At 70.5% G+C, this 54,508-nt stretch carries 50 protein-coding genes and 1 pseudogene; 25 read left to right on the forward strand and 26 right to left on the reverse strand.

The genetic code is table 11. The features are described from left to right. Positions 1-101: 101 nt before the first annotated feature. From ureG to ACWD4G_RS35405, 3 genes are all read left to right on the forward strand, one after another. Positions 102-785, forward strand: a complete 684-nt coding sequence (ureG, locus tag ACWD4G_RS35395; protein ID WP_451300910.1) for an urease accessory protein UreG — start codon at positions 102-104, stop codon at positions 783-785. 32 nt (positions 786-817) lie between these two features. Beyond that, on the forward strand, positions 818-1,582 hold the full coding sequence (locus ACWD4G_RS35400) for an urease accessory protein UreD (RefSeq protein ID WP_451301006.1): 765 nt from the start codon (positions 818-820) through the stop codon (positions 1,580-1,582). A gap of 217 nt (positions 1,583-1,799) precedes the next feature. Beyond that, on the forward strand, positions 1,800-3,389 hold the full coding sequence (locus ACWD4G_RS35405; RefSeq protein ID WP_451300912.1) for an alpha/beta hydrolase: 1,590 nt from the start codon (positions 1,800-1,802) through the stop codon (positions 3,387-3,389). 46 nt (positions 3,390-3,435) lie between these two features. On the opposite strand, the gene ACWD4G_RS35410 is transcribed toward ACWD4G_RS35405, so the two are convergent. The 8 genes from ACWD4G_RS35410 to ACWD4G_RS35445 all read right to left on the reverse strand — a co-directional run bounded on the left by ACWD4G_RS35410 (position 3,436) and on the right by ACWD4G_RS35445 (position 13,731). Further along, positions 3,436-4,458 carry an NAD-dependent epimerase/dehydratase family protein gene (locus ACWD4G_RS35410; protein ID WP_451301008.1) on the reverse strand — a complete coding sequence of 341 codons (1,023 nt, stop codon included), beginning with the start codon at positions 4,456-4,458 and terminating at the stop codon, positions 3,436-3,438. 98 nt (positions 4,459-4,556) lie between these two features. After that, complete coding sequence (locus ACWD4G_RS35415; RefSeq protein WP_451300914.1) at positions 4,557-5,306, reverse strand: lysophospholipid acyltransferase family protein; 750 nt, start codon at positions 5,304-5,306, stop codon at positions 4,557-4,559. 234 nt (positions 5,307-5,540) lie between these two features. Further along, positions 5,541-6,533: a methylmalonyl Co-A mutase-associated GTPase MeaB gene (gene meaB, locus ACWD4G_RS35420; RefSeq protein ID WP_451300916.1), complete on the reverse strand. Its 993-nt coding sequence runs from the start codon at positions 6,531-6,533 to the stop codon at positions 5,541-5,543. A gap of 12 nt (positions 6,534-6,545) precedes the next feature. Next, entirely contained in the window at positions 6,546-8,753 is a 2,208-nt protein-coding gene (gene scpA / locus ACWD4G_RS35425) for a methylmalonyl-CoA mutase (RefSeq protein ID WP_451300918.1), read from the reverse strand. After that, positions 8,753-10,564, reverse strand: a complete 1,812-nt coding sequence (locus tag ACWD4G_RS35430; RefSeq protein WP_451300920.1) for a methylmalonyl-CoA mutase family protein — start codon at positions 10,562-10,564, stop codon at positions 8,753-8,755. The genes scpA and ACWD4G_RS35430 overlap by 1 nt, the downstream gene beginning before the upstream one ends. Positions 10,565-10,986: 422 nt before the next feature. Beyond that, on the reverse strand, positions 10,987-12,207 hold the full coding sequence (gene rocD / locus ACWD4G_RS35435; protein WP_451300922.1) for an ornithine--oxo-acid transaminase: 1,221 nt from the start codon (positions 12,205-12,207) through the stop codon (positions 10,987-10,989). 70 nt (positions 12,208-12,277) lie between these two features. Next, positions 12,278-13,180, reverse strand: a complete 903-nt coding sequence (ddaH, locus tag ACWD4G_RS35440; RefSeq protein ID WP_451301010.1) for a dimethylargininase — start codon at positions 13,178-13,180, stop codon at positions 12,278-12,280. 59 nt (positions 13,181-13,239) lie between these two features. Continuing rightward, positions 13,240-13,731, reverse strand: coding sequence for an Lrp/AsnC family transcriptional regulator (locus tag ACWD4G_RS35445; protein WP_451300924.1), 492 nt, complete (start codon positions 13,729-13,731; stop codon positions 13,240-13,242). 102 nt (positions 13,732-13,833) lie between these two features. On the opposite strand from ACWD4G_RS35445, the gene ACWD4G_RS35450 reads away from it, so the two are divergent. Genes ACWD4G_RS35450 through ACWD4G_RS35465 form a run of 4 tightly spaced genes read left to right on the forward strand, consistent with a single transcriptional unit; the run spans position 13,834 to position 18,032 of the window. Next, positions 13,834-14,589, forward strand: a complete 756-nt coding sequence (locus ACWD4G_RS35450) for a LytR/AlgR family response regulator transcription factor (RefSeq protein ID WP_451300926.1) — start codon at positions 13,834-13,836, stop codon at positions 14,587-14,589. A gap of 9 nt (positions 14,590-14,598) precedes the next feature. Further along, the gene (locus tag ACWD4G_RS35455; protein ID WP_451300928.1) at positions 14,599-14,958 is read left to right on the forward strand and encodes a hypothetical protein; all 360 of its coding nucleotides are present in this window, start codon (positions 14,599-14,601) and stop codon (positions 14,956-14,958) included. Between the two features lie 58 nt (positions 14,959-15,016). After that, complete coding sequence (locus ACWD4G_RS35460) at positions 15,017-16,762, forward strand: sodium/solute symporter (RefSeq protein ID WP_451300930.1); 1,746 nt, start codon at positions 15,017-15,019, stop codon at positions 16,760-16,762. Between the two features lie 49 nt (positions 16,763-16,811). Next, positions 16,812-18,032, forward strand: coding sequence for a sensor histidine kinase (locus ACWD4G_RS35465; RefSeq protein ID WP_451300932.1), 1,221 nt, complete (start codon positions 16,812-16,814; stop codon positions 18,030-18,032). A gap of 20 nt (positions 18,033-18,052) precedes the next feature. Here ACWD4G_RS35465 and ACWD4G_RS35470 read toward each other — a convergent pair whose 3' ends face one another. The 4 genes from ACWD4G_RS35470 to ACWD4G_RS35485 form a co-directional block, all read right to left on the reverse strand. Continuing rightward, positions 18,053-18,208 carry a hypothetical protein gene (locus ACWD4G_RS35470; protein WP_451300934.1) on the reverse strand — a complete coding sequence of 52 codons (156 nt, stop codon included), beginning with the start codon at positions 18,206-18,208 and terminating at the stop codon, positions 18,053-18,055. Positions 18,209-18,230: 22 nt separating this feature from the next. Continuing rightward, positions 18,231-20,129 carry a protein kinase domain-containing protein gene (locus ACWD4G_RS35475; protein ID WP_451300936.1) on the reverse strand — a complete coding sequence of 633 codons (1,899 nt, stop codon included), beginning with the start codon at positions 20,127-20,129 and terminating at the stop codon, positions 18,231-18,233. 54 nt (positions 20,130-20,183) lie between these two features. Next, on the reverse strand, positions 20,184-21,872 hold the full coding sequence (locus ACWD4G_RS35480) for a DUF6777 domain-containing protein (protein WP_451300938.1): 1,689 nt from the start codon (positions 21,870-21,872) through the stop codon (positions 20,184-20,186). 214 nt (positions 21,873-22,086) lie between these two features. Beyond that, a complete protein-coding gene (locus ACWD4G_RS35485) occupies positions 22,087-23,031 on the reverse strand; it encodes a cytochrome c oxidase assembly protein (protein WP_451300940.1) in 945 nt (314 codons plus the stop codon). Between the two features lie 144 nt (positions 23,032-23,175). On the opposite strand from ACWD4G_RS35485, the gene ACWD4G_RS35490 reads away from it, so the two are divergent. Continuing rightward, positions 23,176-24,255 carry a hypothetical protein gene (locus tag ACWD4G_RS35490; protein WP_451300942.1) on the forward strand — a complete coding sequence of 360 codons (1,080 nt, stop codon included), beginning with the start codon at positions 23,176-23,178 and terminating at the stop codon, positions 24,253-24,255. An 86-nt stretch (positions 24,256-24,341) separates the two neighbouring features. Here the strand turns inward: ACWD4G_RS35490 and ACWD4G_RS35495 are convergent, their stop codons facing one another. The 3 genes from ACWD4G_RS35495 to ACWD4G_RS35505 form a co-directional block, all read right to left on the reverse strand. Continuing rightward, positions 24,342-25,367, reverse strand: coding sequence for a 6-phosphofructokinase (locus ACWD4G_RS35495; RefSeq protein ID WP_451300944.1), 1,026 nt, complete (start codon positions 25,365-25,367; stop codon positions 24,342-24,344). Positions 25,368-25,659: 292 nt separating this feature from the next. Beyond that, entirely contained in the window at positions 25,660-26,388 is a 729-nt protein-coding gene (locus ACWD4G_RS35500) for a type 1 glutamine amidotransferase (RefSeq protein WP_451300946.1), read from the reverse strand. 23 nt (positions 26,389-26,411) lie between these two features. After that, positions 26,412-27,650, reverse strand: a complete 1,239-nt coding sequence (locus ACWD4G_RS35505) for a MurT ligase domain-containing protein (protein ID WP_451300948.1) — start codon at positions 27,648-27,650, stop codon at positions 26,412-26,414. Positions 27,651-27,800: 150 nt separating this feature from the next. On the opposite strand from ACWD4G_RS35505, the gene def reads away from it, so the two are divergent. Next, positions 27,801-28,340 (forward strand): peptide deformylase, encoded by a 540-nt coding sequence (def, locus tag ACWD4G_RS35510; protein WP_451300950.1) that lies wholly within the window; start codon positions 27,801-27,803, stop codon positions 28,338-28,340. A gap of 138 nt (positions 28,341-28,478) precedes the next feature. On the opposite strand, the gene ACWD4G_RS35515 is transcribed toward def, so the two are convergent. Beyond that, positions 28,479-29,126, reverse strand: a complete 648-nt coding sequence (locus ACWD4G_RS35515) for a TetR family transcriptional regulator (protein ID WP_451300952.1) — start codon at positions 29,124-29,126, stop codon at positions 28,479-28,481. 166 nt (positions 29,127-29,292) lie between these two features. Here ACWD4G_RS35515 and ACWD4G_RS35520 point away from each other — a divergent pair, with 166 nt between their 5' ends. Then, positions 29,293-30,522 carry an acyl-CoA dehydrogenase family protein gene (locus ACWD4G_RS35520; protein WP_451300954.1) on the forward strand — a complete coding sequence of 410 codons (1,230 nt, stop codon included), beginning with the start codon at positions 29,293-29,295 and terminating at the stop codon, positions 30,520-30,522. 172 nt (positions 30,523-30,694) lie between these two features. After that, positions 30,695-31,369, forward strand: a complete 675-nt coding sequence (locus ACWD4G_RS35525; protein WP_451300956.1) for a thiaminase II/PqqC family protein — start codon at positions 30,695-30,697, stop codon at positions 31,367-31,369. Here ACWD4G_RS35525 and ACWD4G_RS35530 read toward each other — a convergent pair. Next, complete coding sequence (locus tag ACWD4G_RS35530; RefSeq protein WP_451300958.1) at positions 31,318-31,521, reverse strand: hypothetical protein; 204 nt, start codon at positions 31,519-31,521, stop codon at positions 31,318-31,320. The genes ACWD4G_RS35525 and ACWD4G_RS35530 overlap by 52 nt on opposite strands. A 51-nt stretch (positions 31,522-31,572) precedes the next feature. On the opposite strand from ACWD4G_RS35530, the gene ACWD4G_RS35535 reads away from it, so the two are divergent. Together ACWD4G_RS35535 and ACWD4G_RS35540 are read left to right on the forward strand one after the other, a co-directional pair. After that, entirely contained in the window at positions 31,573-31,803 is a 231-nt protein-coding gene (locus ACWD4G_RS35535) for a hypothetical protein (protein ID WP_451300960.1), read from the forward strand. Between the two features lie 15 nt (positions 31,804-31,818). After that, positions 31,819-31,934, forward strand: a pseudogene (locus ACWD4G_RS35540) (DNA-binding response regulator); the annotation flags it as partial. A 196-nt stretch (positions 31,935-32,130) separates the two neighbouring features. Here ACWD4G_RS35540 and ACWD4G_RS35545 read toward each other — a convergent pair. The 5 genes from ACWD4G_RS35545 to ACWD4G_RS35565 form a co-directional block, all read right to left on the reverse strand. Further along, positions 32,131-32,370 (reverse strand): DUF6213 family protein, encoded by a 240-nt coding sequence (locus tag ACWD4G_RS35545; protein WP_451300962.1) that lies wholly within the window; start codon positions 32,368-32,370, stop codon positions 32,131-32,133. A gap of 25 nt (positions 32,371-32,395) precedes the next feature. Then, positions 32,396-33,790: an NADP-dependent succinic semialdehyde dehydrogenase gene (locus ACWD4G_RS35550; protein WP_451300964.1), complete on the reverse strand. Its 1,395-nt coding sequence runs from the start codon at positions 33,788-33,790 to the stop codon at positions 32,396-32,398. A 73-nt stretch (positions 33,791-33,863) separates the two neighbouring features. Beyond that, positions 33,864-34,334 carry an NUDIX domain-containing protein gene (locus ACWD4G_RS35555; protein ID WP_451300966.1) on the reverse strand — a complete coding sequence of 157 codons (471 nt, stop codon included), beginning with the start codon at positions 34,332-34,334 and terminating at the stop codon, positions 33,864-33,866. Further along, a complete protein-coding gene (locus ACWD4G_RS35560; protein WP_451300968.1) occupies positions 34,331-35,869 on the reverse strand; it encodes an ATP-dependent DNA ligase in 1,539 nt (512 codons plus the stop codon). Before ACWD4G_RS35560 ends, ACWD4G_RS35555 begins: the two co-directional genes overlap by 4 nt. Before the next feature lie 215 nt (positions 35,870-36,084). After that, complete coding sequence (locus tag ACWD4G_RS35565) at positions 36,085-37,059, reverse strand: NAD(P)/FAD-dependent oxidoreductase (RefSeq protein WP_451300970.1); 975 nt, start codon at positions 37,057-37,059, stop codon at positions 36,085-36,087. 65 nt (positions 37,060-37,124) lie between these two features. On the opposite strand from ACWD4G_RS35565, the gene ACWD4G_RS35570 reads away from it, so the two are divergent. The 11 genes from ACWD4G_RS35570 (at position 37,125) to ACWD4G_RS35620 (ending at position 49,160) form a co-directional block, all read left to right on the forward strand. Then, positions 37,125-37,697, forward strand: a complete 573-nt coding sequence (locus ACWD4G_RS35570; protein WP_451300972.1) for a helix-turn-helix domain-containing protein — start codon at positions 37,125-37,127, stop codon at positions 37,695-37,697. 122 nt (positions 37,698-37,819) lie between these two features. Further along, positions 37,820-38,797 carry an NADPH:quinone oxidoreductase family protein gene (locus ACWD4G_RS35575; protein ID WP_451300974.1) on the forward strand — a complete coding sequence of 326 codons (978 nt, stop codon included), beginning with the start codon at positions 37,820-37,822 and terminating at the stop codon, positions 38,795-38,797. Then, a complete protein-coding gene (locus tag ACWD4G_RS35580) occupies positions 38,794-39,975 on the forward strand; it encodes an acyl-CoA dehydrogenase family protein (protein WP_451300976.1) in 1,182 nt (393 codons plus the stop codon). The genes ACWD4G_RS35575 and ACWD4G_RS35580 overlap by 4 nt, the downstream gene beginning before the upstream one ends. After that, positions 39,972-41,090, forward strand: a complete 1,119-nt coding sequence (locus ACWD4G_RS35585; RefSeq protein WP_451300978.1) for an acyl-CoA dehydrogenase family protein — start codon at positions 39,972-39,974, stop codon at positions 41,088-41,090. The genes ACWD4G_RS35580 and ACWD4G_RS35585 overlap by 4 nt, the downstream gene beginning before the upstream one ends. A 452-nt stretch (positions 41,091-41,542) precedes the next feature. After that, the gene (locus ACWD4G_RS35590) at positions 41,543-42,319 is read left to right on the forward strand and encodes a fatty acid desaturase family protein (protein WP_451300980.1); all 777 of its coding nucleotides are present in this window, start codon (positions 41,543-41,545) and stop codon (positions 42,317-42,319) included. 8 nt (positions 42,320-42,327) lie between these two features. Then, positions 42,328-43,476, forward strand: a complete 1,149-nt coding sequence (locus tag ACWD4G_RS35595) for a 3-oxoacyl-ACP synthase III family protein (protein WP_451300982.1) — start codon at positions 42,328-42,330, stop codon at positions 43,474-43,476. Continuing rightward, a complete protein-coding gene (locus ACWD4G_RS35600) occupies positions 43,467-44,537 on the forward strand; it encodes a MupA/Atu3671 family FMN-dependent luciferase-like monooxygenase (protein WP_451300984.1) in 1,071 nt (356 codons plus the stop codon). Before ACWD4G_RS35595 ends, ACWD4G_RS35600 begins: the two co-directional genes overlap by 10 nt. 217 nt (positions 44,538-44,754) lie before the next feature. Continuing rightward, positions 44,755-46,332, forward strand: coding sequence for a beta-ketoacyl reductase (locus ACWD4G_RS35605; protein WP_451300986.1), 1,578 nt, complete (start codon positions 44,755-44,757; stop codon positions 46,330-46,332). Beyond that, a complete protein-coding gene (locus tag ACWD4G_RS35610) occupies positions 46,329-47,525 on the forward strand; it encodes a beta-ketoacyl-[acyl-carrier-protein] synthase family protein (RefSeq protein ID WP_451300988.1) in 1,197 nt (398 codons plus the stop codon). Before ACWD4G_RS35605 ends, ACWD4G_RS35610 begins: the two co-directional genes overlap by 4 nt. Positions 47,526-47,578: 53 nt before the next feature. Beyond that, positions 47,579-48,193 (forward strand): sterol desaturase family protein, encoded by a 615-nt coding sequence (locus ACWD4G_RS35615; RefSeq protein ID WP_451300990.1) that lies wholly within the window; start codon positions 47,579-47,581, stop codon positions 48,191-48,193. A 16-nt stretch (positions 48,194-48,209) separates the two neighbouring features. Next, on the forward strand, positions 48,210-49,160 hold the full coding sequence (locus ACWD4G_RS35620; protein WP_451300992.1) for a phosphatase PAP2 family protein: 951 nt from the start codon (positions 48,210-48,212) through the stop codon (positions 49,158-49,160). Here the strand turns inward: ACWD4G_RS35620 and ACWD4G_RS35625 are convergent. Genes ACWD4G_RS35625 through lgt form a run of 4 tightly spaced genes read right to left on the reverse strand, consistent with a single transcriptional unit; the run spans position 49,099 to position 53,804 of the window. Beyond that, positions 49,099-51,258, reverse strand: a complete 2,160-nt coding sequence (locus ACWD4G_RS35625; protein WP_451300994.1) for an MMPL family transporter — start codon at positions 51,256-51,258, stop codon at positions 49,099-49,101. The genes ACWD4G_RS35620 and ACWD4G_RS35625 overlap by 62 nt on opposite strands. A 20-nt stretch (positions 51,259-51,278) precedes the next feature. Further along, a complete protein-coding gene (locus ACWD4G_RS35630) occupies positions 51,279-52,040 on the reverse strand; it encodes an SDR family NAD(P)-dependent oxidoreductase (RefSeq protein WP_451300996.1) in 762 nt (253 codons plus the stop codon). Between the two features lie 36 nt (positions 52,041-52,076). Then, positions 52,077-52,838 (reverse strand): SDR family NAD(P)-dependent oxidoreductase, encoded by a 762-nt coding sequence (locus ACWD4G_RS35635; protein WP_451300998.1) that lies wholly within the window; start codon positions 52,836-52,838, stop codon positions 52,077-52,079. A gap of 30 nt (positions 52,839-52,868) precedes the next feature. Beyond that, positions 52,869-53,804 (reverse strand): prolipoprotein diacylglyceryl transferase, encoded by a 936-nt coding sequence (gene lgt, locus ACWD4G_RS35640; protein WP_451301000.1) that lies wholly within the window; start codon positions 53,802-53,804, stop codon positions 52,869-52,871. A gap of 241 nt (positions 53,805-54,045) precedes the next feature. Between lgt and ACWD4G_RS35645 the strand changes: the two genes are divergently transcribed. Beyond that, complete coding sequence (locus ACWD4G_RS35645; protein ID WP_451301002.1) at positions 54,046-54,240, forward strand: hypothetical protein; 195 nt, start codon at positions 54,046-54,048, stop codon at positions 54,238-54,240. Positions 54,241-54,508 lie beyond the last annotated feature (268 nt).

Here is a 54,508-nt window from a genome sequence, read left to right on the forward strand (position 1 = left end):
GCGCGAGCAACCCCCACCCACCCGCACCCGCCCGACAACCCCAACCCCCCGAACTCTCCCGCGATCCACGCCCGCCCACTCACCCACAGGAGCCGAAACCCATGCACCTTCATCACGATCACTCCCACGACGGCCCCTCCGCAATCAGCGCGGATGCGCGGCGGGCCGACGGGACCCGGCGGGCCCTGCGGATCGGGCTCGGGGGGCCCGTGGGGTCCGGGAAGACGGCGACCGTCGCCGCGCTCTGCCGGGCGCTGCGGGACGAGTTGTCGCTCGCCGTCGTGACCAATGACATCTACACCCGCGAGGACGCCGAGTTTCTGCTGCGCGAGGCCGTGTTGCCGCCGGAGCGGATCACCGCGGTCGAGACCGGGGCCTGTCCGCATACCGCGATCAGGGACGACATCTCGGCGAACCTGGAGGCCGTCGAGGATCTGGAGGACGAGGTCGGGCCGTTGGACCTCATCCTCGTCGAGTCGGGGGGCGACAATCTCACCGCCACCTTCTCCAAGGGGCTCGTCGACGCGCAGATCTTCGTGATCGATGTGGCCGGTGGGGACGACATCCCGAGGAAGGGCGGGCCGGGCGTCACCACCGCCGATCTGCTGGTCGTCAACAAGACGGACCTCGCACCGCACGTCGGCTCCGACCTCGCCCGGATGGCGGCGGACGCGAAGGCCCAGCGGGCAGAGTTGCCGGTGGTGTTCCAGTCGCTGCGGAGCGAGGCGGGCGTCACGGATGTCGCCGCCTGGGTCAGGGAGCAGCTCGCGGCGTGGAAGGCATGAACAACGGCATGGCCAACCGCACGGCCAACGGCATGACCACGGGCGGGGTCGAGGCGACCGCCCGGATCGGGGCCAGGGCCGATGGGCGCGGGGGTACGGCCCTGCCGGTGCTGGAGAGCGAGGGGCCGCTGGCGTTGCGCCGTACCCGGGGCAGCGGTGCCGAGGCCCGGGTGATGCTGGTCGGCGCCATGAGCGGGCCGCTCGGCGGTGACCGGTTCGCCGTGGAGGCGGAGGTCGGCGAGGACGCCCGGCTGCACCTCGGGTCGGCCGCCGCGACCATCGCCCTGCCCGGTCAGGCCAAGGGCGAGGCCCGGTACGACGTTCGGATCGATGTCGCGGCGGGTGGGCGACTGCGGTGGCTTCCCGAGCAGTTGATCTCGGCGCGGGGGAGTGACCTGCGGGTGTCGACGTCCGTCGACCTCGCCGCCGGGGCCCGGCTGGTGTTCCGGGAGGAGCAGGTGCTCGGCCGGGTCGGGGAGGAACCGGGACGGTTGACCAGTCGGCTGACGGTACGGCTGGACGGGCGGCCGTTGCTCGATCAGGAGGTCGCCTGCGGGCCGGGGGCGCCCGGTGGGTGGGACGGGCCCGCCGTGCTGGGCGGTTATCGGGCCCTGGGTCAACTCCTCGTCGTACGGCCCGAGTTCGTGGAGCGGGTGCCCGAGGCCAGGGTGCTGGGGGAGACCGCCGCGCTGACCCCTCTCGCCGGACCGGCCGTACTCGTCACCGCGCTCGCCCCCGACGCGCTGAGACTGCGCCGCGTACTGGACGAGGCCCTGGCCCTCGTCGACCAGGACTGACCGAGGCCCCTCCACCGCCGGTGCCGCCGTTCGCATTCATATCCACCCCCACCCCCCACCCCCCCAAACCTTCCGCTCAACGGGACATTCAGTACCGGTTATCGGATTAGTAAAGAACCCTTCTCCCCTCTGTTCTCAGATACCTCACAGGCACAAAAATCCCCGATGACCATTCGCATGTTCGAAACGATGTACGGGGAGTTCCCTCTTGAGAGGTATGCGACCGACGAGGCGGGCGGCGGCCTTCGGGTCCGCCGGTGCGCTCGTCACGGCGACTCTGATAGCCGGGACGGTCACCGCACCGGTGGCCAGTGCCGCGGAGACCCGCACCGCCGTGGACCGTGAGGCCAAGGGTGTCGCCGTGGCCGCCGCGAAGGCGGCGAAGAAGGGCGTCAAGTGGCAGGACTGCCCTGAGGACTGGGGCCTGGAGAAGCCCATCCAGTGCGGCTGGGTCACCGTGCCGCTCGACTACGCCAAGCCGAACGGCAAGCAGATCAAGCTCGCCGTCGACCGTATCGGCAACACCGGTACGAAGAAGGAGCGCCAGGGCGCGCTCGTCTACAACCCGGGCGGCCCCGGCGGCTCGGGCCTGCGCTTCCCGCGCCGGGTCACGACCAAGAGCCCGCTGTGGGTCAACACGGCCAAGGCGTACGACTTCGTGGGCTTCGACCCGCGCGGTGTCGGCCACTCGGCGCCCATCTCCTGTGCCGACCCGCAGGAGTTCGTGAAGGCGCCCAAGATGGACCCGGTCCCGGACTCCGAGGCCGACAAGCTGAAGCAGCGGGGGCTCGCCGCCAAGTACGCGGCCGGGTGCAAGAAGCGCAGCGGCGGGATGCTGCCGTACATGACCACGCCGAACACCGCGCGCGACCTGGACGTCATCCGGGCCGCCCTCGGCGAGAAGAAGCTCAACTTCCTCGGCGTCTCGTACGGCACGTACATCGGCGCCGTGTACGGCACCCTCTTCCCCGGCCATGTCCGCCGCATGGTCGTGGACAGTGTGGTCAACCCCTCGCGGGAGAAGATCTGGTACCAGGCCAACCTGGACCAGGACGTCGCCTTCGAGACGCGCTGGAAGGACTGGACGAAGTGGGTCGCGCGGCACGACGCGACGTACCACCTCGGCAACACCCAGGCCAAGGTGCAGGCGAACTGGCTGAAGCTGCGCGCCACCGCGAAGAAGAAGCCCCTCGGCGGGCTCGTCGGCCCGGCCGAGCTGATCTCCTTCTTCCAGAGCGCTCCGTACTACGACTCCGCGTGGGCGCCCACCGCCGAGGTGTGGAGCAAGTACGCCGCCGGTGACACCCAGGCGCTGGTCGACGCCGCCGCCCCGGACCTCACCGACACCGCGGGCAACGCCGCCGCCGAGAACGGCAACGCCGTCTACACGGCCGTCGAGTGCACCGACGCCAAGTGGCCCACCAGTTGGAAGAAGTGGGACCGCGACAACACCCGGCTGCACAAGAACTACCCGTTCATGACCTGGGCCAACGCCTGGATGAACCTGCCGTGCGCGACCTGGCCGTCGAAGCAGTACACGCCGGTGGACGTGAAGACCAAGAAGGGCCTGCCGCCCGTCCTGATCGTCCAGTCCACGCGTGACGCGGCCACCCCGTACGAGGGTGCCGTCGAACTGCACAAGCGGTTCAAGGGCTCCCGGCTGATCACGGAGACCAAGGCGGGCTCGCACGGTGTGACCGGCCTGGTCAACCCGTGCGTCAACGACCGCGTCGACACCTACCTGCTCACCGGCAAGGTGGGCACGTCCGACGTGAAGTGCGCTCCGCACGCCACGCCGACGCCGTAGCGGTATGAGCGAGAGGGGCGGCCGGATCACCCCGGCCGCCCCTTTCTCATATGCTGGCCAGCCAGGCGTCCTCCGCCGCGTAGTCGAAGAGGTCGCCGTAGGTCTGGGACATCCTCGGGTACGCCTCCCGCCAGTCGGGTTCCTCCGCCAGCCGGCGTTCGATCCAGGCGACGGTCTCCGGCAGGGACTCCGCGTACCGGACGACCGGGCGATAGCCCAACTCCCGTTCGGCGGCCGACATGTCGCAGATCACCGGCATCGGCACGGACCACGGGGTGTCACCGACGGTGGGCGCCGGGGGCGGGCCGTCGACGAGGACGTCCTCCGTCTCCACGCCCATGACGGCGTCGATCGCGGCGGCGATCTCGGTGACCTTCGGCGCGTCGGGGTCGACGGCGTTCAGCGCCCGCGTCCCCGGCCGGGCGGCGGCCAGACGGATCAGCTCGGCGATGTTGTGGACGTTCGCCGGGTGGAAACGGCTCTCCCCGCCGTACGCGATGACCCGACGGCGCCGCCCGTCCAGATTGCGCTTGACGAACCACAGCTCGCGCGGAGTACGGCAGTGCGGCCCGTGGATGGCGCCCGCGCGCAGCAGGGTCGTGGGCAACCGCTCGCCAGCGGCGAGGAGTTCACGCTCCAGGCCCGCCTTGCGGGTGCTGTACGAGGTCTCGCCGGGCGCGATCGTGCGCTGGGTCTCGGGCAGGGGCACGGGGTACGCGGGGAAGCCGTCCGGTTCCGCCTGGGTGTCGAAGCCACGGCCCTTGTCGTCCTCGTACACCGAGACGCTGGAGACGACCACGGCCGAGCCGATGCGGTCGGCGAGCCCCGTCAACTGCCGTGCGTGCTCGGGGCCGTACGCCACCATGTCGACGAGTACGTCACAGCCGTCACCGATCGCCGAGGCCAGCGCGGAGTCGTCGCCACGGTCGACGGCGACGGCCCGTACGACGTCCTCCGGCCAGCTCTCGTCCAGGCCGCCGCCCCGCGAGAGGGCCGTCACCTCCCAACCGTCCCCCGCCAGCGCGCCCACGGCCACACGCCCGATCTGTCCCGCCGCTCCGATCACCACAGCACGTCGTGTCATGAGCCGACCGTACGACGCCCAGGGCGCGGGCCGACAGATGATCTGCTACCGGCAGAACGGTTCGACAGCCACCGCCATGTGGCTCAACTCAGCGGCAGCCGGGGGAACCTGCGCTCCTTCGGCGGCTTCGAACCGGCCTTGCCGGCGGCCTTCTGCGCCGCCTCCTCCGCTTTGACGACCGCCGCGTACTGGTCGACGTACTCCTGCTCGGAGAGGGAGAGGATGGCGTACATGATCTCGTCGGTGATGGCGCGCAGGACGGCCTTCTCGTTCTCCATGCCCTCGTAGCGGGAGAAGTCCAGCGGCTTGCCGAAGCGGATGACGACCGGGTGGATGTTCGGGATGACCTTGCCGGGCGGCTGGGCCTCGAAGGTGCCGATCATCGCGCAGGGGATGACGGGGACGCGGGCCTTGAGCGCCATGACGGCCACCCCGACCTTGCCCTTGTAGAGGCGGCCGTCGTGCGAGCGGGTGCCCTCCGGGTAGATGCCGAGGAGTTCGTCCTTGCTCAGCACACCGAGGCCCTCGCGGATCGCGGCCTGGCCCGCGTCCTTGCCGGAGCGGTCGACCGGGATCTGCCCGGCGCTGTGGAAGAAGAACGCGGTCAGCCGGCCCTTGATGCCGGGGCCGGTGAAGTACTCGGCCTTCGCGAGGAAGGTGATACGGCGCTTCAGCACGGCCGGCATCAGGAAGTGGTCCGAGAACGACAGATGGTTGCCGGCGACGATCGCCGCGCCCGAGGCCGGTACGTGTTCGAGCCCCTCGATCCGGGGCCGGAAGACCAGTCTCAGCAGAGGCCCGAGCAACACATACTTGAGCAAGTAATAGAACAAGGTCTTCCCCTCACCGCAGGCGTCACGTCGGACGCCCGAGTCTGGTGAGTCTTGTCCTCCGGTGCCCGACGCTTGATCGTAGCCCGACGTACCGCACCACTTGGAGTCCCCTGAACTGGTGGTGTTCCTTCGAAACGACATCAGGCTGATTTGTGAGGGTGTAGGGGCACGAGGGGTGTGACCAGAGGCCGGGGCGGGTACGGCCGGGGCGTCCTGTGTGCTGCCCCGCCCGGCTCACCGGCCCGGTCCCCGCTCCCCGAACGCGTCGAGGATGCGCTCCGCCGCCAGTGTGGCCGTCAGTCCGCCCGCCCTCACCTGTTCCTCCAGGGCGGGGGCGAGGGCCCGTACCGCGGGGTCGGTGTGGAGGCGGCCCAGGAGTTCGTCGCGGACCATGCTCCACGTCCAGCCGACCTGTTGGTCGCGGCGCTTGGAGGTGAGACGTCCGGTGGAGTCCAACAGGGTCCGGTGCTGTTCCAGTCGCTCCCAGACGGTGTCGAGGCCCGTCGACTCCCGGGCGCTGCAGCTGAGCACCGGCGGCGTCCAGAACGCGTCCTTGCCGTGCATCAGCCGCAGGGCGCCGGACAGTTCCCGGGCGGCGGCGCGGGCATCGCGTTCATGAGGGCCGTCCGCCTTGTTGACGGCGATCACGTCGGCCAGCTCCAGGACACCCTTCTTGATGCCCTGCAACTGGTCGCCGGTGCGGGCGAGGGTGAGCAGCAGGAAGGAGTCGACCATGTCGGCCACGGCCGTCTCCGACTGGCCCACCCCGACCGTCTCCACCAGCACCGCGTCGTAACCGGCGGCCTCCATCACCACCATCGACTCGCGCGTGGCCTTGGCGACACCGCCGAGCGTGCCGGCGGAGGGGGAGGGGCGTACGAACGCCGCAGGGTCCACCGACAGCCGTTCCATACGGGTCTTGTCGCCCAGGATCGAGCCGCCCGTACGACTCGACGACGGGTCCACCGCCAGCACCGCCACCCGGTGTCCCAGCCCGGTCAGCATCGTGCCGAACGCGTCGATGAACGTCGACTTGCCCACCCCGGGTACGCCACTGATGCCGATCCGCCGGGCCCGCCCGCTGTGCGGCAGCAGCTCGGTCAGCAACTCCTGGGCCAGGCGGCGGTGTTGGGGGCGGGTGGACTCGACGAGAGTGATCGCGCGGGCGACGATCGCCCGCTTCCCGTCGAGTACACCCTTCACATAGGTGTCGAGATCGATGGCCATCGGCTCACGGCCTCACAGGTCGTCGTTCCCGGGGCCGCCGCCCAGGTCGTCGTGCCCGAGTTCCGCCCCCAGCCGGGTCACCAGGTCGTGCGCCGCGTCGGGGATCACCGTGCCCGGCGGGAAGACGGCCGCCGCACCCATCTCCCGCAGGATCGGAACGTCCTGCGGCGGGATCACCCCGCCCACCACGATCATGATGTCCTCCCGGCCCTCCTCGGCCAACTGCTCCCGCAGCGCCGGAACCAGGGCCAGATGCCCGGCGGCCAGCGACGACACCCCGACGATGTGCACATCCGCCTCGACGGCCTGCCGCGCCACCTCGGCCGGGGTCTGGAACAGCGGGCCGACATCCACGTCGAAACCGAGGTCGGCGAACGCGGTCGCGATCACCTTCTGCCCCCGGTCGTGACCGTCCTGCCCCATCTTGGCGACCAGGATGCGCGGCCGCCGCCCCTCCGCCTCGGCGAAGGTGTCGACCAGGGCACGGGTGCGGTCCACGGACGCCGACTCACCTGCTTCGTTGCGGTACACGCCGGAGATCGTACGGATCTGGCTCGCGTGCCGCCCGTACACCTTCTCCAGGGCGTACGAGATCTCCCCGACCGTCGCCTTCGCCCGCGCGGCGTTCACGGCCAGCTCCAGCAGATTGCCCTCGGCCCCGGCCGCCCGGGTCAGTGCGTCCAGCGCGTCCTGGCAGGCGGTCTCGTCGCGCTCCTCGCGCAGCCGCCGCAGCTTCTCGATCTGCTGTGCGCGCACGGAGGAGTTGTCGACCTTGAGGACCTCGATCGCCTCGTCGTTGTCCACCCGGTACTTGTTCACGCCGATGACCGGCTGCCGTCCGGAGTCGATCCGGGCCTGGGTGCGGGCCGCGGCCTCCTCGATGCGCAGCTTGGGGATGCCGGCGTCGATGGCCTGGGACATGCCACCCGCCTGCTCGACCTCCTGGATGTGCTGCCAGGCGCGGCGGGCCAGGTCGTACGTCAGCCTCTCCACATAGGCGCTGCCGCCCCACGGGTCGATCACCCGGGTCGTGCCGGACTCCTGCTGGATGAGGAGCTGGGTGTTGCGGGCGATACGGGCGGAGAAGTCGGTGGGGAGGGCGAGGGCCTCGTCGAGGGCGTTGGTGTGCAGCGACTGGGTGTGGCCCTGTGTCGCGGCCATCGCCTCGACGCAGGTACGCGTGACGTTGTTGAACACGTCCTGCGCGGTCAGCGACCAGCCCGAGGTCTGCGAATGGGTGCGCAGGGACAGCGACTTGGAGTTCTTCGGGTCGAACTGCTTCACCAGCTTCGCCCAGAGCAGCCGGGCCGCCCGCAGCTTGGCGATCTCCATGAAGAAGTTCATGCCGATCGCCCAGAAGAACGACAGGCGGGGCGCGAACGCGTCCACGTCCAGGCCCGCTTCACGTCCCGCCCGGATGTACTCCACGCCGTCCGCGAGCGTGTACGCCAGCTCCAGATCGGCCGTCGCACCCGCCTCCTGGATGTGGTAGCCGGAGATGGAGATCGAGTTGTAGCGGGGCATCCGCTGGGAGGTGAAGGCGAAGATGTCGGAGATGATCCGCATCGACGGCTTCGGCGGATAGATGTAGGTGTTGCGGACCATGAACTCCTTGAGGATGTCGTTCTGGATGGTCCCGGCCAACTTCTCCGGTGGAACGCCCTGTTCCTCCGCCGCCACGATGTACAGCGCCAGCACCGGCAGCACGGCACCGTTCATCGTCATCGACACCGTCATCCTGTCCAGCGGGATGCCGTCGAAGAGCTGACGCATGTCGTAGATCGAGTCGATCGCCACACCCGCCATACCGACGTCACCGGTCACGCGCGGGTGGTCGCTGTCGTAACCCCGGTGCGTGGGCAGGTCGAAGGCGACCGACAGGCCCTTCTGACCGGCCGCCAGATTGCGCCGGTAGAAGGCGTTGGACTCCTCGGCCGTGGAGAACCCCGCGTACTGGCGGATCGTCCAGGGCTGGTTGACGTACATCGTCGGATACGGGCCCCGCAGATACGGGGTGATGCCCGGGTAGGTGCCCAGGAAGTCCAGGCCCTGGAGGTCCTGTGCCGTGTAGAGCGGCTTGACCGCGATGCCCTCCGGGGTCTCCCAGAGCAGATCGTCGCCGTCGGCGGCCCTCTTGACCGCCGCACGCCAGTCGTCGGAGTGGCCGGCGGTGGCCGGCGCTCCGAGTTCGACCCCGGAGAAATCAGGGATGGATGACATCAGGAGACCCCCATGCGGTCGAGAGCGGCGGACAGCACGGCCACGGCGTCACAGCCCGCGAAGACATACGAGTCGACCCCGGCGTAGGAGGCGGGACGACCGGCGAGCGACACATGCGCGGCACCCTCCGCCCGCAGCTCCCCGGCGACGGACTCGGCCTGCTCCTCGTACAGCGTGTCGCTCGAACACAGGCAGGCTTCCCGGGCCCCGCTCTCCTCGAACGTGCCCTCGGCCACGGGCTCGATACCGCCCGCCTGGAAGAGGTTCGAGGCGAAGGTGAGGCGCGCGGTGTGCGCGGCGGCCGGGCCGAGCGCGGCCAGGAAGACACGCGGCCGGGCGCCGGTCGAGGCGAGATGGGCGTCGGAGCGGGCGCGCAGGGCCTCGTACGCGTCGTCGCGCCGCACCTGAGGCAGACCGCCGGAGAGCGGTTCGGGCGCGGGGTCGCGTACGACGGGCTTCTCGTCCAGGTGCGGGAACTCGCTGACGCCGGTGATGGGTTCGCGGCGCTTGGCGAGCTTCGAGCCGCGCGCGGCCCATGTCTGTGCCAGCCGCTCGCCGACCGTGCCGGAGGCGAGGGCGGTGGCCTGGCCGCCGGCCCGCTCGATCTCCTGGAAGAACTCCCAGCCCGCGTGGGCGAGTTCGTCCGTCAGCCGCTCCACGTACCAGGAGCCGCCCGCCGGGTCGATCACCCGCGACAGATGCGACTCCTCGATGAGGATGGTGGAGGTGTTGCGGGCGATACGGCGGGCGAACGCGTTCGGCAGTCCGAGGGCGTCGTCGAACGGCAGCACCGTGACCGAGTCCGCCCCGCCGACCCCCGCGGCCAGCGCGGCGACCGTCGTGCGCAGCATGTTCACCCAGGGGTCGCGCCGCGCCATCATCACCGGCGACGTCACCGCGTGCTGCACCTGAGCCCCCGCGGCGGGCGCCCCGCACACCTCGGCCACCCGCGCCCACAGCCGCCGGGCCGCCCGCAGCTTGGCGATGGTCAGGAACTGGTCGTCGGTGGCCGCGTAGCGGAACTCCAGTTGCCCACAGGCCTGTTCGACGCTCAGCCCGGCCGCCGTCAGCTCCCGCAGATACGCCACGCCCGTCGCCAGGGAGCAGCCCAGCTCCTGGGCGGCCGAACCGCCGGCCCCGTGGTACGGCAGCGCGTCCGCGGTCAGCGCACGCAGCCCCGGGTACCGGTCGGCGCACAGCCGCGCCATTTCGGCCACCGGGGCGAAGTCGAACGACCGACCGGTATGTGCCGCCCAGCCGAGAGGGTCGGCGCCGAGGGTGCCGCGTGCCGCATCGTCGGGGACGCCCCGCTCCTCGTACAGGCGCAGCAGGGCCCGAGCGGCCGGCTCGACCTCGTCACCCGCGTCCAGCGCGACCGGCGCGAGGTCGAGATAGACCCCGTCGAGGACACGGTCGAGTGCGGCGACCGGGATGCCCCTGGACCCGCCCACGACCAGCCAGAGCGAGGTGACCCCGTTCTCCAGGTCGGTCAGCACCGCGTCCCGGTCGGCCATCGAGTGCCGCTGGCGTACGTCCCAGCCGCCGACCGTGTTTCCTTCGGCGCGCCCCCCTCGTACATAGGGTGCGAAACCGGGCAGGCCGGGGTCGGGTGCGGTGTCGTCCGCGGTGTACAGGGGGCGGGTCCGCAACCCGTCCTCCAGCGGGGTGGACAGGGCGTCCTCCGCATCGGCCCGCTCGACCTCCTTGCCGGACTTGCGCAGCACACCAGCCACCAGCTGCTGCCACTGCTCAAGCGTCGCGTCAGGGAACTCGGCGGCCAGCGAAAGCCCGTCGTCAGGCAGGACCGTCATGCTCGGATGCTAGGGCAGCCCACCAGACGAGCAGTAGGGGGATCGGAAGTGACCTTGTTCTCAGAGCTGCCGGTCGCCTCATGTGTTTCTCGCCCTCGCCGCCCCTACCCTCCCCCACTCTCGGCTTCGCTCGAGCGGGGGGACCCCCACCATCCCCAGGGGCTGCGCCCCTTCGACCCTGCTGAGCGATGGGGCGCCAGTTTGTTGGGTGCGGGTGGGTGGGGGCTGGTCGCGCCCACGCGGCGGAGCCGCAAGTCGATACAGCCCCGCGCCCCTTTTTTTCGGGCCTGCGGCCCTCAATGACGGCCCTTCGGGCCGCTGAAAAGACGGGGCGCAGCCCCTGTCTTTTCAGGGGCGCGGGGAACTGCGCGAGCAACCACGAACCACCCGCAGCCGCCCCACAATCCCGCACCCCTACGGCGTCACCGCGCCAACACCCCCCCGAGCGTGCCCAACGCCGCCCTCAGCTCCGCCCCCGTGATCGTCAACGGCGGTGCCAGGCGAATCGTCGACCCGTGTGTGTCCTTGACCAGAATCCCCTCCGCCATCAACCGCTTGCTGATCTCCCGCCCCGTACCGATCGCCGGATCGACATCGACACCCGCCCACAACCCACGCGACCGGAACCCGACGACCCCCTTGCCGACCAGCGCGGTCAACCCCTCCCTCAGCACCACACCCAACTCGGCCGCCCGCCGCTGGAATTCGCCGGTGCTCAGCAGATCCACCACGGCCGACCCCACCGCCGCGGCCAGCGGGTTGCCGCCGAAGGTGGAACCGTGCTCGCCGGGCCGCAACACCGACAGCACCTCACGCCGGGCCACCACGGCGGACACCGGCACGATGCCGCCGCCCAGCGCCTTGCCCAGCAGGACGGCGTCGGGGAGGACGTCCTCGTGGTGGACGGCCAGCGTGTGCCCCGTGCGGCCGAGGCCCGACTGGATCTCGTCGGCGACGAAGAGGCAGCCGGCGCGGCGGGTGAGGTCGCGGACGCCCCGTAGGTAGCCGTCGTCCGGGATCAGGACCCCCGCCTCGCCCTGGATCGGCTCGATCAGGACCGCAGCCGTCGTCTCGTCGACCGCCGACTCCAGCGCCGCCAGGTCGTTGTACGGCACCACCCGGAAACCCGGGGTGAACGGGCCGAAGCCCGTGCGCGCCTCGGGGTCCGTCGAGAAGCTCACGATCGTCGTCGTACGGCCGTGGAAGTTACCGGCGGCGACCACGATCGTCGCCCGGTCCGCGGGGACGCCCTTCACCTCGTACGCCCACTTGCGGGCCACCTTGATCGCGCTCTCCACGGCCTCCGCCCCGGTGTTCATCGGGAGGACCATGTCCAGGCCGATCAGTTCGGCCAGGGACTCCGCGAAACCGGCGAGACGGTCGTTGTGGAAGGCCCGGGAAGTGAGGGTGAGGGTGTCGAGCTGTCGGTGGGCGGCCTCGATGAGGGCCGGGTGGCGGTGGCCGAAGTTGAGCGCGGAGTAGCCGGCCAGCATGTCCAGATAGCGGCGTCCCTCCACGTCCTCGACCCAGCTGCCCTCGGCGCGGGCGACCACCACCGGCAGCGGATGGTAGTTGTGCGCGACGACCGGCTCCTCGGCGCGGATGAGGTCGGCCGACGAACGCGTACGAACGGGTGCGGTCATGAACGGACCTCCTGAGGCCAGGGTCGTACATTCCGGGGCGTTTCCCCAACCAGGGCGTTGACCTCGTGCTTCACGGTCGGATCTCCTGTGTGCAGCACTTGATTCCCCCGCCCGCCTTCTGGAACTCCGACAGGTCCACGGGGACCGGCACATACCCCTGGCGGTCGAGCTGGTCGGCGAGTTCCTTGGCGCGGGGGGAGATGAAGACATGGCGGCCGTCGGAGACCGAGTTCAGGCCGAAGGCCATGGCGTCGTCGCGGGTGGCGATCACCGCGTCCGGGTAGAGGCGGGCGAGGACGGCGCGGCTGCCGGGGGAGAAGGCCTCCGGGTAGTACGCGATGTTGCCCGGGTGGCCGCCATGACCGTCACGCCCTTCGTCCAGGACGAACAGCGCGGTGTCCAAGTGGTAGAAGCGCGGGTCCACCAACTGGAGGCTGATCACCGGGACGCCGAAGAACTCCTGCGCCTGGCGATGCGCCTCGCGCGTGGTGCGGAAACCGGTGCCGGCGAGGACGTAGCGGCCGGTCGGGATCAGATCGCCCTCCCCCTCGCACACCGACTCGGACCGGTGCACCTCGTACCCGGCGCTCTTGAACCAGGCGTCGTAGGCGCCGGACTCGGGGCGTCGCTCGGGCGCGTGGAACAGCGAGCCGAGGACCCGGCCGCCGAGGACGAGCGCGCAGTTGGCCGCGAACACCATGTCCGGCAGCGCCGCCACCGGATCGACGTGCTCCACGGTGTGGCCATGGGACCGGTAGGCGCGGATCAGCTCCCGCCACTGGTCCTGGGCGAGATCGACGTCGACTGGGGTGTCGGGGTGCATCCACGGATTGATCGAGTACTGCACGGCGAAATGTCTGGGTTCGCAGACGAGAAAGCGCCGAAGGCGCGGCACACGGCTGTCGGGCACGAAGGGTCTCTCCGCTTCCTGCGAGTGTCGGCTGGGATGACACCACGGTAGGAATCGGGCCAGATGCACGACAAGCAATGAACGTTGCGTGTTCGCGCAGTAGTACTGCGTATTCGAGAGGCTCAGCGCACGTTCGCTGCGTCCTGGGTGGCGCCCGCCTCCGGGGCCTCCGGCAGCAGATGCGACAGCACCATGTAACTGATCGTCTTCCGGATGAACGGCTCGGTGCGAATCCGCTCCAGCACCTCCTCGAAGTGCTCCACATCCACCGCCCGTACGTGCAGCAGCGCGTCCGCGCCCCCGGTCACCGTCATCGCCGCCGTGATCTCCGGATGGTTGCGCACCACCTCCGCGAGCCGCCGGGGCGGCGCCGCACCCTCGCAGTACACCTCCACATACGCCTCCGTGCGCCAGCCGAGCGCCGCCGGTTTCACCGTCGCCGTGAACCCGGTGATCACTCCGGTCTCCCGCAGCCGGTCCACCCGCCGCTTCACCGCGGTGGCCGAAAGACCGATGGTGGAGCCGATCTCGGCGAAGCTGGTCCTCGCGTTCGCCATCAACGCCGTGATGATCTTGCGGTCGAGTTCGTCGAACGCCGCGGACTTGCTGTTCATGCGGGAACTGTATCCAGCGGCGGGTGCCCTTCGGGGCACTGTCGGACACGTCCTGCCCGAGCCCGTGTGCAGGCGTACGAATTGCTCCTACACTCCACGTTCATGCTGCGCGCGCTCGCCGTCGATGACGAGAAACCCTCCCTGGAGGAGCTGCTGTACCTGCTGAACGCTGATCCGAGGATCAGCAGCGCCGAGGGTGCCGGTGACGCCACCGAGGCGCTGCGCCGGATCAACCGCGCCATCGAGTCGGGCCCCGGGGGACCCGACGCGATCGACGTCGTCTTCCTCGACATCCATATGGCCGGACTCGACGGCCTGGACCTCGCCCGGCTCCTCACCGGCTTCGCCCGGCCCCCGCTCGTCGTCTTCGTCACCGCCCACGAGGGTTTCGCCGTCCAGGCCTTCGACCTCAAGGCCGTCGACTACGTCCTCAAGCCCGTCCGCCGCGAACGCCTCGCCGAGGCGATACGCCGTGCCGCCCAGCTCCGCGACACCGCCCCGCCCATACCCGTGCACGAACCCGACCCGGACCAGATACCCGTCGAACTCGGCGGAGTGACCCGCTTCGTCACCGTCGACGACATCACCCACGTCGAGGCCCAGGGCGACTACGCCCGCCTCCACACCCCCCAGGGCAGCCATCTCGTCCGCATCCCGCTCTCCACCCTCGAAGAGCGCTGGCGCTCCCGGGGCTTCGTCCGCATCCACCGCCGCCATCTCGTCGCCCTGCGCCACATCGGCGAACTCCGTCTCGACGCCGGCACCGTCAGCGTCCTCATCGGCTCGGTCGAACTCCAGGTCAGCCGCCGCCACGCCCGCGAACTGCGCGATCTGCTGATGCGCCGGACCACGGGCTGAGGAGACGGCATGCCCCAGGACCCCACCGCCCGCCGCGTCGTCGTCACCGGCACCGCCCGACGCACCCGCCGCAGCCTCGGCTACCAGCGCCCCCGCACCGAGATCGACGAACAGACCACCCTCGGCCACGCCTACGTCCGCTCCCTCATGCGCAGCCAACTCCGCGCCGCCCTCACCGTGTTCGCCGTCCTGGTCCTGCTCGTGGCGCCCCTGCCCCTGGTCTTCGCCGCGATGCCCGACGGCGCCGGCCTCGAATGGGCCGTCCTCGGCTTCGGCATCTACCCACCCCTGGTCCTCCTCGCCCGCTGGCACGTACGCCGCGCCGAACGCAACGAACAGGACCTCGTACGCCTCGTCGAGGACCGATGAGGGGACTGACGACGGGCCTGTTGACGGGACCGATGACGGGCAAGGACCACCGAGCCTCGTGAACGACAACTACGCCGTCCCCGCCGTCGCCCTCGTCGTCGTGGCGACCGTCTTCGTCGGCGCCTTCGGCCTGCGCATCTCCCGCACGACCTCCGACTTCTACGTCGCCTCCCGCACCGTCGGCCCCCGTCTCAACGCCGCCGCCATCAGCGGCGAATACCTCTCCGCCGCCTCCTTCCTCGGCATCGCGGGCCTGGTCCTCGTCCAGGGCCCGGACATGCTCTGGTACCCCGTCGGCTACACGGCCGGATACCTGGTCCTTCTGCTCTTCGTCGCGGCCCCCCTGCGCCGCTCGGGCGCCTACACCCTCCCCGACTTCGCCGAGGCGCGGCTCGCCTCCAAGACGGTACGACGGCTCGCGGGCGCCTTCGTCGTGGGCGTCGGCTGGCTCTACCTCCTGCCCCAACTCCAGGGCGCGGGGCTGACGTTGAGCGTGCTCACCGACGCCCCCCAGTGGCTCGGCGGGGTCATCGTCGCCGTCGTCGTCTCGGCCACGGTCGCCGCCGGAGGCATGCGCAGCATCACCTTCGTCCAGGCGTTCCAGTACTGGCTCAAACTCACCGCGCTCCTCGTCCCCGCGCTCTTCCTCGTCCTCGCCTGGCAGGGGGACGGCGCCCCGAGCCACGCCTTCGACGAACCCGCCGAGTTCCGTGAACACCGGGTCGTCCGCATCGACGAGAGCCTCGACCTCAAACTCGCGAGCCCGCTGACCATCACCGCCTCCGGCACCATCGACGGACGCCGCTACGAGGACCGCCGCGTCGACCTGCCCACCGGCACCCACCGCATCGAGCAGGGCACCAGACTCACCTTCACCAAGGGCGACACCCTCCCCGTCGCCGACCGGGGCAGCAACGGCGGCATGTCCACCTCCCTCGCCGAGGGCCGCGAGGAACGCCCCCTGTACGCCACCTACGGGCTGATCCTCGCCACGTTCCTCGGCACCATGGGCCTGCCCCACGTCGTCGTCCGCTTCTACACCAGCCCGCACGGCGTCGCCGCCCGCCGCACCACCGTGGTCGTCCTCGGCCTGATCGGCGCCTTCTACCTCCTCCCCCCGGTCTACGGCGCCCTCGGCCGCCTCTACGCCCCCGACCTCACCCTCACCGGGGACGCCGACGCCGCCGTACTGCTCCTCCCGGACCGCATGATCGGCGGCCTCGGCGGCGACCTGCTCGGCGCGCTGGTGGCGGGCGGCGCGTTCGCGGCGTTCCTGTCGACCGCGTCCGGGCTGACCATGGCCGTCGCCGGTGTCCTCACCCAGGACGTCCTGCCCACCCGCGGCGTACGGCACTTCCGGCTCGGTACGGTGCTGGCGATGGCCGTCCCGCTGGCCGCGAGCGGCCTGGTCGGCGGCCTGCCGGTGGCCGACGCGGTGGGCCTCGCCTTCGCGGTGTCGGCCTCCTCCTTCTGCCCCCTGCTGGTGCTGGGCATCTGGTGGCGCCGGCTGACCCCGCCGGGCGCGGCGGCGGGCATGCTGGTCGGCGGGGGCGCGGCCCTGGTGGCGGTGGCCGCGACGATGTCCGGCTACCCGGGCGGCGGCACCTTCCACGCCCTCCTGGCCTGGCCCGCCCTCTGGTCCGTCCCCCTCGGCTTCCTCACGATGGTCCTGGTCTCCCTGGCCACCCCGAGCAAGATCCCCGCCGAGACGGCCTCGATCCTGGCCCGCTTCCATCTGCCGGAGGAACTGGTGGGCGGCCAGTCGAGAGCGGCGTCGAAGGAGATCGAACTGTGGCGGCGGTGACGGGGAACCGATCGGCGGCGAGCGGTGTACCACTTGCGGGAGGTGAACGATGAGCGGTGAAGTCAGCGGTTTCCTGGCCGGGTTCTTCGTGGCCGTACTGCCCTTTCTCGCGGCCGGGTTCTGGCTCGGCCGCCGTACGGCCCGGCCCCGCAGCAGCCTGGGCGGACTCGGCACCCCGGTCGAGCACGCCACCTTCCAGACCCTGCACACCGCGACCCTCGCCGCGCCCCCGCTGCGTGCGGGCCTCACCGAGGAGACGGCCCGCAAATCCGCCAAGCGGCTGCGCACCCTGCTCGGCACGGACGCCCTCTGCCTCACCGACCACGCCTCGGTCCTGGTCTGGGAGGGCGTGGGGGAGCACCACCGCTCCCAGATCATGGAGCGCCTGTCCGGCCCGTTGGACAGCGGCCGGGGTGAGGCCTTCCCCCTGACCTGCGACATCATCGACTGCCCGGTCCGCTGGGCGGTCGTCGCCCCCCTGACCGTGGACGACCGCGTCCACGGCGCCCTGGTGGCCTGCGCACCCCTGGAGTCGGCCGTCCTGGTCCGCGCGGCGGGCGAGGTCGCCCGCTGGGTCTCCGTCCAGCTCGAACTGGCCGACCTCGACCAGTCCCGAACCCGCTTGATAGAGGCCGAGATCAAGGCCCTGCGCGCCCAGATCTCCCCCCACTTCATCTTCAACTCGCTCGCGGTGATCGCCTCGTTCGTCCGCACCGACCCCGAGCGCGCCCGTGAACTCCTCCTGGAATTCGCCGACTTCACCCGCTACTCGTTCCGCAGGCATGGCGACTTCACCACCCTCGCCGACGAACTCCACGCCATCGACCACTACTTGGCCCTGGTCCGCGCCCGCTTCGGTGACCGTCTCTCCGTCACCCTCCAGATAGCCCCGGAGGTCCTCCCGGTCACCCTGCCCTTCCTCTGCCTCCAGCCCCTGGTGGAGAACGCCGTCAAGCACGGCCTCGAAGGCAGACTCGACAAGAGCCACATCAGCATCACCGCGCAGGACGCCGGCGCGGAGGCCCTGGTCGTCATCGAGGACGACGGCGTCGGCATGGACCCGGACGTCCTGCGCCGCATCCTCGCCGGCGAGGTCAGTCCCTCGGGCGGCATAGGACTCAGCAACGTGGACGAGCGGCTACGCCAGGTGTACGGCGACGACCACGGCCTGGTCATCGAGACGGCGGTCGGCGCCGGTATGAAGATCACCGCCCGGCTGCCGAAGTACCAGCCGGGCGTACACCCGGACGGGGGAATCCCCCGGAACTGAGGATCGCCGGGGGAGAGGTCTCAGGAGCGCGAGGCCACCATCCCGAGCGTCAGCAGACCCAGGACGACCCAACCGAACCACAGCCATCCATTGCCGCCGAGCGCCACCGTGTAGGCCGTCACCACGACCAGCCCACCCACGGTGAGCACCCCCATGGCCTTCGTCGAACCGGGCATCGCGACACCCTTCCTCAGGTCCTCAGGCTTCTTCTCCTTCCATGGTGCCCCCAGTCTCGGAAATGACGGTGCACACGACGAAATGAGCACCTTCCTGCCAGGCGTCGGGGCTGACCCAGGAGTCGGAATCGGTGAGGTCGGGTTCGAAGCCGTAGTCCTCCGGCGGCATGTTCTTCGCGCAGGCCGCGTCCGAGGTCCGCTGCGCCTTCCCGTACGTGGTCCCGGGGCTCATCTCGTGAAAACCGACCACTTTGTGCTTGTGGCGTTCCTGGCACGGGACGAGCCGCGCCTTGAAGTTGGAGATCTCTTCGAGGCAGTCGCCCTGCTGAATGGTGGCCGTGTCGTCGAAGACCGTCCGCCCCGGCTCCCGGTGCCGTCCGATGGGCCCGAACATCGGGCGCCGCTCGCCCATCAGCAGGCAGGAGACCCGTTGCCCGGCGGTCCCGAAGCCCTCGGCGGTCGGGATCACGGGATACGAGCGGACGTCCGCGAGCAGCCCCCGGGCCTCCTCCGTGAGGTCCTCGCACTGTGCGGCCCCGGTAGCGCGGGCGTCCTCGGCGGAGGACGCCTCGTAGAAGGCCATCACCTGCCCGTCCATGTCGGGCCCCGCGCACTCCGGCACGACCTTGAGCAGCGGTGTCCCCGTGAACCGCCGGTCCGGCCACACGGCGTGCACACAGTCCCCGTCCTTCAGCGGCTCGCTCAGCCCGACGGCGTCCCCGTACGGCTTCGCGGCCTCGCTGTTGTCGCCGAGGTTCCGGAGGCTGTCCACGCCGTACCAGATGCCGCCGACGACCAGGGCCAGGGCGACCGTGGTGGCCACACCCGCGAGGAGGGCCCGGACACGGTGGCGGGGGCGGCGCCCGGAGGTGGCCGGGGGAGGGCCCACGTGGCGGTCGGAGGAGGTGGACGGGCCGGCGGCGGGGGTCGGGGCGTGCCACGGGGACTCGTGGGGGACGGGGGAGACGAGGACGTCGGGCGCGGCGGTGTGGGTCGTGGCGCCCGCCCACTGCGGTTGGGAACCCAGGTCGTGCTGGGTGCGGGGGTGGGCCTGCGGGGTGACGATCGCGGAGAGCGCCACCTCGGTGTCGGAGGCGGTGATCCGGCGTACGGGGTTCTTCTCCAGCATCTCGGCCAGCAGGGGTTCCAGGGCGCCCGCGCGGAGCATGGGGCGGGGTTCGCCCAGGACGACCGCGGTGAGGGCCTCGATGTCGGACTCCCGGTCGAAGGGGCCGTATCCCTCCACCGCGTAATACAGCGTGCAGCCCAGGGAGAACAGGTCGGACTCGGGGGTGGGCGGGGCGCCCTGGGCGCGTTCGGGGGCGAGATAGCCGGCGGTGCCGATGAGGACATGGGTGCGGGTGTAGCGGGTCTCCTGGGTGTGGGGCTGGACGGAGATGCCGTAGTCGGTGAGCAGGACGCGGGCGTAGGGGGTGCCGGCGCGGTCCGGGGCGAGGAGGATGTTGGCGGGTTTGACGTCCCGGTGCATGATGCCCCGCTCGTGCCCGGCGGTCAGCGCGTCCAGGACGGCGAGCCCGATCCGGGCGCACTCCGCGGGCGCGAGCGGACCGCGCCGGGTGACGAGCGCCTTGAGGTCGAGGGCGCCCGGTACGTACTCCATGACGATCCAGGGGAGTGCGTCGTGTTCGAGGACGTCGTGGACGGTGACGACGTGGGGGTGGTCGCGCAGGACGGCGGCGTGGCGGGCCTCGGCGCGGGCCCGGGCGACCCGGGTGGTGCGGTCGTGCTCGGCCTCGCGCGGGTCGCGGAACACGATCTCCTTGAGCGCGACCTCACAGTTCAGCTCCTGGTCGTGGGCGAGCCAGACATGGCCCATACCGCCGCTGCCGAGCCGGTTCAGCAGGACATAGCGATGGGCGATGACCCGGCCGGCTCCTCCGTGCGGTGCTTCGGACTGCATCGGTCACTCCCAGGTACATCAGATCCATCGGGTTCGTCAGATCCATCGGGTGCGTCAGATCCATACGGGCCGGGCCGGGGCCTCGACGGGGTCCCCTCCGGGGTCGCCGCCGCCCGGCTCCCCGGGGCCCGTCGGGTCGCCCGGGTCCGCCGTGCTCTCGGACGGCGGGTCGTCGGGCGGTGCCGGATCACTCGTCGTCGGGTCACTCGTCGTCGGGTCGGCGGAGGTCGGGTCGGCGGAGGTCGGGTCGGCGGAGGTCGGGTCGGCGGACGTGGGGTCGGCGGTGTCCGACGGGGGATCGGGCTCCGGGTCCGTGGTGGGCGGCGGGGCGCTCGATGTCGTCGGTACGGGCTCCGGCGTGGGAGTGTCCGGCGGCTTCGAGGACGGCGGCTGGGTCGGTGGCGGCGTCCGGGTCGGGTCGGGCTTCGGTGACTGCTCAGTGGGGTCGGGATCGATCGACGTGGGTGACGTACCGCCGCTGCCGCCCGACGACTCGCCGCTCGACGCGGACCCCGAGTCACTCGGAGTCGGGGACTGCCCGGTCTCGTCCGGCGGTGAGGAACCCGTCTCCGGCGGCCCCGTCTCCGAAGGGCCCGTACCAGTGGGCCCCGGGGTGCTCGGATCGTCCGTCGGGGAGCCGGAACCCGGGCCGCCCGTCCCGGAATCCCCCTCGTCCTCGGAGCCCGAACCGCCACCCGGGTCCGAGGACTCGTCCGGGCCCGGCCAGTCCACGGTGAGTGTCACCGCGTCCCCGAACCGCAACTCGGTACCGGGCCCCGGATCGGACCCCTTCACCGGGGCGTCGCTCGGTGGCATACCGCCACCCGAGACGGTGACCGCGAGCCCCTTGGCGGCCAGCTCCGCGCTCGCCCGGCCGAATGCCATCCCGGACACGTCCGGCACGTCCTGACGCTCACGGGTGTCGAAGGACGTGTCGGACTCGCCCGTGGTGCCGACCTTCCGGCTGATGCCCTGGTCCGTGTCCTCGACGTCGACGAGCTTGATCTCCTTCAGCTGCTGGGGCGCCGGTGTGACGACGACCGCGGAGGACTTCTTGTAGCCCTCCCACCTGTCGTTGCCGTCCTCGAATCGCACATCGATGCGCTCGGGGTTCTTGTCGAAGGCGCGCAGCGGATTTCCGCAGCTGCACTTCACTTTGGGCAGCCCCTGAGCGTCCACCAGAACCGCGACACCGGCTTCGAGGAGGGCGTCGTAGGGAACGCCTTCGCCCTTCTTGTAATCGTGGTTCTTCACGAGGGTGTCGTGACGGAGAAGTACGGGTGTGAGGCCGTCGAGATATTCACCGATACCGTCGATCCGAATGCCCACGATGTCGGCCCAGACCCGAGCCTTTTGTTCGTTGTCGGGGTCGGTGAGGAAATCCTCGATTTTGTCGACGTCACAGATCCGCGGATTCCGTGCGCCACCGCCACCGCCACCGCCACCGCCACCGCCACCATCGCCGCCACCGCTGCCGTCCCCGCCACCGTCGGCGTCGCCGCCCCCCGGCTGCCCCATGCCGCCGTACAGCCCTGGGGCGTTGCCCTGCTGCAGACCGCTGTGCGGCTTCAGGGAGCGCACATCGGGCTGGTCACGGCCGAGGCCCTTGCCCTCGTCGAAGAAGGGGGCGAGTGAGGGAACGCCCGCGGCGACGGCCTTCACCACGAAGAGGACCGGCGGTGGCGGCTCGGTGCATCCGCTGAGGATCACCCCCGCCGCCAGGAGAACGGCGGTCCTCCGCACGGCCGATTTCCCCGCGTTTCGCAAACACGTTCGCAGGCATGCGTGCATGGTCATGACCGCTCCCCCCGGCGGTTTCCCCCGTCACCCCGCAGAGCGGAAGCGAGGCTCACGCATCATGCTACTGAAGTGCAAAGCCATTCAGTCAAGCAAAAATATGAATGTACGGTTGCGTGGCCAAATAAAAGAATAGGGGGCCGTGGCGCAGGAATACGGCTCAGCGACCGCGTGCGTTGAGTGAGGCCAGATAGGCGTTGTACGCCTCCAGCTCCTTGTCGCCGTCCCGGTCGGCCGCCCGGTCCTTGCGCCGCGCCTGCCGCTGCTCGGAGCCGTACCACTGGAAGAGCAGCGCGAGCAGCACCAGCACGGAGGGGATCTCGCTGAAGGCCCAGGCGATACCGCCGGCCGCGTTCTGATCGGCGAGGGCGTCGATTCCGAGGGAGGCGGGCGGGTTCTCGTACGACTTGACCATCGGGGTGGACGCCATCATCAGCGCGATCCCGAAGAACGCGTGGAACGGCATGCCCGCGAACAGCTCCAGCATCCGCATCAGATACCCCGGCCGGTGCGGGCCCGGGTCCACGCCCATGATCGGCCAGAAGAAGAACAGCCCGACCAGCAGGAAGTGCACCATCATCACGATGTGACCGAGCGTCGAACCCATCAGGGTGTCGAACAGCGCGGTGAAGTACAGCCCGTAGAGGCTCGCGATGAACATCGGGATCGTGAACGCCGGATGTGTGACGATCCGCATGTACCAGCTGTGCAGCAGCATCAGCAGCAGCTCACGCGGCCCCCGGCGCCCCTTGCCCGCCGTCGGCAGTGCCCGCAGCGCCAGCGTGATCGGCGCACCGAGCAACAGCATGATCGGCGCCACCATGCTGATCACCATGTGCTGCACCATGTGCACGCTGAACATGACCATCCCGTAGTCGTTCAGCCCGGTGCACGTCACCAGCAGCACCAGCAGCACACCCGCGGCGAACGAGACGGTACGCCCCACCGGCCACTTGTCCCCGCGCCGCACGAGCCGAACGACCCCCCAGCCGTACAGCCCGAGCCCCAGCAGACAGGCGACGAGGAAGAACGGGTCAGCGGACCACCCGAGACCTTGCCCCAGGGTGAAGGGCAGCAGATCCGTGCCATGCCCGCTGTGATCCATTGCGCCGGCTCCTGTTTGGTGGGGGTTTGAACGCCCTCCAGACTAGGACCGCCCTCGATGATCTCCGCGACCGGGGGCGGGTAGTCTCCGTCGGGCCGGGCCGTGCCCGGCCCACACGAAATGCGTGACAAACGGGGGCTGCGCATGACATATCGACGTGCCGCGATACCGGCATCGACCGGCGCCGTGCTGCTGACACTGCTGCTGTGGTGGGCGGGGGCGAGCGCCGACGCGCTACGACTACCGGGCGCCACCCGCGTGTTCGGCATCGAGGGAACCGCCCAACTCGGCCGCTGGCTCGCCCCTTGGTCGTACGACGCCTCGGGCCCCGTGGGCGGCCGCCTGTACGAGACCGCCCTGCAGATCAGATTCGTGGCGCTCTTCGCCTTCTTCGTCGCCGGCGCGCTGTTGCTGCTCCGCAGGCTCCCGCCGGTGAACGGCCGGACGCCCGCCACGCTGCTGGCGCTGTGGGCGTGGGGCCCGGTGGCCGGGACGCTGGCGGTGGCGGTCTCCGCGCCCTGGCTGATCGCCGCGCAGGGCCGCGGCAGTTACCGCTTCCTGCCCAGTCTGGCGGGCGTGATCGCCTCCGGGCAGCAGATCGTGGTCGTGACAGCACTGGTCGCGGCCGTCGTGACGATCCTCGCGGCACGTATCGCGGCCAAGGACACCGAACCGCTGCCGAGAGGGGACGTCCCGGCCCGCGCCGCCCGACTGGCCGCCACCGCCGGGACGGCCGTGATCGCGCTGTCCCTGCTGATCCTGTCCCACGACTCGATCGCCGCGGCCATCCAGACGGCCCCCCTCGGCACCGGCTTCTTCACCGAACCGGGCGACTTCCTGCGCCAGTGGCTCCTCCTCGGCGCCTGGGACTGGCCGGCGGGCGTCTCCCTCGCCGACTGGCTCCTGTACCGCCTCTTCGACATCCTGCTGCTGGCCGGTGTGTGGTGGTCCCTCCGCCTGCTCCCCGCCCTCCTCACCCGAACCACGTTCCCGGCGATGGCAGCGGGAACGACGGCCGCGACGGTCCTCGGCCTGCTGGTGACCCAACTGCTCCGGATACTCCTGCAGGAAGCCCGCCTGGACGTGGGCTTCCTGTACCTGTCCACGACTTTGGGCACGGGAATCCCGGCAGCCCTGACCTGGGGTGTGCTGGCGGGGGCCGCCGCGACGGCGGCTTTGAGGACGACCGGGGCCGCACATGTAACCAAGGGGCACCATCAATAGGGGCGCGGGGAACTGCGCGATAAGCCACACACAACCCGCACCCGACAAATCACCTGCCGACCCGAGCTCATAGTCGCCCCCGAAACCTACAAAACACACTCCGCCTCGGCATACCGCTCAGAAGGCACCGTCTTCAACGTCTCCACGGCCTCTGCCAGAGGCACCGTCACGATGTCGGTCCCCCGAAGCGCGGTCATCCGCCCGAACTCCCCCCGGTGCACGGCCTCCACCGCATGCCACCCGAAGCGGGTCGCGAGCACCCGGTCGTACGCGGTCGGCGTACCACCCCGCTGCACATGCCCGAGGATCACGGGACGCGCCTCCTTGCCGAGGCGTGCCTCCAACTCCATGGACAGCTGGCGGGCGATCCCGGCGAACCGCTCGTGGCCGTAGACGTCCTTGCCGCCCTCGTCGAACTCCATGGTCCCGGCCTTCGGCTTGGCCCCCTCCGCCGCGACGACGATCGCGAAGCGCTTGCCCGCCTCGAAGCGTTCGCCGACGCGGGCGGCCAACTCCTCGATGTCGAAGGGCCGTTCGGGGACGACGATGGCGTGGGCGCCGGCCGCCATACCGGAGTGCAGGGCGATCCAGCCGGTGTGACGGCCCATCACCTCCACGACGAGGACCCGCTGATGGGACTCGGCGGTGGTCTTCAGCCGGTCCAGGGCGTCGGTGGCGACGCCGACGGCCGTGTCGAAGCCGAAGGTGACGTCGGTGACGGCGATGTCGTTGTCGATGGTCTTCGGCACACCGACGACGGGCAGACCGCTGTCCGACATCAGCCGGGCGGCCTTGAGGGTGCCCTCACCGCCGATGGGGATGATCGCGTCGAGGCCCAGCTCCGCGACATGGCCCCTGGCCCGCTCCACACCGTCCCGCAGATGCGAGGGCTGGACCCGGGAGGAGCCGAGGATCGTGCCGCCGCGGGCCAGGATGCCGGCCACGGCGTCGAGGTCGAGCTTGAGGTAGTCGCACTCCAGGAGGCCTTTCCAACCGTCCCGGAAGCCGATGACCTCGTCGCCGTGGTCGACGACGGCGCGGTGTACGACGGACCGGATGACGGCGTTCAGCCCGGGGCAGTCGCCGCCGGACGTGAGGACACCAATGCGCATAGCCCCAGATACCTTCTTCACATGGGCCGGGTCCGGACCGCGCTGTCCGGCGGGAAACGCCGCCACCCTACCGGCGGCAGGGGGCGGTTCCGTAGCCGTTGTCCGCCTGCTGGACGCCCCCGCACAGCTGAGCGCGCCCCTGGTCAGACGGGCTTTCACAGGTGAGCGCGACCGCTTTCAGACGGGCTCTCGAAGGCCCCGTGAGGAACCGTTTCTCAACCCTTCCGACCCACTACCTCTCGCCGCCGCGACCGACCGCGCGGTCCCCCGTCGGCCCGCCGCGAGGCACCCGTCACGCGGGCTGGGTCGCCGCCGCGATCCGCTCGCCCCGCAGGGCCTCGAACCAGCGGTCGTCCGTCGGCGGCAGCGCGTTGACGTCGAGCGCCAGCTTCAGCAGCAGATCGGCGATCTGCGGGTTCCGCGCGAGCACCGGACCGTGCATGTACGTGCCGAACACCGTGTCGTTGTACGCGCCCTCCGTGCCGTCGCCCGTGCCGTTGCCCTTGCCGAGCCGTACGTTCGCGAACGCGCGGGCGGTGGGGCCGAGATGGGTGACGCCCTGGTGGTTCTCGAACCCGGTCAGCTGGGGCAGCCCCAGGCGCGGGTCGATGTCAGCGAGGACGTCACCGACGCACCGCTCGCCCTCACCGCGGGTCGTGACCACGTCCAGCAGCCCGAGGCCCGGCTCGCGCTGCCCCAGGTCGTTCACGAACTCGTGGCCGAGGATCTGGTAGCCGGCGCACACCGCGAAGACGATCGCGCCGTTGTTCACCGCCTGGTACAGATGCCGGTCGCGGCGCAGCCGCTCGGCGGCGAGCCGCTGGGGACGGTCCTCGCCGCCGCCGATCAGATAGATGTCACCGGAGGTCGGGATCGGCTGGTCGCTGCGGACGTCCAGCCGGGCCACGTCGAGTCCGCGCTGTCGCGCCCGGCGCTCCACGACGAGGACGTTGCCCTGATCGCCGTAGGTGCTCAGCAGGTCCGGGTAGACCCAGACGACCCGCAGGCTGTTGTCACTCATGAGTTCCCCTCAAGCCCTCGTGGTCAGTTGCCGACTCGGCGGCGCAGGTCCTGGAACGCGGTGTAGTTGGCGATGACCTCGATCCGGCCCGGCGGGCACATCTGCACCGCCTGGTCGAGGCTGTCGCACACCTGGAAGTGCTGGTTCGCGACCTCCAGACGCACCGCGAGGTCCAGCTTCCGGTCACCGAGGACGAAGATCGGGTGGCCGGTCAGCCGGGTGTAGTCGACGTCCCACAGCCAGGAGGTGTCGGTGCCGTCGGCGCCGCGCGCGTTCACCGAGAGGATCACCGGGGCCGGCGGCGGGTCGATCAGCGAGAACGTCTCCAGCCAGCCCGCCGGGTTCTTCGCGAGCAGCAGCCGCAGATCGCGCTGCATGAACTGCACCACGTCGTACCGCCCGGCCACCGCCTGCACCTGGTACATGCGCTCCAGGGCGACCTGCGGCGGCACCCCGAACACGGCGGCGACGGCGGCCGAGGAGGCGGCGTTGGCCTTGTTGGCGCGGCCCGGCAGCTGGAGGTGGATCGGCCAGGCCGAGCCGTGCGGGTCGAGGACGTGGTCGCCGGAGAGCGCCCAGGTCGGCGTAGGACGGCGGAAACCGCAGTCACCGCAGAACCAGTCGTCGCTCGGCCGCTGCAGCACACCGCCGCACGACGGGCACGACCAGGCGTCGTCCTTCCACATCTGGCCGACCGCGACCCAGATCACATTCGGTGACGAGGACGCCGCCCACACCACCAGCGGGTCGTCGCAGTTGGCCACGACCACGGCCTTGGTGCCGGCCAGGCCCTCGCGCCAGGCCTCCGCCATCATGCGGGTCTCGGCGGCACGGTCGAGCTGGTCACGGGAGAGGTTCAGCAGCGCGATGCACTTGGGGTCCGTGTCCCGGGCCACACCGGCCAGATACTTCTCGTCGACCTCGATCACGCCGAACTTCGCGTCCGAGTTCCCCGCCAGCGCCGAGGTGATGCCCGCGGGCATATTGGCGCCGAGCGCGTTCGACACGACCTCGCCCGCGGCGCGGAGCGCCTCCGCGATCAGCCGGGTCGTGGTGGTCTTGCCGTTGGTCGCGGAGACCAGGACGACATCCAGGTTCTGCGCGAGTCTGGCGAGAAGGTCGGGGTCGAGTTTGAGTGCCACCCGGCCGCCGATCACCGATCCGCTACCGCGTCCAGCGGCACGCGACGCCGCCGCGACCGCCTTGCCCGCCGTCACGGCCAGCTTGGCCCGCGGCGTCAGCGGGTCCGAGTTGCCTGCCATCAGTTCTCGATCCTCCTTGCGTACAGCGCCGCGCCCTGTCCCGGCAACGTGTGGGCCAAGCCTATCGAGATCCACTCACGCGCCCGAATCTCGCGGGGGCGTTGCACTGGCTTGACCGGTGATGTCGGGGGTGACCGTACTCTTGCGGCCATGCGACATGGCTCGATTCCTGGTGCCCGAGGGCGTGTTCTTCCTATGACACTGCTCGGCGATCCCATATTGCACGCGCCGTGTGAGGACGTGACGGAGTTCGGGGGCGAACTGGCGCGGCTTGTGGAGGACATGTTCGCGACGATGTACGAGGCGCGGGGGGTTGGTCTGGCCGCGAATCAGGTGGGTCGGGGGCTTCGGGTGTTCGTGTACGACTGCCCGGACGACGAGGATGTGCGGCATCTCGGGCATGTGGTGAATCCACGGCTGGTGTCGGTGGGGGGTGTGGTGCTGCGGGGGCCCGAGGGGTGTCTGTCGTTGCCTGGGTTGGAGGCCGGGACCGAGCGGTACGACGAGGCCGTGGTGGAGGGGTTCACTGTGGAGGGGGAGCTGGTCGTCGTCGAGGGGAGTGGGTTCTTCGCTCGGTGTCTTCAGCATGAGATGGATCATCTTGAGGGGCGGGTTTACGTGGACCGGCTTTCGGGGTGGCGGCGTTCTCGGGTGGAGAGGAAGATCGCCAAGGCGCCGTGGGGCAAGTGATCTCTGGCGGCTGCGGGTGCGTCGTGGTTGCTCGCGCCCACGCCGCGGAGCCGCACATGTCAGAGCCCCGCGCCCCTTAAAGGGGCGCGCCAGCCCAGGCGTGGTCACAAGAGCCCCAAGGCGTCCGCAAGGGACTGATCAGAACCCGGGGCTGCCCACCTTGTCCCCCGCCGCCGCCAGACGCCCCCACAGCAGGTCTGCCAGGCTGCGTACCAACTCCTGCCTGGTGCACGGGCGTTCGCCGAGCCACCAGTCTCCGGCCGCGTGCATCATGCCTACGATTCCGTGGCCCCAGACCCGGGCGAGGCGGTGGCCGTCGGGGCCGAGGTCGAGGCGTTCCTCGATGACCGTGCCGAGTTCTTCGCCCATGCGGCGCAGCAGGGGGGCCGAGTGCTGGCCGACGTCGAAGCCCTGGTCGCCGCCGGGCTGGCTGCCCTCCTCCGGGTGCATCAGGAAGCGGTACACCTGGGGGCGGGCCTCGATGGCGGCCAGATAGGTGTCCACGGTGGCCTCCACGCGCTCGCGGCGCTCCGCCGGGGCGTCCAGCGCGGCGCGCAGGGAGTCCAGGAGGGCGTCGGTGTGGCGCTTGGCGAGAGCGGCGTAGAGTCCGCCTTTGTCGCCGAAGTGGCGGTAGAGGATGGGTTTGGTGATACCGGCCTCGGCGGCGATGGCGTTCATCGATGCTTGGGGGCCGTCGCGGAGCACCACGCGGTCCGCGGCCTCCAACAGCTCCCGCCGACGGCGGTCGGCGGACCGTTCCTGGTCGGTTCGCTGTGTGGTGTCCATGAGATCCCCCAGTGCTGATTTCGGTGACGCCTGCGCAAAGTAGCACTGATTGGCACGTCCCCATCGAACGGGCTACCGAGCCCACCCCGGGAGTTGACTTTTCCTACCGACCGGTAACACACTCGCGTTACCGTAGGTAACATCTTAGTGCAGTGCTGGAGGGGTCATGGCCGAGTTCACCATGGAACTCAACGAGGAACAGAGGGAAGTCCGCGACTGGCTCCACGGCTTCGCCGCCGATGTCATCCGCCCCGCCGCGGCCGAGTGGGACGAGCGCGAGGAGACCCCCTGGCCGGTCATCCAGGAGGCCGCCAAGGTCGGCATCTACTCCCTCGACTTCTACGCCCAGCAGTACTTCGATCCGACCGGCCTCGGTATCCCCATGGCCATGGAGGAGCTGTTCTGGGGTGACGCCGGTATCGCTCTGTCCATCGTCGGCACCGGCCTCGCAGCCGTCGGCGTCCTCGCCAACGGCACCGAGGAGCAGATCGGCACCTGGATTCCCCAGATGTACGGGGACGCGGGCGATGTCAAGGTGGCCGCGTTCTGTTCCTCCGAGCCCGACGCCGGCTCCGACGTCGCCTCCATGCGCACCCGTGCCGTCTACGACGAGGCCAAGGACGAGTGGGTGATCAACGGGACGAAGACCTGGGCCACCAACGGCGGTATCGCGGGCGTCCACGTCGTCGTCGCCGTCGTCGACCCCGAGCTGGGCTCCAAGGGCCACGCCTCCTTCATCGTCCCGCCGAACACGCCCGGCCTGTCCCAGGGCCAGAAGTTCAAGAAGCACGGCATCCGCGCCTCCCACACCGCCGAGGTCGTGTTGGAGAACGTACGCGTGCCGGGGTCCTGCCTCCTCGGCGGCAAGGAGAAGCTGGACGAGCGGCTCGCTCGGGCCCGGGAGAAGGCCAAGGCCGGGGGTGGCGAGCGTGTCAAGAACGCCGCCATGGCCACGTTCGAGGCGTCCCGGCCCGCCGTGGGTGCCATGGCGGTGGGCACCGCCCGTGCCGCGTACGAGGTCGCCCTCGACTACGCCAAGACCCGTGAGCAGTTCGGGCGGCCGATCATCGACAACCAGGGTGTCGCCTTCCAGCTCGCCGACATGCGGACCGCGGTGGACGCGGCCCGGCTGCTGGTGTGGCGGGCGTCGTGGATGGCGATCAACGGGCGGCCGTTCACCGGGGCCGAGGGGTCCCAGTCGAAGCTGTTCGCGAGTGAGACGGCGAAGAAGGTCACGGCTCAGGCGCTGCAGATCCTGGGAGGCAATGGGTACACCCGCGAGTACCCGGTCGAGCGGATGCATCGGGATGCGGCTATTTACACGATCTTTGAGGGGACCAGTGAGATTCAGCGGCTGGTGATTGCTCGGACGGTTTCGGGGATGTCGATTCGGTAGATCGCGGGCTGCGGGTCGGTGGGGGCTTGTCGCGCCCACGCGGCGCAGCCGCAGATCGACACAGCCCCGCGCCCCTGAAAACGCGGGGCTGCTGCCCAGCGGTGGGTATCCGTAACCGGGTCAATGGGAACGAAAAAGGACGCCACCGTCGTCGTACCCAGGGAGCCCCCAGATGACCCACACCGCCGCCGACCTGCTGGACGCCACCGCCGCGAAACTCGCCCCCGACCCCCACGCCAACCCCCTCGTCCCGCTGATCGCCGACGGTACGGCCGGGCTCGGCACCCTCGCCGCGCTGGCGCTGGAGCAGCGGCTGGTCATTGCCGCCGACCACCGTTCCTTCACCCATCTGGCCCAACGCTCGGTGGCCGAGGAGCCCGCTTGCGCTCCCTTCTTCGAGATGCTCGCGGACGGGGAGGTGGTGGCGGGGGAGCGGCTGGGCGCGCTGGTGGAGGCGTGTGGTGTGGACGGGCAAAGGGCCGCCGGGTATGAGCCACTGCCCGGCTGCCAGGCGTACCCGGCCTATGTCGCCTGGCTCGCCCTGAACGCCTCCCCGTCCGACACCGTCGTCGCCCTGACCGCCAACTTCGCGGCCTGGGGCGGCTATTGCGCCACCATCGCCCGGGCCCTGCGGCAACACCATGGCTTCACCGACGAGGCCTGCGGCTTCTTCGACTTCTTCGCCGAGCCGGCGCCCGAACTGGAGGAGCGGGCGAGGGCGGCGGCCCAGGCCGGGCTGGACGCCGGGCGCATCGACGAGGACCGTGCGCACCGCTACGGCCGACTGCTCCAGAGCTATGAGTCGATGTTCTGGGGCACGCTGCGGGAGCTGGAGGGGGCAGGCTGACGGCAGGTCTGGTTCCCGGTGGGCAGTTCGCCGGACTCCAGGTAGGCGTTCACCTTCGCGTCGACGCGGGCGTTGCCGTACTCGCCGTACACACCACGGGCGATGACCCCGCTCAGCGTGAGCAGCCGGGAACCGGTCAGCAGGCCGTGCATGGCCCTGCTGCCCCGATACTCGCGCTGTCCAGAACGAACATCGAGGAGGCCATGACGGAGCTGCGCAACGTGGTCCGTGCCGCCTACCCGCCGATCCTCGCCGACCAGGGCCTCGACGGGGCGCTGACCGCGCTGGCCGCCGGCTGCGGCGTACCGGCCCGGATCCGCCTCGGCGACCTGGGCGAGGTTCCGGCGGCGGTGGAGGCGGTGGCCCACTTCGCCGTCACCAGCCCACCCGGCGGCCCGACCACCGTCGCCGTGGAGGTGCCGTGCCGATCGTGATCGCCGAGGACAACGTCCCGCGACCGCCACCCCGGCCTGCCGGTCCTGGTGCTCTCCCCGTACGTGGAACGGGCCTGCGCCCGCGAGTTGCTCTCCGACGGCGAGGCGGCATCGGCTACCTGCTGAAGGACAGCACATAAGGGTGCAGGCGGTGTTGGCGTACCTGGACAATCGCCGGTCGGCATGAGGTTTCATAGGCCCGAAGGGCCATGAAAAGGGGCGCGGGGCTGTGTTGAATATGCGGCTGCCGCAGCGTGGGCGCGACCAGCCACAACGCACCCGTACCCGCCAACGCGCCACTCACCCCATGGCGAGTAGGCACCCCCGCTACCCGGAAGCCGCCCCGCTACTGTGCGCGATACACGCCACATCGATCCGGTCGGCCAATTTCGCCAACTCGATCGTCAGCGCCGCCACCGTGTCCTCATCGAGGTCGTCCACCCCGGCCTCGACAAGGTGCAGCCACCGCCCGCCCACGGTCCGCAACAGCTTGCTCACATCGGCCGCAGCCACCTGCAAGGTCCCGCGGTCGTCGACGATCAGAGGCAGAGTCACTTCGCGGTTCACAACGGGGATGGTAGCCGCGGAAACCTCACGCTCCGTGCCAAACCGTGGTGATGTTGCAGAACTCCCGGATTCCGTGTCCGGACAGCTCACGCCCGTATCCGGACCGCTTGACCCCGCCGAAGGGAAACGCCGGGTGGGAGGCGGTCATCCCGTTGACGTACACCCCGCCGGCCTCCAGATCGCGTACGAACCGGTCGACGTCGGCGGCGTCCCGCGTCCAGACGTTCGAACTCAGCCCGAAGGGTGAGTCGTTGGCGATCGCGATCGCTTCGTCGAGGTCCGCGACCCGGTACAGCGTGGCCACGGGACCGAACGCCTCCTCGTGGTGGATACGCATCCGGCGGGTGATGCCGGTGAGGACGGTGGGCCGGTAGTACCAGCCGGGCAGGCCGGGCGGTTCGGCCCGTTCCCCGCCGCACAGGGCGCGGGCGCCGCCGCGTACCGCGTCGTCGACGAGTTCCTCCAGATCGGCCCGTCCCTGCTCGGTGGAGAGGGGGCCGATGTCGGTGTCCTCGTCCAGCGGGTCGCCGACCGTCAGCGCCCGCATGCCCGCCACGAACCGCTCGGCGAACGCGTCGTGGACGTCGGCGTGCACGATGAACCGCTTGGCGGCGATGCACGACTGCCCGGTGTTCTGGACACGGGCGGTCACGGCGACCTCGGCGGCCCGGTCGATGTCGGCGGACGGCATGACCACGTACGGGTCGCTGCCGCCCAGCTCCAGCACCGTTTTCTTGACCATCTCCCCGGCGGTGGAGGCGACCGCGCGGCCGGCCGGTTCGCTGCCGGTGAGGGTGGCCGCCTTGACGCGTTCGTCGCGCAGGATGTCGTCGACCTGCCCGGAGCCGATGAGGAGGGTCTGGAAGCAGCCCTCGGGGAAGCCCGCCCGGTGGAAGAGGTCCTCCAGATAGAGAGCTGTTTGGGGGACGTTGGAGGCGTGCTTGAGCAGACCGACGTTGCCCGCCATCAGCGCGGGCGCGGCGAAGCGGATGACCTGCCAGAGGGGGAAGTTCCACGGCATCACCGCGAGCACCGGGCCGAGCGGGCGATAGCGGACGAGGACATGGGAGGCACCGGAGTCCTTCACGTCGTACGCGGCGGGCTCGATGTCGGCGAGCAGCACCTCGGCGTGCTCGGCGTACCAGCGCATCGCCTTCGCGCACTTGGCGGCCTCGGCGCGGGCCTGCTTGACCGGCTTGCCCATCTCGGTCGTCATCGTCCGGGCGACGTCCTCGCCGTCCTCGTCGAGGAGGTCGGCGGCCCGGCGCAGCAGCCGGGCACGCTCGTCGAAGGACGTCGTCCGGTACGTCCGGAAGGTGGCCTCGGCGAGCGTCAGCCTGCGCTCGATCTCCTCCTCGCCGAGCGCGTCGTACGTCCTGAGGGTCTCGCCGGTCGCCGGGTTCACCGTCGCGATGGGCATGGTCGGCCTCCTGCGTGCGGACTGTGTTTCGACCTTCCCGCGCGGCGGCGCCCACCGCAACGCGGGGTCGGCATCACCCCGAGTGCTCCGGGAGACGGTCGAGAAACTCCGCCTGCGCCTTCACGATCAGGGTCCGCGCCCGCTCCACGGACATCCACTCCACCCGGTCCAGCTCCGGGAACTCCGCCATCCGCCCCGACCTCGGCGGCCACTCCATCCGGAACGTCCCCGGTACGACGGTCTCCGGGTCGAGGTCCGCCTCGACCGCCCACACCGTGACGATCTTGCCGCCCGTCTGCCGCACCTCGCCCAGCGCCACGGCCTCCCCGTCGGGCGGCTCCAGCCCCAGTTCCTCCTGGAACTCCCTGCGGGCCGCGTCCCAGGCGGGCTCGTCGGGCTCGTACTCGCCCTTGGGTACGGTCCAGGCGCCCGCGTCCTTCTTCGCGAAGTACGGCCCGCCCATATGGCCGAGCAGGACCTCGACGCCGTCGGCCGTGCGGCGGTGCAGCAGCAGACCCGCGCTGCGCCTGGGGGCGGTCGTCACCGGGTGACCTCCGGGTGTGCGGCGAGCAGGGCCTCGACCGTATCGGCTTCGGACGCCGGTTTGTCCTCGCGGTAGCGGACCACGCGCGCGAAGCGCAGGGTGACACCGGCCGGGTAGCGGGTGGAGCGCTGCAGACCGTCGTAGGCGATCTCGACGACGAGTTCGGGGCGTACGGTCACTCCCCAGCCGTGTTCCTCGACGGCCAGTCGCTGGAGACGTTCGGTCTGCCAGGTCAGCATCGCATCGGTCATACCTTTGAAGGTTTTACCGAGCATCGCGAGGCCGCCGTCGGCGGTGCGGGCGCCGAGGTGGAGGTTGGAGAGTCTGCCGGTGCGGCGGCCGTGGCCCCACTCGGCGGCCAGAACCACCAGATCGAGGGTGTGCACGGGCTTGACCTTCAGCCAGGAGGCACCGCGCCGGCCCGCGCTGTAGGGGGCGTCGAGGGCCTTGAGTACGACGCCCTCGTGGCCCCGGGCGAGCGTGTCGGCGAGGAACTGCTCCGCCTCGGGGAGGTCGTCGGGGCCGTCGACCAGGGTGCGGCGGACGCGCATCGGCTCCGGGACCAGACGGGCCAGTTCGGCGTGGCGGTCGGCGAAGGGCAGGTCGAGGAGGTCGTGGCCGTCCACGGAGAGCGCGTCGAAGAAGACGGGGGAGACGGGCACCTGTGCGGCGGCCGTCGTCACGTCGACGCGTGAGCCGACCCGCCCCGCCGTCTCCTGGAAGGAACGCGGGCGGCCGTTCTCGTCGAACGCGATCACCTCCCCGTCGAGGATGAAGCGTTCGCCGTTCAAGTCCATTGCCGCGGCGGTCAGTTCGGGCAGTCGGTCGGTGATGTCGTCGAGGGTGCGGGTGTGCAGACGTACGGTGTCGCCGTCGCGGTGGACCTGGACGCGGATGCCGTCCAGCTTCTCCTCCACCGCGCAGGCGCCCAGCTTCTCCACGGCCTCCGCGACCGAGGACGCGCTGTGCGCGAGCATCGGCAGGACGGGTCGGCCGACGGTCAGCCGGAATCGGTGGAGGGCCCCCGGGCCGTCCGCCAGCAGGGCCTGGGCCACGGTCTGCAGTGAACCGGCGAGCATCACCGCCCTGCGTACGTCGGCGGCGGGCGCCCCTGTGGCCCCGGCCAGGCCCTCCACGGCCACCGCGTCCAGGGCGCCCTGGCGGACCTCGCCGGTGAGCAGGCCGAACAGGTAGCGCTGCTCGTCCTCGGTGGCCGACGCCAGCAACTCGGCCACGAGGCGCTTGCGTTCGGCCTGGGAGCCGGGGCCGGTGACCGCGCCGAGCGCGGTCAGCCGGGTGTGCACTTCGTGGACGGTGAGGGTGGGGGTGGGGGCGGGTGGGATCGGCTGGTTCAGGGTCTTCCAGCCGATGCCCAGGCGGCCCTGGGGGAGGCGGCCCGCGAGGTAGGGGATGACGATCGGTACGTCGGCCGGCTCGGTGTGCCGGAACAGGTCCGCGAGCAGGGCCGTTTTTCGGGAGCGGGCGGAGGCGGTTGCTACCTCCTGGGATACGTGGGCCAGGCGGGCGAACAGCATGGGGCCATGGTCCCCCGGAGGGGGGCGGGGCGCCTATTGGGTGGGGGATACGGGTGCTTGGGCGAGTGCGGGTGCGTTGTGGCTTGTCGCGCCCACGCGGCGGCAGCCGCATATTCAGCACAGCCCCGCGCCCCTCTTTTTCGGGCCTGCGGCCCTCAAAAGCACGCGGCCCTTCGGCCGATTTACCGTGCCCAGCCGTCAGCCGTCAGCCGCCCTTACGCCGGTGCGGCTGCGTCCAAGTCCGTCATCAGTAGCTCCCCGTTGATCGTCGCCCCCGCGCGGTAGCCGGAGGACGCCGCGTTGATCACCTGTTCCGAGAAGCCCATCGCGTTGCCTGCCGCCCAGACGCCGGGGGCGGTGGTCAGGCCGGTGGGGTCCACCACCGGGTACGCGCCGAAAGGAGTCTCGTGCAACTCGGCGCCCAGTTTCTCCAGCAGGTCGGTCTGCGGTACGGCGCGTGGGGCCGTGAACAGTACCGAGCGGGGGTGTGTCGTGCCGTCTGTCAGCCGTACGCCCGTCAGCCGGTCCTCCTCGACGATCAGTGACTCCACCTCTCCAGGTACGACGTCCACCCCGGCGGCGGCCAGTCTGCGCAGGTCGTCCGTCGACAGGGACTCCTCGGGGACCTCGTGCAGGAAGAAGGTCACGTCCTTGGACCACTGGGAGACCATCAGGGCCTGGTGGACGCTCAGTGCGGACGTGGCGAGGACGCCGAAGGGCTGGTCGCGGACCTCCCAGCCGTGGCAGTACGGGCAGTGCAGGACGTCCCGGCCGAAGCGCTCGGCGACACCGGGGACGGCGGGGAGTTCGTCCTTGAGGCCGGTCGCGACGACCAGGCGCCGGGCGCGGACGGTACGGCCGCTCGCGAGGGCCACCGTGAAGTCGGCGCCGTTCTCGTTCCGGGTGGCGTCGACCGCTCGGTCCCGGACCAGTTCGATGCCGTACCGGGCGATCTCCTGGCGGCCGATGGCCAGGAACTCCGCCGGGGGCATGCCGTCCCGCGAGAGATAGCCCTGCATATGGGCGGCGGGCGCGTTGCGGGGCTCGCCCGCGTCGACGACCAGGGTGCGGCGGCGGGCGCGGCCCAGGACCAGGGCGGCGGAGAGCCCCGCCGCACCGCCGCCGATCACGATCACTTCGTATGTCTCGGTCACTTCGTATGCCTCGGTCACTTCGGCTGTCTGGGTCATGCCGACACCGTCGCCCCGGGGCCACGGGATTGACAAATGTCTTTGCTGTTCCCGCAATAAGGACCATGACTACCGATGATGTCCTCGCGGAGGTCGGGCCCAGGCTGCGGCGGATTCGGAAGGACCGGGAGGTGACGCTCGCGGCGCTGTCCGAGGCGACCGGTATCTCCGTCAGCACCCTGTCGCGGCTGGAGTCCGGCCTGCGCAAGCCCAGCCTCGAACTGCTGCTGCCGATCGCCCGCGCCCACCAGGTGCCGCTCGACGAACTGGTCGGCGCCCCGCCGGTCGGTGATCCCCGGGTGCGGTCCAAGCCGCTCGTACGGCACGGGCGTACGTTCTGGCCGCTGACCCGTCAGCCGGGTGGCCTCCAGGCGTTCAAGGTGCTGGTGCCGCAGAGCGAGGAGCATCCGGAGCCGCGTACGCATGAGGGCTATGAGTGGCTGTATGTGCTGTCGGGGAAGTTGCGGTGTGTGCTCGGTGAGCACGATGTGGTGATGTCCGCGGGCGAGGCCGCCGAGTTCGATACGCGCGTGCCGCACTGGTTCGGGTCCACGGGCGAGGAGCCGGTCGAGTTCCTGAGTCTGTTCGGGCCGCAGGGGGAGCGCATGCATGTGCGGGCGCGACCCTCCAAGGGGTGAGTGGGGGGCGCGGGAGAGGGGGAGTGGGTGACCGATTCCGGCGGACTGTTCCCCGATGGGCAAGCGACCGCTTAGTATGCGGTGGAGCCCGGTCAGACGAAGCAGTTCCGTGGAGGCACCGCATGCAGGCATGGCAAGTGCGTGAGAACGGCGAGCCGAGCGAGGTGATGCGGCTCCAGGAGGTGGAGCGGCCCACGCCCGGTGACGGCCAGGTCCTGCTGAAGGTGCGCGCCGCGAACATCAACTTCCCCGATGTGTTGATGTGCCGGGGGCACTACCAGGTGCGGCCGCCGCTGCCGTTCACGCCCGGCGTGGAGATCTGCGGGGAGACCGAGGACGGGCGCCGGGTGATCGCCAACCCGGCGCTGCCGTACGGCGGCTTCGCCGAGTACGCCGTCGCGGACGTGGCGGGTCTGCTCCCGGCTCCCGAGGCGCTGGACGACGCCGAGGCCGCCGCGCTGCACATCGGGTACCAGACCGGCTGGTTCGCGCTGCACCGGCGGGCCCGGCTGGAGGCCGGGGAGACCCTGCTCGTCCACGCTGCCGCGGGAGGGGTCGGCAGCGCGGCCGTACAGCTCGGCAAGGCGGCCGGGGCCACGGTCATCGGTGTCGTCGGCGGCGCCGACAAGGCCGCCGTGGCCCGGGAGCTGGGCTGTGACGTGGTCGTCGACCGGCGGAGCGAGGACGTCGTCGCCGCCGTCAAGGAGGCGACCGGGGGCCGGGGCGCGGATGTGATCTACGACCCCGTGGGCGGCGAGGCCTACACGCAGTCGACCAAGGTCGTGGCCTTCGAAGGGCGCATCGTGGTCGTCGGCTTCGCCAGTGGGACGATCCCGAGCCCCGGCCTCAACCACGCCCTGGTGAAGAACTACTCGATCCTCGGACTGCACTGGGGCCTCTACAACACCAAGAACCCCAAGCTGGTCCAGCACTGCCACGAGCACCTCACCGAGCTGGCCGCCCGAGGTGTCGTCAAGCCCCTGGTCAGTGAGCGGGTACCGCTGGGCGGCGCCGCCGCTGCCGTACAGCGGGTCGCGGACGGTGTCACCACCGGCCGCGTCACCGTGCTGCCCACCCTGGAGAACGGAGTCGCCGCATGACCGACGCGACGGACCTTCGGCGCCGTACCGCCGAACTGCTGGCCGCTCACCCTCCGGCCACCACCGACCGCCTGGACTTCCTGCGGGCACGCTTCGACGCGGGGCTCGCCTGGGTGCACTACCCCGAGGGTCTGGGCGGACTCGGTGTGCCGCGCTCGCTCCAGGTCGTCGTGGACGCCGAGTTGGAGGCCGCGGGCGCCCCCGACAACGACCCGCGCCGTATCGGCATCGGCCTCGGCATGGCCGCGCCGACCATCCTCAAGTACGGCACCGAGGAGCAGAAGCAGCGGTATCTGCGGCCCCTGTGGACGGGGGAGGAGGTCTGGTGCCAGCTCTTCAGCGAGCCCGGCGCGGGATCGGACCTCGCCGCGCTCGGTACCCGGGCCGTCCGGGAGGGCGAGGACTGGGTCGTCAACGGGCAGAAGGTGTGGACGTCCAGCGCCCATCTCGCCCGCTGGGCCATCCTCATCGCCCGCACCGACCCGGAGGTGCCCAAGCACGCGGGTATCACCTACTTCCTGTGCGACATGACCGACCCGGGCGTGGACGTCCGGCCGCTTCGGCAGATCACCGGCGAGGCCGAGTTCAACGAGGTGTTCCTGACCGACGTCCGTATCCCCGACGCGCGGCGCCTCGGTGAGATCGGCGACGGGTGGAAGGTCGCGCAGACCACGCTCAACAACGAGCGGGTCGCCATCGGCGGTATGCGGCTGCCTCGCGAGGGCGGCATGATCGGCCCGATCTCCAGGACCTGGCGTGAGCGGCCCGAGCTGCGCACCCATGACCTGCACCAGCGGCTGCTGAAGCTGTGGGTCGACTCCGAGGTCGCCCGGCTCACCGCCGAGCGGCTGCGCCAGCAGCTCGTCGCCGGGCAGCCCGGCCCCGAGGGCGCCGGCATGAAGCTCGCGTTCGCCCGGCTCAACCAGGAGATCAGCGGCCTGGAGGTCGAACTCCGGGGCGAGGAAGGGCTGTTGTACGACGACTGGACCATGCGCCGCCCCGAACTGGTCGACTTCGTCGGCCGGGACGCCGGGTACCGCTATCTGCGCTCCAAGGGCAACAGCATCGAGGGCGGGACCACCGAGATCCTGCTGAACATCGTCGCCGAGCGTGTCCTGGGCCTGCCCAGCGAGCCGCGCACCGACAAGGACGTCGCCTGGAAGGACCTCGCCCGATGAGCACGACTGGCACGACAGGTACGACCGGCACCCAGCCCGATCTGCTGTATTCGGAGGAGGAAGAGGCCCTCCGCGCCGCCGTCCGCGATCTGCTCACCGACCACTGCGAGGCGGCCGGCGTGATCGCCCGCACGGAGTCGGACGCGCCGCACGACCGCGAGCTGTGGAAGCTGCTCGGCGACGGCATGGGCCTCGCCGGACTGCTCGTCCCCGAGGAACTCGGCGGTCAGGGCGCCACGCACCGCGAAGCCGCCGTCGTCCTGGAGGAGTTGGGCCGGGCGGTCGCGCCGGTGCCGTATCTGACGAGCGCCGTCGTCGCCACCGAGGCCCTGCTCGCCTGCGGGAGCCCCGGCCTCCTCGGCGAACTGGCCTCCGGACGGCGTATCGGCGCCCTCGCGGTCGCCCTGAACGTCCGCGCGGGCAGCGCCTACCAGGTCGTACGGTTCGAGGACGGCGGTCTGCGCGGGGAGTTGACGTCCATCGCGGATGCGGCCGTCGCTGATGTGCTGCTGGTGCCCGCCGACGACGGCGGCCTGTACGCGGTGGACGCCTCCGCCGTGACCGTCACCCCCCAGGCGTCCCTGGACCTGACCCGGCCGCTCGCGACGGTCGTCCTCGACGGGGCCCCCGGGCGTCTGCTCGGTGACGCCGAACCGGCCGTACGGCGGGCCCTGCGTGCCGGGGCCGGGCTGCTGGCCTCCGAGCAACTGGGCGTCGCGGACTGGGCGTTGACCGAGACCGTGCGCTATCTCAAGGAGCGCAAGCAGTTCAACCGGCCCGTCGGCGGCTTCCAGGCGCTCAAGCACCGGCTCGCCCAGCTGTGGCTGGAGGTCGTCAATCTGCGGGCCGCCGCCCGGAACGCCGCCGACGCCCTCGCCAAGGGGGAGTCCGCCGAAGAGGTGGACGTGGCGGTCGCCGTGGCCCAGGCGTACGCGGCGCCCGTCGCCGTCCACGCCGCCGAGGAGGCGCTGCAACTGCACGCCGGTATCGGGATGACCTGGGAGCACCCCATCCACCTGTACCTGAAGCGCGCCAAGGCTGACTCGATCGCGTACGGCACGGCCGGTGCCCACCGGGAAGCCCTGGCGGAACTGGTCGACCTCCGGGCACCCTGACACACATCGGCGAAGCACCGGCGAAGCCCGCCCCACCCGGGGCGGGCTTTCCCATGCGCGCATGCCCGATCGAATCGCGTCGCCCGTGGATGGGCAGAATCAGGAATTCCGTCCAATAAATCGGCCACTGAATCATCGCTCACCCTGCGGCTGCTCAACTTCACCAAGAATTGCAGGCGCAGCAAATACGGGCACGCGTCACACTGGTAATCAACCAATAAATCGCGAACAGGTGAGCCCTCCCCATCAGCCCCTCGGCAATGTATGTTGGCGAATCGAAGATTTGATCGGGGGAAGGTGGGTCTTCAGTGACGTCCACATCAAGTCGGCGGGGCGACTTAGCGCCCGAGCACTTCATACCTGTCGCCTGGCAACCATGGAAACTTCTCTGCTATGTGGCGATGCTGATCTTCGCGATAGCCGTTGGATCAACATATTCCGGTCCGCTCACCGTGCTCGTCAAGGTCGTTCTCATTGTGTTCGGCGCACTCCAGTTCATCGGAATCTTCGGATTGATGCACGAGTCGGCGCATGGGCATCTGGCACGCAGCGGAAGGGGAAATCGGCTGCTCGGGGAGGCGATTTCGGTAGTGGTCGGGACGTCCTATCCGGGCTACCGCGCCGCGCACCTGACCCATCACGCCAGGTTCCGTACGGAAGGCGATCCCCAGGAGGTCATCTTCCCCAGGCGGTCCGCACCGGTCACGATGGCCCTCCTCACGGCCGCGTCCGTCTTCGGCGCACCGATTTTCCTGCTGGTGCGTGCTCCGCTGATCGCTCTGAAGCACAACAGCGTGGTGCGGGCACTGTGGGGACCGGTCGCGGCGGTGGCGCTCTACGCCACGCTCTACGTGGTGCTGCCGAGCGCGCAAGCGAGCTTCCTGTTGATGACGATCGTGGCGGGGTCGATCCTCGGCAGTCTGAACGACATCGTCTACCACCAGGGTCTGGTGGCCGACAACACCCTGCGGGCGTCCACCTCCTTCGACTGCGACGTCTTCGGCCAGATGTTCCTCAGCGGCGCCAATCGGCACGCCGAACACCACGCCTACCCCGCGGTGCCGGGGCCGAGGCTGGTCAAGGTGAGCAAGGTCCTGCGCGACGATTTCCGCGCCCGTGGCGTCCCCTTTGAGCGCAGCTTCACCGTGGCCTTCGCCCGGCGCTTCGTCACCAACCCCCTGTTCCTCCCCGTGGCCCGCGAGAGCGAGCCGGCCGGGGCCGAGAGGTGACCGCGTCGATGACGGCGTACCGGATGATGCCCGTTCGACTGGACGTTCTGGGCACCGGAGTCGCCATGCCCGGGGCGCCGGTGTCGAACGACGACATGGTGCGGTTCATCGCGCTGGGGAACGACAAGCACCGGTCCGAATTCGTGGGGAAGATCGCGGACCAGCTGGGTGTGTACCAACGATTCCTGTCCCGCGATCTCGCCGCCGCGCGTGAGCTGCCCCGCGCGGGCGACACGAACCCGGAGTTGAGCGAGCGGGCGATTCGTTCCGCACTCGAACAGGCCGGGCTCACGATCGATGACGTGGACCTCCTCATCGGACACACCACCTCGCCGCACACACTGCTGCCGCCGAACGTGTCGTGGGTCGCCGATCTCCTCGGCTACTCCGGGCAGTACATGGAACTGCGGCAGGCCTGCACGGGCTTCGCCAACGCGCTGACGATCGCCGCCTCGATGCTGACATCGATGGCGGCGGACCGCGTGTGCGTCGTCGGCAGCGAGACGGGGTCCGTGCTGTTCGACGTCGACGAAGCGGTGTCGGACCGCGGCCAGTTGGTGAACGCGGCGCAGATGGGTGACGGGGCCGGCGCGATCGTCCTCTCCCGCTACACGGGGAACGACGCGGCCCATCTCACGAACGTCTACTTCGGAACCCTCGGCCTGGGAAAGCCCTCCGGCTTCAGCCTCGCCACGGGCGGCTCCTCAAGGCCGGCACACGACACCGGCCAGCCGGGTCCGAGGAACTTCGTCAACGACTACACGCTGGCCCGTGCGGAGGGCCTCGACCTGTTCCGCGCGGGCTTCGAGGCGCTGAGATCGGTCGGCCTGGACGAGCCGCGGGTCGACCGGTACCTGACGCACCAGGCCAACGGCCGCATGGGCGAAGTACTCGCTCCCGTCCTGGGCATCCCGGCGAAGAAGTTCCACAACTGCGCCGCCGACTACGGGAACACCGGCTCCGCCTCGACATGGATCGGGCTGCACAGCGTGCGCGAGCAGCACGTACTGGAGCCCGGACAGGTGCTCGGCGTACTCGGGGCCGAGGCGACCAAGTTCATGTACGGCGGCTTCTCCTACGTGGAGGGCAGCCGTGCGGGCTCCGTCCACGACACACCGTCCGGATCGGCCGACGCGGGGGCGGGCCCATGCGACTGAGCCTGATGTTCTTCTCCGGCGCGCTGGAACCCAGCGCCGCCGACCAGTACCGGACCATCCTCGAACTGGCCGAGTTCGCCGACCGGGAGGGGTTCTCCGGCATCTGGCTGCCCGAGCGTCACTTCTCGGCCTTCGGCGCCCCGTTCCCCAACCCGGTGCCGCTGCTGGCGGCCGTCGCCGCCCGGACGGAACGGCTGACGCTCCGCTCGGGAAGCCTGGTGGCACCGCTGCACGATCCGCTGCGGATGGCCGAGGACCTGGCCGTCCTCGACAACCTCTGCCGCGGCCGACTGGAGGTCGGGTTCGCCTCCGGCTGGTCGCCGGACGACTTCGCCTTCTTCCCCGAACGCTACGAGCGGCGCCATGCCGTGCTCTTCGAACTGATCGACCAGGTGCGGGCCCTGTGGCGCGGCGGTCCGCACGACGCCCGCTCGGGCAGCGGCGAGGACATCAGGGTGCGCGCCCTGCCCCGTCCCGTGCAGCGGGACTTCAGGGCGTGGATCGCCGCCACGCAGAGCGTCGAGACGTTCCGCGGCGCCGGCCGACGCGGGGAGGGGGTGCTCACCCATGTCCTCGACGGCAACCTGCGGAAACTCCAGGAGAACATCGCCGCCTACCGCGAGGAGTTCGCGGCGGCCGGCCGCGACCCCGCCGACGGCCGCGTCGCGCTCATGCTGCACACCTTCCTCGGCGCGGACCGGGACGAGGTGATCGATGTCGTCAGGGACCCCTACTGCGCCTATCTCAAGACCATCGCGCCCCTGGCCCGAGGTCTGGCCACCGCGAGGAACCGCGGTGTCGACCTCGACCGGCTGAACGCCCGCTACCTCGATGAGTTCGTGCGGGCCCACTTCCAGCGCGCCCTTGACGGCCGGTCGCTCATCGGCACGGTCGAGGACGCCCACACGACGATCAAGACCGTGCGCGAACTGGGCGTCGACGAGGTCGCCTGCCTCGTGGACTTCGGTCTGCGGGGCGAGCAGGTCCGTCGGCAGTTGCCGTACCTCGCCGAGCTGAACGAGTCCGTCGCCCAAGAGCCGATCAGGGGGAGCGAACGATGACCATGGGTTCACCACAGGTCCGGGTCGACGACGTCGAGGACGATCCGACCCGTATCCTCAGCCCGCACTGGGAGAAGACGCCCGCGTTCGAGCCCCGACCGGGGGCAGCGACGGACGCGGAGTGGTTCCTCCTGTCGTGGGGGCCGAGCCGGTGCGCCGACGCACTGGCCGCGACGCTGCGGGAGACCGCCCCGGGGCCGGCGTCAGCCGTGTGGACATGGCGACGGAGCCCGTGGAGTCCCCCGACGGCGGCGCCGGAACCGAACAGCGCCATGTGCTCTTCGTGGACGAGACCACGCCGTTGACCGGACCCGACATGGCCGACGACGCGAGCTGGGCATGGGCCGACGCGGCCGTGCGCACCTGCCAGTCGGTGGCATCCCGGCCGAGGGCCCGGGTGTGGATCGTGACGCGTACCGGGCTGCACGGCTCGGGGACCCGCGACATCGTCAGGCCCGAACACGACTTCGCCTGGGCACTGGGCCGCTGCCACGCCGCCGAGAGCTCCGACAGCTGGGGCGGCCTCGTCGACCTGGACCTCGACGATCCGGCCGAGGCCGGCCGGATGCTGGCGGACTACCTGCTCTCCGGCTCGGCGGAGGACGAGATCCTGCTGCGGGACGACGGCCCGCTCGTCGCCCGTCTGCGCGCCTCGTCGCTGCCGCCCACCGCGAGCAACCAGAGCCTTTCACCGGAGCGCCTGCACGTCGTCAGCGGAGGGGCGGCGGGGCTGAGCTTCGAGATCGAGCGCCGGCTCGCCCGCGGCGGGGCCAAGCGGCTGCTGATCCTCGGCCGAAGTCCACTCGACGGCGAACGCGAGCGCAACATCCGACTCCTCGAAGACCTGGGCTGCGCCGTGGAGTACGAGGTCCTGGACATCGGGGACCCGGCGGCGGTGCGCACGCTCACGGCCCGTCTGCGGCAGCGCGGCGATGCCGTCGGAGGCGTGTTCCACCTCGCCTCGAACTGGCGACTGGACGGGCGGTCGTGCGTGTCCTCGCTGATGACCGCCACCGAGGAGCAGACCCGGGTGCTGCTCGCGACGAAGGCCGGCGGCGCGCTGCTCCTCGGCGAACTCGCCGAGGACCTGGGCGCCGAGGCGATGGTCCTCTTCTCCTCCGCGGCAGCCACGCTCGGCTCCCCGGGACAGGCCAACTACGCGGCGGCGAACGCCGTCCTCGACGGCGTGGCACGCCGTCTGCACAGGGGCCGGGTCCGCGCCGTCAGCATCGCGTGGGGACCTGTCGGCGAGGTGGGCTTCGGCGCCACACCGGAGGGGGCGCGGCTCCACGACGTATGGCAGCGGCTCGGCCTGCGGCGGCTGACCGTCGAGCAGGTGCTCTCCGCCGTCGACATGGCGTTGTCCCAGGACCACCCGAACCTCACCGTCGTCTCCTGGAGCGAGGCGGGAGCGGACTCGCTGCCCTGGGTCGGCACACGCCCCACGCTGGAGCCGCTCGCCGCGGCGCGGCCACAGGGGCTGGCCCTGAGGCGGCTGGGCGAACTGGAGGACGAAGAGCGCGTCGAGTACATCGTCGACGTGATACGCGGGCACCTCGCACGCATCCTGTCGTGCGCGCCGGACAAGATCGATCCTGAACGTTCCTTCGCGATGATGGGCGTCGATTCGCTCATCGCGCTCGAAGTGCTCTTCATCGTCGAACGCGAATTCGCCGTCAGGCTCGGACTGGACCAGGTCCTGCTCGGCATGGACTCCACCCTCGCGGCGATGGCCGCGCAACTCGACCAGCACCTGCGCGAGGTCGCGACGCAGACGTCCGGGAGCGGTCGATGAAGGACGTCTGTGTGAGCGGGCTCGGGGCGCTGACGTCCATCGGGTCGAGCCTGGAGGAGTTCTGGAACGGCCTTGTCGAGCCGTCCGTCAAGTTCGCGCCGCCGTCCGGCTGCCCCCAGGTGGGCGTGCCGGTGGCGGAGATCCACTCCTCGGAGTTCATGACGGAGTCGGCCGTCTCCCATCCGGCGTTGTGCGACCGGTCGGCGCTGCTGGCCGTGGCGGCCACAAGGAGCGCACTGGACGACGCCGGTCTGACCGCCGACTCCTGCGACCCCGGGCGGGTCGCCGTGATCGTCGGAAGCGGCGCCGCCGGCGTCGCCACGCTGGACGAGGAGTACGAGCGGTTCTACCGGCAGGGCCAGCTGCGGCCCAGCCCGCTCACCGTGCCGAAGATGATGAGCAGTTCCTCGGCGAGCTGGATCTCCATGGCGTTCGGTTTCCGCGGACCCGCCTTCGTCGTCGCCAGCGCCTGCGCGTCGGGGACGCACGCGATCGGGATCGCCGCCCAGCTCATCGAGTCGGGTGTCGTCGACGCCGCCGTGTGCGGCGGCACCGACTCGTATCTCGCCGAGGGCGCCCTGAGCGCCTGGCAGGCCATCGGTGTGTTGTCGGAGGACACCTGCCGGCCCTTCGCCGCGGGCCGCACCGGGCTCGTCCTCGCCGAGGGCGCGGGCATGCTGGTGCTGGAGTCGGCCGAGCACGCCCGCGCGAGGGGGTTCGTCCCCCGGGCACGGGTGCTCGGCGCCGGTTCGAGCGCGGACGCGGGGCATCTCACCCGACCCAGTGCCGAGGGAATGGCCTCGGCCATGACCGGCGCCCTTCGCTCGGCGGGGGTCCCGCCGGCCGGGATCGACTACATCAACGCCCATGGCACGGGCACGATCGCCAATGATCTGACCGAGACCGAGGCCCTCAAGACCGTTTTCGGAGCCGGCTCGGTACCCGTCATGTCCTCGACGAAAGGCACCACCGGTCACGCCCTCGGCGCCTCCGGAGGGATCGAGGCGCTGGCCGCCCTCCTCGCCCTCGAACACGGAGTGCTGCCCCCCACCGCCCATTTCGACGCCCCTGATCCGAAATGCGATCTCGACTGTGTGCCGAACACCGCGCGGGAGCACCCGATCCGCACGGTGATGTCGAACTCGTTCGCATTCGGGGGCCTCAACGCCTCAGTGGTGTTCGGGCGGCTGTGACCATGACACATCACCGTACGGTCGCGCACGAGCGGCTCGGAAAGTAGGGAACCATGGCCCTTTCGATTACCGGGGCAGCGGGAACACTGGCCTATTTCGCCGCGGGAGTTCTAGCGTGGACACTCCTGGAATGGCTCCTGCACGGGCAGGTCTTCCATTCCCGCCGCCTCCGCAACCCGTTCGCGAAAGAGCACGCACGCCACCACGCGAATCCGCTGCATATGATCGGCTGGCCCCGCAAGCTCCTCACCCTCGCCTTTGTGGTCGTCACCCTCGTCGCGCTGCTCCGGCTGGCCCTCGGACACTACGAGGCCGCGGCCTTCCCGTGCGGGCTCGGTATCGCGTACATCGCCTATGAGGCACTGCACCGGATCATCCATCTGAAGGCGCCGCGCACGGCCTACGGACGGTGGCTGCGACTGACCCACGTCCAGCATCACTTCCACACCCCGCGACGCAATTTCGGCGTCACCACGACCGTTTGGGACCGTGTCTTCGGCACCTACGAGCCGTTCGAGACACCCCTCGCGGTGCCCGAACGCCTCGCCATGCCCTGGCTGATCGACCCCGACACCGGGCAGCTCGCCGACGCCTTCGCCAAGGACTACGTCCTGGTGCGCCGCGTGCGGGACGTCCATGGCTCCGCGGCGCCGTCCTCCCGCCGGTGACGTCGTGCCCCGGGGCTTGAGTCTCACTGTTGTCACCCGCGTCGTCGGCGTCGCGTACATCGGCTACCTGATCGTGTCGAACGGGCCGCCGGTCTTCCGGCTGCTCCTCGGCACGGTGGCCGCGGTGGTCGTCGTCACATGTCACCGATGGCGGGCCTTCGCGCTCTTCGCCTCCCCGTTGCTCGTCCAGTTCCTCGTGTACGACAGGCAACGCGTGCTCTCACCCGCCGTGACGGGAACGAGGATCGACGTCACCGGCCCCCGCGACTGGGAGTTGGCCTGGTTCGGCGTGCCGACGGCGCGGGGCCGGGTGACACCGGCCGAGTGGATGCAGGACCACACGACAGCGGTCCTCGACATCGTCTGCGGTCTGGTCTACCTCGGGTTCATGGCCGGCTTCATCGTCCTGGCCGCCTGGTGGCGCTTCGGGGAGCGACGCGTGGAGGCACAGGTCATCACCTGGGCGCTGCTCGCGCTGCACCTCATCGGCTACACCATCCACCTCCTCCATCCGACGGCGCCGCCCTGGTACGTCGACAAGTACGGCACCGGCCCGGCCATGGCCACGGCACCGCCGGAGGCGGCCGGTGGCCTGCGGTTCGACCGGCTTCTGGGCCTGTCGTGGTTCTCCTCGCAGTACCGGGACAGTTCGAGCGTCTTCGGCGCACTGCCGTCCCTCCACGTGGGACAGACCTTCCTCGCCGCCCTGTTCGCGTGGAGGTACCGCTCCCTCCGCGTCGTCACCACGGCCTTCTTCTGCCTCGTCCTCCTGGCCTCGGTCTACCTCGACCACCACTACCTCGTCGACGGGATCGTCGGCATGGCCCTCGCCGGCCTCGTCTTCGCCGTCGCGGTTCACGTCCAACGGCGCACAGGCGCCTCCCGAACGGACGGGTCGGGTCCGGTCAGGCCGCCTCGGCGCGGCGCAGATCGTCCGTCCGCCGGCGGCGTGGCGTCCACCAGGTGAGATCGCCGAGCAGCGCCATCGTCGCCGGGACGAGCAGACCGCGGACGACGGTCACATCGACGGCGATCGCGACCGCCATTCCCGTGCCGAACATCTTGATCGTCGGGTCGTCGTTGGACACGAACGCGAGGAACACCCCGATCATGATCATGGCCGCGGCGGTGATCACCCCGCCGGTGGCCGTCAGGCCCTCGCGCACCGAACGCAGATTGTCCCCGGTCCTGTTCCAGCGCTGCTGGACGACGGACAGCAGGAACACCTCGTAGTCCATCGACAGGCCGAACAGCAGGGCGAACAGCATGAGCGGCACATAGCTCGGAATGGGCACCGGACCGGAGAGCCCGAGCCAGGTCACACCCCACCCCCAGGTGAACACGGCCGTCAGGGCGCCGTAGGCCGCGCCGACGGAGATGAAATCCATCGCGGCGGCCTTGAGGGCGACCAGCGGCGCCCGGAAGGCGAGCAGCAGCACGGCCACCGACAGCAGCAGCACGACCGCGATGACGAGCGGCAGCTTGGACGTGACGCGCTCGGCGAGGTCCACCCGCGCGGCGGTCGTACCGCCGACATGCACGGCCACGTCCGGCACGGACAGGTCGCGCAGGCGGTGCACGAGGTCGGCCGTCGCCGGGTCACCGCCCGAAGTCGAGGGAATGGCCTGCACCGTGACGACCCGTCCGTCCCCGGACGTTGTCGCCCGCCCGACGAAGGCCACGCCCGGCTGGGCGCGCACCTCGGCCACCAACTGGGCGACGCGGGGGTCCCCGGCGCCGGTGGCCGGCGTCGGCAGTCGGCCGAGCACGGTGAGCGGCGACCCCGTGCCCGGACCGAACGCCTCCGAGATGACGTCGTTCGCCTGGCGCACGGCCGTGGTCGACGGCGACGACCCGGCGTCCAGTTGGCCGAGCCGCAGATCGGCCGCGGGCGCGGTGAGCAGGGCCAGCAGCACGAGCGCGGAGCCGCCGACGAGCCAGGGCCGACGGGTCACCCGGTCGGCCTGGCGTGCCCAGTAGCCGTCCTCGCCGGTGGACCCGGCCCGGCGACGGAACGCCCGGCTCAGCCGGTTGTGCAACATCCCGCCACGGGCCAGCCGGCGTCCGGCGAGCGAGGTCAGCGCGGGGAGCAGGGTGAGCGTGGCGAGCACGGCGAACAGGACCGCGGTCCCGGACGTCCAGGCGAGCGTCCGCAGCAGCGGCACCTCGGTGAGGCCGAGCCCCGCGAGTGCCACCGCGACCGTCACACCGGCGAAGGCCACCGCCGTGCCCGAGTCGCCGACCGCGCGCTGGATGGCCTCCGGCACCGGAACATCGGCCCGCGCCGCCTCCCGGAACCGGCTGAGCACGAACAGCGCGTAGTCGATGCCGACGCCGAGGCCCACCATGGTCGCGATGGTCGTCGCCACGGTGGGGATCGCGGTGGCGTTCCCGGCGAGCCCGATGGCCGCCAGTGTCGCGACCAGCGAGAGCGCCGATGTCAGCAGGGGCAGCATCGCACCGAGGAGACCGCCGAGCGCGAGGAAGAGCACGACGGCGGCCAGGGTCAGACCGATGTACTCGGTGCCGTGGCCGCCCGTGCCGTCGATGGCCTGGGCGAACGCCGCACCCGGAAGCGTCCGCAGACCGGCGTCGGCGGCGGGCTCGGCGGCATCCATGACGGTGCGCGCCATGTCCTCGGTGAGGTCCGCCCGGCGGACGTCCAGCCCGACCGTGAACCAGCCGGTGCGTCCATCCGCCGCCAGCGAACCCTCCTTTACGGAGGGCGGTTTGACCGTGGTCACATGCGCCACCCGCCGCAGGGACTCCGCCGTGGCCGCCAGCACACGGGAGCGGGCTTCGTCGTCCAGCCGCCCTGCCGGGGCCGTGACGATCACGATCCCGGATGTGGGCGGTGCCACGGTCAGGTCCCGCACGAGTTGGGAGTCGGTGCCCGGCAGACTGACGTCGTTGTCCGTAGGCGTGCCCAGCACCTTCGCACCGGTCACCAGTGCCGCCACCACGAGCAACCAGGCACCGATCACGACGAACCGGTGCCGGACGCACCCCCGGCACACCGCCGCGACGGCCCGGGCGACCCGCCCGTCGTGCGCCGCTGCACTCATGGGTCCCTCCCCGGCCGCCCTCACCTCAGGGGCGGCCGATGCCTGGTGAGCGGGCCGCCGCTGCGGACGAGTCGACGCGGCGCGATCCGGGCCAGCCACACCAGTGTCTTGTAGATCGGACTCGGCACCGAGATCACCCTGCCCCTGTCGACATCGGCGAGGCAGTCGCGGACGACCCGCCGGGCGTCGAGCCACAGGGGTTCGGGAAGCCTGTCGAGGCTGATCCGGGCCCGCTGATGGAACTCCGTTCGTACGAAGCCCGGGCACAGGACGGTCACGGTGACCCCGGTGGCGGCCAGTTCGCAGGCAAGGCCCTCGCTGAACGCGATGACCCACGACTTGGCCGCGGAGTACGTCCCTCCCGCGACCCAGCCCGCGGCGCTGGCCACGTTGACGATCGTGCCGTGCCCCCGGTCCCGCATGGAACGCCCCGCGGCATGACTGACGACGAGCACCGCGCGGCACAGGACGTCGAAGAGTCCCTCCTCGGCGGCACGTTCGTTGTCGCAGAACCACTTCTGGAGCCCGAAACCGGCGTTGTTGACGAGGACGTCGACAGTGCGCGCGCGTTCGGCGACCCGCTGGACGTCGGCACGCACGGACAGGTCGGCGAGGACGCCCTCGGTCTCGACGCCGTAGGTCTCGGCGAGTTCGCCGCAGACCCGTTCGAGACGGTCGGCCTCGGGGGCGACGAGGACGAGATGGTGGCCGCGCGCGCCGAGCTGACGTGCGAACTCCAAACCGATTCCCGATGTGGCTCCGGTGACGAGCGCAGTGGCCATACCACGAGGGTATCCGCAAGAGCCGGGGCTGTGAGGTCACTGGGACAGACGGGCCCGCGCGACAGAACTGCCGCCGCGCCGCAGAAGCCGTCGGGGAGCCAAGCGGGCGGCGATGACGATTCCCTTGTAGAGCGGGCCCGGGACGGAGATCACCTTGCGTCTGCCGGCGTCCCTCAGACAGGCGCGGACGACCGCCGGGGCGTCGAGCCAGGCGCGACCCGGTATCGCCCCGGTCCCTATCCCGGCGCGCCGGTGGAACTCGGTACGGACGAAGCCGGGGCACAGGGCGGTGACGCCGACTCCGGAGGGCGCGAGCTCGCCCGCGAGACTCTCGCTGAAGACCGTGACCCACGACTTGGCGGCCGAGTACGTACCGGAGGCGAGCCAGCCGGCGACGCTGGACACATTGATGATCTGCCCCCTGCCCCGCTCCTTCATCCCCCGGCCCGCGGCATGACAGATGACGAGGACGGCCCCGCACAGGACGTCGAACATCTCCTCCTCGACGGGGAGTTCGTTGTCCAGGAAGCGCTGTCGCGTACCGAATCCGGCGCTGTTCACCACCGTGTCGACGGTCCGGGCCCGCTCGGCGACCCGGTCGACATCGGCCCGTCGAGCGAGGTCGGCGACGAGAACCTCGGTCGTGACGCCGTGGGCCGCCTTGAGTTCGTCGGCCACCTCCCGCAGACGGGCCTCGGACCGGGCGACGAGGACGACCGTGTCCCCGCGCGCCGCCAACTGACGTGCGAACTCCAGCCCTATACCGGACGTGGCACCCGTGACGAGAGCGGTAGACATTCCGCAACTGTAGCGAGAATTACGGTCGTTTCAGGAGGTATCTCGGCCATCTCCGACAGCGCGGTCCTTCTCGGCGCCTTCGTCGCGGAGGGGCGACTCCTCGCGGAGCGGTGACTCCTCGCGGCCGGGGTGCCGCCGCGCCGACAGCAGGGTGAGTACCGTGGCCACCGCGCCCACGATCATGGCGGTCCACATGTTCAGGCGCAGGCCGAGGACATGGTTGGCCGAGTCGATGCGCAGCGCCTCGATCCACAGCCGGCCCAGCGTGTACAGCGCCACGTACATCCCGAAGACACGGCCGTGTCCGAGCCGCCAACGGCGGTCCGCCCAGATCACGAAACCGGCCACGGCGAAGTCCCACAGCAACTCGTAGAGGAACACCGGGTGGAACGTCCCGAGGATGACGTATCCGCCGTCCGGGCCGAGGACGGCATGGCCGGTGGACTGGTCCCACTCGTAGATCCGAAGCCCCCACGGCAGGTCCGTACTGCTGCCGTACACCTCGTTGTTGAACCAGTTCCCCAAGCGGCCGATTCCCTGCGCCAGCGCGATGCCCGGAGCCGCCGCGTCGGCCAACGGCGGCAGCGGCACACCGGCACGCCGGGCGCCGATCCAGGCCCCGAGCGCCCCCAGGGCGATCGCGCCCCAGACGCCGAGACCGCCCTCCCAGACGTACAGCGCGCTGATCGGATCGCCGTCGGGACCGAAGTACGGCTGCCACGACGTCGCGACGTGGTACAGCCGGCCGCCGACGATTCCGAAGGGGATCGCCCAGACCACGATGTCCATCACCACACCGGGCCTGCCGCCGCGCCGCGCCCAGCGGCGTTCGGTGAGCCACACCGCGACGACGATGCCCGTCAGGATGCAGAGGGCATAGGCCCGTACCGGTACCGGCCCAAGGTGCCAGACGCCCTGGACCGGGCTGGGAAGGGCCGCCAGGGATGCCGAGGCGAGTGGGCTCACCCCGCGCGGTCCTTCGGCATCGCAACTCGCATGAGAGCCCTCCCTACGACCCCCACGAGCGTAGCCTGCCAATCCTGCGGCGTGCTACGGAACTTGAAAGCGTGACGCCGGTGCCGAAAGGGGGCCGGGCGTCCGACACCACACGTTCGGCGGACACGTCAGCCGCACGGTCGAACCCTCTGTTACGCCACACTTGCGGCCGAATGCCGCGAAGTGGGCGTGGCGGAGGAGGGTTTCGACAATGGCCATTTCCATCTCTGTGGTGCTGCTGCTGGTGATCCTGACGGCGATCTTCATCCGCAACAACTCCCTGAAGCTCTCGCACGCCGCCGTCTGCGTCCTGTTGGGCTTCTACACGGCGAGCACGAGCCTGGCGCCGACGATCCACAACGGTCTGACGGCGACGGCCGACATCGTGAGCAGCCTGAAGCCGTAGCGCCCCCGCCGCCCCTACCCGTCCCATCCCAGGGGCTACGCCCCTTCGACCCCCGAGGGGGTGGGTCGAGTGCGGGTGGGTGGGGGCTGGTCGCGCAGTTCCCCGCGCCCCTGAAAAGGCGGGCTGCGCCCGGCCTTTTCACCGGCCCGCAGGGCCGGGTCTTTATCTTTTAGTACTGCAGCCGCAGTTGGTGTGACGGTTGGTCTGGCTGCTCGTTGAAGTGGGCATGGGTGGGGACGTCACGGTTGATGAGGTGCACCGCTGGGCG

The organism is Streptomyces sp. NPDC002643 (assembly GCF_053592555.1).

Excerpts from the sequence above, each read along its gene's own strand:
- ureG (WP_451300910.1), top strand. The coding sequence starts at position 102 with ATGCACCTTCATCACGATCACTCCCACGACGGCCCCTCCGCAATCAGC.
- ACWD4G_RS35400 (WP_451301006.1), top strand. The coding sequence starts at position 818 with ATGACCACGGGCGGGGTCGAGGCGACCGCCCGGATCGGGGCCAGGGCC.
- ACWD4G_RS35405 (WP_451300912.1), top strand. The coding sequence starts at position 1,800 with ATGCGACCGACGAGGCGGGCGGCGGCCTTCGGGTCCGCCGGTGCGCTC.
- meaB (WP_451300916.1), bottom strand. The coding sequence starts at position 6,533 with ATGGCCATCGATCTCGACACCTATGTGAAGGGTGTACTCGACGGGAAG.
- scpA (WP_451300918.1), bottom strand. The coding sequence starts at position 8,753 with ATGTCATCCATCCCTGATTTCTCCGGGGTCGAACTCGGAGCGCCGGCC.
- ACWD4G_RS35430 (WP_451300920.1), bottom strand. The coding sequence starts at position 10,564 with ATGACGGTCCTGCCTGACGACGGGCTTTCGCTGGCCGCCGAGTTCCCT.
- rocD (WP_451300922.1), bottom strand. The coding sequence starts at position 12,207 with ATGACCGCACCCGTTCGTACGCGTTCGTCGGCCGACCTCATCCGCGCC.
- ACWD4G_RS35445 (WP_451300924.1), bottom strand. The coding sequence starts at position 13,731 with ATGAACAGCAAGTCCGCGGCGTTCGACGAACTCGACCGCAAGATCATC.
- ACWD4G_RS35450 (WP_451300926.1), top strand. The coding sequence starts at position 13,834 with ATGCTGCGCGCGCTCGCCGTCGATGACGAGAAACCCTCCCTGGAGGAG.
- ACWD4G_RS35455 (WP_451300928.1), top strand. The coding sequence starts at position 14,599 with ATGCCCCAGGACCCCACCGCCCGCCGCGTCGTCGTCACCGGCACCGCC.
- ACWD4G_RS35465 (WP_451300932.1), top strand. The coding sequence starts at position 16,812 with ATGAGCGGTGAAGTCAGCGGTTTCCTGGCCGGGTTCTTCGTGGCCGTA.
- ACWD4G_RS35470 (WP_451300934.1), bottom strand. The coding sequence starts at position 18,208 with ATGCCCGGTTCGACGAAGGCCATGGGGGTGCTCACCGTGGGTGGGCTG.
- ACWD4G_RS35475 (WP_451300936.1), bottom strand. The coding sequence starts at position 20,129 with ATGCAGTCCGAAGCACCGCACGGAGGAGCCGGCCGGGTCATCGCCCAT.
- ACWD4G_RS35485 (WP_451300940.1), bottom strand. The coding sequence starts at position 23,031 with ATGGATCACAGCGGGCATGGCACGGATCTGCTGCCCTTCACCCTGGGG.
- ACWD4G_RS35490 (WP_451300942.1), top strand. The coding sequence starts at position 23,176 with ATGACATATCGACGTGCCGCGATACCGGCATCGACCGGCGCCGTGCTG.
- ACWD4G_RS35495 (WP_451300944.1), bottom strand. The coding sequence starts at position 25,367 with ATGCGCATTGGTGTCCTCACGTCCGGCGGCGACTGCCCCGGGCTGAAC.
- ACWD4G_RS35500 (WP_451300946.1), bottom strand. The coding sequence starts at position 26,388 with ATGAGTGACAACAGCCTGCGGGTCGTCTGGGTCTACCCGGACCTGCTG.
- ACWD4G_RS35505 (WP_451300948.1), bottom strand. The coding sequence starts at position 27,650 with ATGGCAGGCAACTCGGACCCGCTGACGCCGCGGGCCAAGCTGGCCGTG.
- def (WP_451300950.1), top strand. The coding sequence starts at position 27,801 with ATGCGACATGGCTCGATTCCTGGTGCCCGAGGGCGTGTTCTTCCTATG.
- ACWD4G_RS35515 (WP_451300952.1), bottom strand. The coding sequence starts at position 29,126 with ATGGACACCACACAGCGAACCGACCAGGAACGGTCCGCCGACCGCCGT.
- ACWD4G_RS35520 (WP_451300954.1), top strand. The coding sequence starts at position 29,293 with ATGGCCGAGTTCACCATGGAACTCAACGAGGAACAGAGGGAAGTCCGC.
- ACWD4G_RS35525 (WP_451300956.1), top strand. The coding sequence starts at position 30,695 with ATGACCCACACCGCCGCCGACCTGCTGGACGCCACCGCCGCGAAACTC.
- ACWD4G_RS35530 (WP_451300958.1), bottom strand. The coding sequence starts at position 31,521 with ATGCACGGCCTGCTGACCGGTTCCCGGCTGCTCACGCTGAGCGGGGTC.
- ACWD4G_RS35535 (WP_451300960.1), top strand. The coding sequence starts at position 31,573 with ATGACGGAGCTGCGCAACGTGGTCCGTGCCGCCTACCCGCCGATCCTC.
- ACWD4G_RS35550 (WP_451300964.1), bottom strand. The coding sequence starts at position 33,790 with ATGCCCATCGCGACGGTGAACCCGGCGACCGGCGAGACCCTCAGGACG.
- ACWD4G_RS35560 (WP_451300968.1), bottom strand. The coding sequence starts at position 35,869 with ATGCTGTTCGCCCGCCTGGCCCACGTATCCCAGGAGGTAGCAACCGCC.
- ACWD4G_RS35565 (WP_451300970.1), bottom strand. The coding sequence starts at position 37,059 with ATGACCCAGACAGCCGAAGTGACCGAGGCATACGAAGTGACCGAGACA.
- ACWD4G_RS35570 (WP_451300972.1), top strand. The coding sequence starts at position 37,125 with ATGACTACCGATGATGTCCTCGCGGAGGTCGGGCCCAGGCTGCGGCGG.
- ACWD4G_RS35575 (WP_451300974.1), top strand. The coding sequence starts at position 37,820 with ATGCAGGCATGGCAAGTGCGTGAGAACGGCGAGCCGAGCGAGGTGATG.
- ACWD4G_RS35580 (WP_451300976.1), top strand. The coding sequence starts at position 38,794 with ATGACCGACGCGACGGACCTTCGGCGCCGTACCGCCGAACTGCTGGCC.
- ACWD4G_RS35585 (WP_451300978.1), top strand. The coding sequence starts at position 39,972 with ATGAGCACGACTGGCACGACAGGTACGACCGGCACCCAGCCCGATCTG.
- ACWD4G_RS35595 (WP_451300982.1), top strand. The coding sequence starts at position 42,328 with ATGACGGCGTACCGGATGATGCCCGTTCGACTGGACGTTCTGGGCACC.
- ACWD4G_RS35600 (WP_451300984.1), top strand. The coding sequence starts at position 43,467 with ATGCGACTGAGCCTGATGTTCTTCTCCGGCGCGCTGGAACCCAGCGCC.
- ACWD4G_RS35605 (WP_451300986.1), top strand. The coding sequence starts at position 44,755 with ATGGCGACGGAGCCCGTGGAGTCCCCCGACGGCGGCGCCGGAACCGAA.
- ACWD4G_RS35610 (WP_451300988.1), top strand. The coding sequence starts at position 46,329 with ATGAAGGACGTCTGTGTGAGCGGGCTCGGGGCGCTGACGTCCATCGGG.
- ACWD4G_RS35615 (WP_451300990.1), top strand. The coding sequence starts at position 47,579 with ATGGCCCTTTCGATTACCGGGGCAGCGGGAACACTGGCCTATTTCGCC.
- ACWD4G_RS35625 (WP_451300994.1), bottom strand. The coding sequence starts at position 51,258 with ATGAGTGCAGCGGCGCACGACGGGCGGGTCGCCCGGGCCGTCGCGGCG.
- ACWD4G_RS35630 (WP_451300996.1), bottom strand. The coding sequence starts at position 52,040 with ATGGCCACTGCGCTCGTCACCGGAGCCACATCGGGAATCGGTTTGGAG.
- ACWD4G_RS35635 (WP_451300998.1), bottom strand. The coding sequence starts at position 52,838 with ATGTCTACCGCTCTCGTCACGGGTGCCACGTCCGGTATAGGGCTGGAG.
- ACWD4G_RS35645 (WP_451301002.1), top strand. The coding sequence starts at position 54,046 with ATGGCCATTTCCATCTCTGTGGTGCTGCTGCTGGTGATCCTGACGGCG.